This window comes from Actinomyces provencensis, from assembly GCF_900155435.1.
GTDB classification, from domain to species: Bacteria; Actinomycetota; Actinomycetes; order Actinomycetales; family Actinomycetaceae; genus Pauljensenia; species Pauljensenia provencensis.
In genome coordinates this window covers 811,955-869,625 of record NZ_LT700212.1, presented here as the reverse complement: position 1 = coordinate 869,625, position 57,671 = coordinate 811,955, and the positions used below count along the sequence as shown (strand labels likewise).

General features: G+C 71.8%; 50 protein-coding genes, 2 pseudogenes and 1 riboswitch (1 of these 53 cut by a window edge). Of the genes and pseudogenes, 4 read left to right on the top strand and 48 right to left on the bottom strand.

Translation table 11 applies throughout. The features are described from left to right. From BQ9890_RS03745 to BQ9890_RS03700, 10 genes are all read right to left on the bottom strand, one after another. Positions 1 to 324, bottom strand: the start of a protein-coding gene (locus BQ9890_RS03745) for a polyprenol monophosphomannose synthase (protein WP_075889457.1). It extends 456 nt beyond the left edge of the window; the window shows 324 of its 780 coding nt (coding positions 1–324); the start codon lies at positions 322 to 324; its stop codon lies beyond the left edge, outside the window. Beyond that, on the bottom strand, positions 321 to 2,015 hold the full coding sequence (lnt, locus tag BQ9890_RS03740) for an apolipoprotein N-acyltransferase (RefSeq protein ID WP_078062215.1): 1,695 nt from the start codon (positions 2,013 to 2,015) through the stop codon (positions 321 to 323). Before lnt ends, BQ9890_RS03745 begins: the two co-directional genes overlap by 4 nt. A gap of 2 nt (positions 2,016 to 2,017) precedes the next feature. Beyond that, positions 2,018 to 4,834: a DEAD/DEAH box helicase gene (locus BQ9890_RS03735; RefSeq protein ID WP_075889455.1), complete on the bottom strand. Its 2,817-nt coding sequence runs from the start codon at positions 4,832 to 4,834 to the stop codon at positions 2,018 to 2,020. Next, the gene (locus tag BQ9890_RS03730; RefSeq protein WP_075889453.1) at positions 4,831 to 5,811 is read right to left on the bottom strand and encodes a helix-turn-helix transcriptional regulator; all 981 of its coding nucleotides are present in this window, start codon (positions 5,809 to 5,811) and stop codon (positions 4,831 to 4,833) included. The genes BQ9890_RS03735 and BQ9890_RS03730 overlap by 4 nt, the downstream gene beginning before the upstream one ends. Continuing rightward, on the bottom strand, positions 5,804 to 6,955 hold the full coding sequence (locus BQ9890_RS03725) for a helix-turn-helix transcriptional regulator (protein ID WP_143226227.1): 1,152 nt from the start codon (positions 6,953 to 6,955) through the stop codon (positions 5,804 to 5,806). Before BQ9890_RS03725 ends, BQ9890_RS03730 begins: the two co-directional genes overlap by 8 nt. A 37-nt stretch (positions 6,956 to 6,992) precedes the next feature. Then, positions 6,993 to 7,838, bottom strand: coding sequence for an ATP phosphoribosyltransferase (hisG, locus tag BQ9890_RS03720; RefSeq protein WP_075889449.1), 846 nt, complete (start codon positions 7,836 to 7,838; stop codon positions 6,993 to 6,995). A gap of 8 nt (positions 7,839 to 7,846) precedes the next feature. After that, entirely contained in the window at positions 7,847 to 8,110 is a 264-nt protein-coding gene (locus BQ9890_RS03715) for a phosphoribosyl-ATP diphosphatase (protein WP_043535154.1), read from the bottom strand. 53 nt (positions 8,111 to 8,163) lie between these two features. Next, positions 8,164 to 9,204, bottom strand: coding sequence for an ABC transporter substrate-binding protein (locus tag BQ9890_RS03710; RefSeq protein ID WP_075889447.1), 1,041 nt, complete (start codon positions 9,202 to 9,204; stop codon positions 8,164 to 8,166). A 13-nt stretch (positions 9,205 to 9,217) separates the two neighbouring features. Continuing rightward, entirely contained in the window at positions 9,218 to 9,994 is a 777-nt protein-coding gene (locus tag BQ9890_RS03705; protein WP_075889445.1) for an ABC transporter permease, read from the bottom strand. Positions 9,995 to 10,055: 61 nt separating this feature from the next. Next, a riboswitch (FMN riboswitch) is annotated at positions 10,056 to 10,180 on the bottom strand. 40 nt (positions 10,181 to 10,220) lie between these two features. Next, entirely contained in the window at positions 10,221 to 10,754 is a 534-nt protein-coding gene (locus BQ9890_RS03700; RefSeq protein WP_078062214.1) for a MarR family winged helix-turn-helix transcriptional regulator, read from the bottom strand. Positions 10,755 to 10,820: 66 nt separating this feature from the next. On the opposite strand from BQ9890_RS03700, the pseudogene BQ9890_RS16820 reads away from it, so the two are divergent. Continuing rightward, a pseudogene (locus BQ9890_RS16820) lies at positions 10,821 to 11,231 on the top strand (MFS transporter); the annotation flags it as partial. Next, positions 11,203 to 12,336 carry an MFS transporter gene (locus BQ9890_RS03695; protein WP_456047826.1) on the top strand — a complete coding sequence of 378 codons (1,134 nt, stop codon included), beginning with the start codon at positions 11,203 to 11,205 and terminating at the stop codon, positions 12,334 to 12,336. The pseudogene BQ9890_RS16820 and the gene BQ9890_RS03695, both read left to right, overlap by 29 nt. A gap of 77 nt (positions 12,337 to 12,413) precedes the next feature. Here the strand turns inward: BQ9890_RS03695 and rpe are convergent, their stop codons facing one another. The 38 genes and pseudogenes from rpe to aspS form a co-directional block, all read right to left on the bottom strand. Next, entirely contained in the window at positions 12,414 to 13,076 is a 663-nt protein-coding gene (rpe, locus tag BQ9890_RS03690) for a ribulose-phosphate 3-epimerase (RefSeq protein ID WP_075889443.1), read from the bottom strand. Between the two features lie 39 nt (positions 13,077 to 13,115). Beyond that, on the bottom strand, positions 13,116 to 14,603 hold the full coding sequence (locus BQ9890_RS03685) for an RsmB/NOP family class I SAM-dependent RNA methyltransferase (RefSeq protein WP_075889441.1): 1,488 nt from the start codon (positions 14,601 to 14,603) through the stop codon (positions 13,116 to 13,118). Further along, the gene (locus BQ9890_RS03680) at positions 14,603 to 15,577 is read right to left on the bottom strand and encodes a methionyl-tRNA formyltransferase (protein WP_075889439.1); all 975 of its coding nucleotides are present in this window, start codon (positions 15,575 to 15,577) and stop codon (positions 14,603 to 14,605) included. The genes BQ9890_RS03685 and BQ9890_RS03680 overlap by 1 nt, the downstream gene beginning before the upstream one ends. Before the next feature lie 23 nt (positions 15,578 to 15,600). Next, positions 15,601 to 16,203 (bottom strand): HAD family hydrolase, encoded by a 603-nt coding sequence (locus BQ9890_RS03675; protein ID WP_075889437.1) that lies wholly within the window; start codon positions 16,201 to 16,203, stop codon positions 15,601 to 15,603. Positions 16,204 to 16,249: 46 nt separating this feature from the next. Beyond that, complete coding sequence (locus BQ9890_RS03670; RefSeq protein ID WP_075889435.1) at positions 16,250 to 18,256, bottom strand: primosomal protein N' family DNA-binding protein; 2,007 nt, start codon at positions 18,254 to 18,256, stop codon at positions 16,250 to 16,252. A 284-nt stretch (positions 18,257 to 18,540) separates the two neighbouring features. After that, the gene (locus BQ9890_RS03665) at positions 18,541 to 19,086 is read right to left on the bottom strand and encodes a vitamin K epoxide reductase family protein (protein WP_075892673.1); all 546 of its coding nucleotides are present in this window, start codon (positions 19,084 to 19,086) and stop codon (positions 18,541 to 18,543) included. Positions 19,087 to 19,284: 198 nt separating this feature from the next. Then, a complete protein-coding gene (gene metK / locus BQ9890_RS03660) occupies positions 19,285 to 20,487 on the bottom strand; it encodes a methionine adenosyltransferase (RefSeq protein ID WP_075889433.1) in 1,203 nt (400 codons plus the stop codon). Beyond that, the gene (gene coaBC / locus BQ9890_RS03655) at positions 20,484 to 21,716 is read right to left on the bottom strand and encodes a bifunctional phosphopantothenoylcysteine decarboxylase/phosphopantothenate--cysteine ligase CoaBC (protein WP_075889431.1); all 1,233 of its coding nucleotides are present in this window, start codon (positions 21,714 to 21,716) and stop codon (positions 20,484 to 20,486) included. Before coaBC ends, metK begins: the two co-directional genes overlap by 4 nt. Before the next feature lie 4 nt (positions 21,717 to 21,720). Further along, entirely contained in the window at positions 21,721 to 21,987 is a 267-nt protein-coding gene (rpoZ, locus tag BQ9890_RS03650) for a DNA-directed RNA polymerase subunit omega (protein ID WP_075889429.1), read from the bottom strand. Between the two features lie 65 nt (positions 21,988 to 22,052). Further along, complete coding sequence (gmk, locus tag BQ9890_RS03645) at positions 22,053 to 22,610, bottom strand: guanylate kinase (RefSeq protein ID WP_075892671.1); 558 nt, start codon at positions 22,608 to 22,610, stop codon at positions 22,053 to 22,055. A gap of 19 nt (positions 22,611 to 22,629) precedes the next feature. Beyond that, positions 22,630 to 22,941, bottom strand: coding sequence for an integration host factor, actinobacterial type (gene mihF, locus BQ9890_RS03640; protein WP_075892669.1), 312 nt, complete (start codon positions 22,939 to 22,941; stop codon positions 22,630 to 22,632). Between the two features lie 76 nt (positions 22,942 to 23,017). After that, a complete protein-coding gene (gene pyrF / locus BQ9890_RS03635) occupies positions 23,018 to 23,929 on the bottom strand; it encodes an orotidine-5'-phosphate decarboxylase (RefSeq protein WP_078062212.1) in 912 nt (303 codons plus the stop codon). Beyond that, the gene (gene carB, locus BQ9890_RS03630) at positions 23,926 to 27,231 is read right to left on the bottom strand and encodes a carbamoyl-phosphate synthase large subunit (RefSeq protein ID WP_075889427.1); all 3,306 of its coding nucleotides are present in this window, start codon (positions 27,229 to 27,231) and stop codon (positions 23,926 to 23,928) included. The genes pyrF and carB overlap by 4 nt, the downstream gene beginning before the upstream one ends. Further along, a complete protein-coding gene (gene carA / locus BQ9890_RS03625; protein ID WP_075889425.1) occupies positions 27,231 to 28,415 on the bottom strand; it encodes a glutamine-hydrolyzing carbamoyl-phosphate synthase small subunit in 1,185 nt (394 codons plus the stop codon). The genes carB and carA overlap by 1 nt, the downstream gene beginning before the upstream one ends. Next, complete coding sequence (locus BQ9890_RS03620) at positions 28,412 to 29,740, bottom strand: dihydroorotase (RefSeq protein WP_075892665.1); 1,329 nt, start codon at positions 29,738 to 29,740, stop codon at positions 28,412 to 28,414. Before BQ9890_RS03620 ends, carA begins: the two co-directional genes overlap by 4 nt. Before the next feature lies 1 nt (position 29,741). Continuing rightward, the gene (locus tag BQ9890_RS03615; RefSeq protein ID WP_075889424.1) at positions 29,742 to 30,755 is read right to left on the bottom strand and encodes an aspartate carbamoyltransferase catalytic subunit; all 1,014 of its coding nucleotides are present in this window, start codon (positions 30,753 to 30,755) and stop codon (positions 29,742 to 29,744) included. Position 30,756: 1 nt separating this feature from the next. Continuing rightward, complete coding sequence (pyrR, locus tag BQ9890_RS03610) at positions 30,757 to 31,332, bottom strand: bifunctional pyr operon transcriptional regulator/uracil phosphoribosyltransferase PyrR (protein WP_075889422.1); 576 nt, start codon at positions 31,330 to 31,332, stop codon at positions 30,757 to 30,759. Between the two features lie 518 nt (positions 31,333 to 31,850). Next, positions 31,851 to 32,063 (bottom strand): hypothetical protein, encoded by a 213-nt coding sequence (locus tag BQ9890_RS03605; protein WP_143226225.1) that lies wholly within the window; start codon positions 32,061 to 32,063, stop codon positions 31,851 to 31,853. Between the two features lie 382 nt (positions 32,064 to 32,445). Beyond that, a pseudogene (nusB, locus tag BQ9890_RS16690) lies at positions 32,446 to 32,898 on the bottom strand (transcription antitermination factor NusB); the annotation flags it as partial. Positions 32,899 to 32,900: 2 nt separating this feature from the next. Continuing rightward, positions 32,901 to 33,464, bottom strand: coding sequence for an elongation factor P (efp, locus tag BQ9890_RS03595; RefSeq protein WP_075889418.1), 564 nt, complete (start codon positions 33,462 to 33,464; stop codon positions 32,901 to 32,903). 41 nt (positions 33,465 to 33,505) lie between these two features. Continuing rightward, positions 33,506 to 34,069 (bottom strand): shikimate kinase, encoded by a 564-nt coding sequence (locus BQ9890_RS03590; RefSeq protein WP_075889412.1) that lies wholly within the window; start codon positions 34,067 to 34,069, stop codon positions 33,506 to 33,508. Beyond that, on the bottom strand, positions 34,059 to 34,907 hold the full coding sequence (locus BQ9890_RS03585) for a 3-dehydroquinate synthase family protein (RefSeq protein ID WP_075889416.1): 849 nt from the start codon (positions 34,905 to 34,907) through the stop codon (positions 34,059 to 34,061). The genes BQ9890_RS03590 and BQ9890_RS03585 overlap by 11 nt, the downstream gene beginning before the upstream one ends. Positions 34,908 to 34,932: 25 nt before the next feature. Further along, positions 34,933 to 35,496 carry a shikimate kinase gene (locus tag BQ9890_RS03580; protein ID WP_075889412.1) on the bottom strand — a complete coding sequence of 188 codons (564 nt, stop codon included), beginning with the start codon at positions 35,494 to 35,496 and terminating at the stop codon, positions 34,933 to 34,935. Continuing rightward, complete coding sequence (locus tag BQ9890_RS03575) at positions 35,486 to 36,172, bottom strand: 3-dehydroquinate synthase family protein (RefSeq protein ID WP_075889414.1); 687 nt, start codon at positions 36,170 to 36,172, stop codon at positions 35,486 to 35,488. Before BQ9890_RS03575 ends, BQ9890_RS03580 begins: the two co-directional genes overlap by 11 nt. Positions 36,173 to 36,203: 31 nt before the next feature. Then, positions 36,204 to 36,767, bottom strand: a complete 564-nt coding sequence (locus tag BQ9890_RS03570) for a shikimate kinase (protein ID WP_075889412.1) — start codon at positions 36,765 to 36,767, stop codon at positions 36,204 to 36,206. Next, the gene (aroB, locus tag BQ9890_RS03565) at positions 36,757 to 38,349 is read right to left on the bottom strand and encodes a 3-dehydroquinate synthase (protein ID WP_075889410.1); all 1,593 of its coding nucleotides are present in this window, start codon (positions 38,347 to 38,349) and stop codon (positions 36,757 to 36,759) included. Before aroB ends, BQ9890_RS03570 begins: the two co-directional genes overlap by 11 nt. Next, positions 38,346 to 39,557 carry a chorismate synthase gene (gene aroC, locus BQ9890_RS03560; protein WP_075889408.1) on the bottom strand — a complete coding sequence of 404 codons (1,212 nt, stop codon included), beginning with the start codon at positions 39,555 to 39,557 and terminating at the stop codon, positions 38,346 to 38,348. The genes aroB and aroC overlap by 4 nt, the downstream gene beginning before the upstream one ends. 63 nt (positions 39,558 to 39,620) lie before the next feature. Beyond that, a complete protein-coding gene (locus BQ9890_RS03555; protein ID WP_075889406.1) occupies positions 39,621 to 40,322 on the bottom strand; it encodes a prepilin peptidase in 702 nt (233 codons plus the stop codon). Positions 40,323 to 40,326: 4 nt separating this feature from the next. Beyond that, the gene (locus BQ9890_RS03550; RefSeq protein ID WP_075889404.1) at positions 40,327 to 41,172 is read right to left on the bottom strand and encodes a shikimate dehydrogenase; all 846 of its coding nucleotides are present in this window, start codon (positions 41,170 to 41,172) and stop codon (positions 40,327 to 40,329) included. Position 41,173: 1 nt separating this feature from the next. After that, positions 41,174 to 42,430, bottom strand: coding sequence for an endolytic transglycosylase MltG (gene mltG / locus BQ9890_RS03545; RefSeq protein WP_230297799.1), 1,257 nt, complete (start codon positions 42,428 to 42,430; stop codon positions 41,174 to 41,176). Beyond that, positions 42,427 to 42,906 (bottom strand): Holliday junction resolvase RuvX, encoded by a 480-nt coding sequence (gene ruvX, locus BQ9890_RS03540; protein ID WP_075889402.1) that lies wholly within the window; start codon positions 42,904 to 42,906, stop codon positions 42,427 to 42,429. The genes mltG and ruvX overlap by 4 nt, the downstream gene beginning before the upstream one ends. Before the next feature lie 2 nt (positions 42,907 to 42,908). After that, positions 42,909 to 45,590, bottom strand: coding sequence for an alanine--tRNA ligase (gene alaS, locus BQ9890_RS03535; RefSeq protein WP_075889400.1), 2,682 nt, complete (start codon positions 45,588 to 45,590; stop codon positions 42,909 to 42,911). Between the two features lie 102 nt (positions 45,591 to 45,692). After that, positions 45,693 to 46,316, bottom strand: coding sequence for a 30S ribosomal protein S4 (rpsD, locus tag BQ9890_RS03530; protein ID WP_075889398.1), 624 nt, complete (start codon positions 46,314 to 46,316; stop codon positions 45,693 to 45,695). Positions 46,317 to 46,447: 131 nt separating this feature from the next. Further along, on the bottom strand, positions 46,448 to 47,791 hold the full coding sequence (locus BQ9890_RS03525) for a replication-associated recombination protein A (protein ID WP_075889396.1): 1,344 nt from the start codon (positions 47,789 to 47,791) through the stop codon (positions 46,448 to 46,450). A gap of 140 nt (positions 47,792 to 47,931) precedes the next feature. Continuing rightward, a complete protein-coding gene (locus BQ9890_RS03520; protein WP_075889394.1) occupies positions 47,932 to 48,549 on the bottom strand; it encodes an L-threonylcarbamoyladenylate synthase in 618 nt (205 codons plus the stop codon). 56 nt (positions 48,550 to 48,605) lie between these two features. Further along, positions 48,606 to 49,370, bottom strand: coding sequence for a GNAT family N-acetyltransferase (locus tag BQ9890_RS03515; protein WP_075889392.1), 765 nt, complete (start codon positions 49,368 to 49,370; stop codon positions 48,606 to 48,608). Between the two features lie 82 nt (positions 49,371 to 49,452). After that, positions 49,453 to 51,843, bottom strand: a complete 2,391-nt coding sequence (locus BQ9890_RS03510) for a glycoside hydrolase family 31 protein (protein ID WP_075889390.1) — start codon at positions 51,841 to 51,843, stop codon at positions 49,453 to 49,455. A gap of 156 nt (positions 51,844 to 51,999) precedes the next feature. Then, positions 52,000 to 53,850, bottom strand: coding sequence for an aspartate--tRNA ligase (gene aspS, locus BQ9890_RS03505; protein ID WP_075889388.1), 1,851 nt, complete (start codon positions 53,848 to 53,850; stop codon positions 52,000 to 52,002). A 235-nt stretch (positions 53,851 to 54,085) separates the two neighbouring features. Between aspS and BQ9890_RS03500 the strand changes: the two genes are divergently transcribed. Further along, positions 54,086 to 55,483, top strand: a complete 1,398-nt coding sequence (locus BQ9890_RS03500) for an MFS transporter (RefSeq protein WP_195907616.1) — start codon at positions 54,086 to 54,088, stop codon at positions 55,481 to 55,483. Between the two features lie 531 nt (positions 55,484 to 56,014). Beyond that, a partial coding sequence (locus BQ9890_RS15785; protein ID WP_075892659.1) for a DEAD/DEAH box helicase occupies positions 56,015 to 57,671 on the top strand: 1,657 nt, incomplete at its 3' end.

Genomic DNA, 57,671 nt, shown 5'->3' with positions numbered 1-57,671 from the left:
CTTGGCGACCTGTTCGGGCCGGTGGGACCCATCAGCGTCCATCTGCACGAGCACGTCGTACCCGGCCCCGGTCCCCCACCTGAGACCCTCGACATAGGCGCTGGCCAGACCGGACTTGGCCGGGCGTTCCAGGAGGTGGAGACGAGGATCGCGCTCCGAGTGCTCCCGCACCCACTCCCCCGTGCCGTCGGGCGAGGAGTCGTCCACCACCAGGACGTCCACCTCCGGCAGGGCCCGGTGCAGTCTCCCCAGGATCGCGGGCAGTGACTGAATCTCGTCATAGGTCGGGACCACGACCAGGACGCGTGGCTGCCACCGTGTCATGAGTGTCTCCTCTCCACGCCCGCCCGACCCCGAGCGCTCCGCAGCGCCAGCAGCGCCCCCGTGGAACCGATCCCCATCAGCAGTGTCGCCACGATGGCGCACCAAGCGGGGAAGTCGGCCAGGCGTGCTGCCGGTGTCAGCGAGGTCCGCAGCGGGACGTCCGCGACCAGGTGGTCCGCCACCTGCTTCTGCGTCGCCGACACGACCGATCCGTCAGGGCGCACGATCATGGAGACACCGTTGGTCGAGGCCTGGACGCCGGAGCGGGAGAACTCCATCGCCCGGAACCGTAGCATCTGGGCCTGCTGGGTGGACTCCGCGGAGTAGCGGAAGTGGTAGTTGTTCGTGGGGATCACGATGATCTGGCCGCCCATGCGCACGCCCTCCGAGATCAGGGGCTCGTAGGCGACCTCGAAGCAGATCCCCACCGCCAGGGGTACCGTGCGCCCGTCCCGGAGGCGCACCTCCAGCAGTCCGGGGTTGTCCACGGCGACCATGTCGACGGACACCTGTGCGGTCTGGGAGGCCAGGGAGGAGATGAACTGCCTCCAGGGGATGTACTCCCCGAAGGGCACCGGGTGCTGTTTGCCGTAGAGCGTGGCATCGGGGGCGGTCCCACCCGGGTACCAGAGCCCGACCCAGTTCGTGCGCGTCGACTCGCCGTACTCCACGAACCCGATCAGGGTGGGTGCGCCGACCTCGTCCACGGCCTCCGAGACCAGTGCCGCCGTCTCCGGGTGTGTACGGGGGTCCAGGTCCGCGGAGTTCTCCCCCCACACGACCAGGTCCACGTGCCGACCGCTGGCCGCGAGTTCGTGGGTGACCCTGGCGTGGTTCCCGGTGACCTTGTTGGGCACGGAGAAGGTCCGGTCCCCGGGGATCTCGACATTGCCCTGCACCACACCGACGCTCATCGACCCCGCCTCCTGTGAGGTCGGCAGGGAGACGGCCAGGGGCAGAACGAGGAGAGCGAGGGCCGTCACCAGGGCCGCAGGTCTCCCCCACCAGTGGTCGCCCTCGTGGGCGGGGGCCAGGGAGACCGAGCGCCGCAGCAGCACCGCCGCGACCACGGCGAGGAAGGAGACGAGGACCTCCCCGCCCCAGGGAGCGAGGTGGCCCAGCGGTGCGTCGACCTGCGCGTAGGAGATGTTGGCCCAGGCGAAGCCACCGAAGGGGACGCGGGACCGGAGCTGCTCGATGCCGACCCAGGTGCCGCCGAGGACCAGCGCCTGGCCCCACACGGTGCGCGTCCAGCGCCACACCCTCGCCACTGACACCGTCCAGCCCCACAGGGCCAGTGCCAGCACCTGCGTCATCGACAGGGCCACCCACGGCAGCCACCCGCCGGTGGCCACACGCACCCACTCGATGTGCGCCAGCCAGAACGCCAGGGCGAACAACGAGGTGTACCAGGTGGCGCGCCACGCCCCCACCCGGTCGATGACGGAGACCAGCAGCGCCAGGGAGGGGACGAGCAGGAACCACCAGTCCACGTCCGGGAAGGACGCCCACATCCCCACCGCCGCCAGGGCGAGGCAGAGGTAGTCCCGCCAGCGCCGCAGGGGCGGCAGGGGTCCGAGGAGGGCGGGGCCCGGCGTCGGTGGCGTCCGGGGAGTGCGCTCGCGAGCAGCGTTCGGGCGGCCCGGCCAGGCTCTTGTGGGCGACGAGGGCGACGAGGGCGACTGCGCCATGTTCACACCACTGACCAGGCCACGACGCCACGCACCAGCAGGTCCCGGGCCTCCACCGCGCGGCGTGCGAGCCCCGGGTGGTCGAGGCGGCGCAGCTGGTCGAGCAGGTCCATCACCTGGCGGACCCAGCGCACGAAGTCCCCGCCCTGCAGGTCGGCGGTCGCCAGGGCCGTGGCCAGGGAGGACCCGCTGGCCCAGGCGTGCACGGCGGTCATCAATCCGGGTTCCGCTGCCGGGGTCGGTGTCGCACCGGCGCGCTCCTCGGCCGCGGCCACGCGGTCCTGTGCCCGGAGTGTCAGTGCCCACGCCCGTGCCAGGCGTCCGCCCGTGCCTCCCGGCAGGTCCATGTCCGGGTCGTGCTCGGAGCGCGCCTCGAAGACACAGGTGGAGGCCACTGCCGCCAGCTCGGCGGCGGTGAGCCCGTCCCAGGCGCCCGAGCGCACGGCCTCGACCACGGTGAGGTCACGCTCCCCGAAGACGCTGCGCAGCTGCTCACCCGCGGGTGTCACCTGCTCGCCCGTGAGGAAACCGAGGTCGTCGAGGACCGCGCACACCCGGTCGAACTCCTTGGCGACGGAGTTCGTGCGTCCCTCGATGGTGCGGCTCAGGGTGCGGTACTCGTTGCGGGCGCGCACCCAGGAACGCCCTGCCACCGCGTGCTCCTCGCGGTGGGGGCAGGAGTGCACCGGGTGGGAGCGGATACGTCTCTCGAGGTCCTCGATGCGCTGGTCCTGGGCTCCCGCCCGCTCCCGCGGGGAGTCGAGTGTTCCCGAGCGCACCAGCTGGCGCAGCTCCTCGGCGAGCCCGGCCCGGTCCTTCGCGCGTCGAGGACGCAGGTCGGGAGCCACCGGGAGCCGCCCGACCACGCCCAGACCCCCCGAGGCGTCCTCGGGGCCCAGGTGGTGGAACTTCGCATCGGTCCCGATGACCTGCACCGTGACGGTGCCCGAGGCCGCCGAGGGGGCGTCCAGGACGACCGCGTGGTTCTGGCGGCGACCCCGCCGGTAGTGGACCACGTCGCCGCGGCGCAGGGTGCGCAGGGTCGACTCCGCATCGCGCCTGCCGGCTGCCAGACGCTCCCTGGAGGCCTCCTTCTGGGCGGCCGAGAGCTCGTCCCGCAGTGCGAAGTACTCCCGGGCGTCTCCCCGGTCGCACTCCACCTCCCCACCGAGACGCTCCATGTCGCGCTGGAGCTCACGGGCACGACGCGCCATGCCCACCACCGCACCGTCGGCCTGGAACTGGGCGAACGAGGTCTCCAGGACGTCACGCGTGGCCGCACGGGTGGAGTGCGTGAGCAGGTTGACGACCATGTTGTACGTCGGGTGGAACGCACTGACCAGGGGGTAGGTGCGCTTGGAGGCCAGGGCTGCGACCTCCTCGGGGGCCACGCGGCCGCGATGCAGCACCACGGCGTGTCCCTCCTCGTCGATGCCGCGCCGACCCGCACGACCCGAGAGCTGGGTGTACTCCCCCGCCGAGAGCTGCACGTGGGCCACGCCGTTCCACTTCTGCAGGGACTCGATGACGACGGTGCGGGCGGGCATGTTGATGCCCAGGGCGAGGGTCTCGGTGGCGTAGACGACCCGCACGAGCCCACGGGTGAAGAGACGCTCGACGGTCTCCTTCATGATGGGGAGCAGCCCGGCGTGGTGGGCGGCGATCCCACGCTCGAGCGCCGCGGCCCAGCGGTCCACCCCCAGCACGGCGTGGTCCTCGGGCGGGATCGTGGCCACGGCCTCCTCCACGACGTCACGGATGCGCTGTGCCTCGCCACGCGAGGTGAGGACCACCCCGGAGGCGAGCACCGCGCGCACCGCGTCGTCACACCCGGCACGGGAGAAGATGAAGACGATGGCCGGGAGCAGGTGGGCGCGGTCCAGTGTGATGAGTGCCGAGGGCCGGGACTCGCGCCTGGCGGGTGTCCGCGCCGGGGGCCGACCGGGGCCGCCCTCGTGCGCCTGCCACCGCCGCCCCGCGTTGCCCCGGGCCCGGGGGGCGGCGCGACCTGAGGGGGACACCGCGCTGAGGAGTTCGGGGTTGAGACGGCTGCCGGACCCGCTCCCCTCGCGCCCCGGCGCGTAGAGGTCGTAGAGGACGGAGTCGACCATCATGTGTTGGTAGAGGGGGACGGGACGCCGCTCGGAGACGACGATGCGGCAGGAGCCGCGCACCTCGCGCATCCAGGCGCCGAACTCCTCGGCGTTGGAGACCGTCGCCGAGAGTGCCACCACGGAGACGTGGGCGGGCAGGTGGATGATGACCTCCTCCCAGACGGGGCCGCGGAAGCGGTCGGCCAGGTAGTGGACCTCGTCGAGGACCACGTGGGTGAGGTCGGAGAGGTCCGCGCCGGCATAGATCATGTTGCGCAGGACCTCGGTGGTCATGACGACCACGGGCGCCCCGGGGTTCACGGAGGTGTCGCCCGTGAGGAGGCCGACATTGGACTCCCCGAAGCGGACCTGGAGGTCGACGAACTTCTGGTTCGAGAGCGCCTTGATGGGAGTCGTGTAGAAAGCGCGGTGTCCACGGCGCACCGCCAGGTGGGTGGCGAACTCACCCACCACCGTCTTGCCGGCGCCGGTGGGTGCGGCCACGAGCACGGAGTCCCCGTCCTCGACACCCTCCATGCCCTCCAGCTGGAAGGGATCTGGTTCGAAGCCGAGCGTCTCGATGAAGTCGTGGCGCTCGGTGGTCTCGAAGTGCTGCTGGTCACGGAAGGCGTCGAAACGGCTCGCCGGGGGAAGCTCCTCCATGTTCCCGGTCGTGCGTGCGGGCTCGGCGGAGGGCCTGCGCACCCGCCTGCGTCTGGGGCTCATCGTGTCCCTCCCGTTCCGTTCGTTCCCGCAGCGTTGTCCCCAGTCCCCCCGGGGTCCGTCCAGACCCGCAGGGCCCCACACGCCAGCTCCCGCATCCCCGTCGCCCACGAGGGCGGCTCCACGGCGAGCAGGTGGGCCGAGACGTCGATGAGGAGCGCCTCCACCCATCCCCTGCTCCACACCGGCACCTCGATCGTGAAGGAGGCACTGTCATGGGCCACGAGTTCGCAGGCGACCTCGTCGAGGACCCAGCGCGCTCCGGGTGCCAGGGTGAGGCGTACCCGCTCGGTGGGGGCGGCGTCGCGGTCCTCGTCCCGGTGGTCCACGGGCCGATCGGTGACGGACAGGTCGTCCATGCGTTCCACACGGAACGTGCGCCTGCCCCCTGCACTGTGGCACCACCCGCGCAGCACCCATCCCGCACCCATGCGGCGCATCTCCCAGGGGTCGACGTCCCGCTCCGTCACGCGCCCGTCGGGTGACCTGTAGGAGAAGGTCACCGCGACTCCCCCACCGAGGGCTCGGCGCAGCTGTGCGAGCCTCTCGTCCGGGTCACCCGGCGAACTCACGGCGAGTCCTCCGGACAGGTCCCCGGTGTCCGTGGCCAGGGCAGCCACGGACATGGCGGTCCGCGGCAGGCGTGCGCGCAGGTCCTCGTCGAGGACGGGCGCGATGGCGCGCAGCCCGACGAGGACGGCGCTGACCTCGGCACGGGTGAGGCGCGGTGGCAGGTCGAGGCCCATGGTGGTGTGCACCCGCAGCCGGCCCTCGCGCTCCAGGAGGTCCCAGTCGACCTCGAAGGAGCTGCCGGGCAGGGAGTCCCCGACGTCCCCGAGGGTCTCCACGTCGCGGCGCAACTGGTGCGGTGTGCGCCCGAAGTGGGCGGCCGCCTCCTCCACGGTGACGCCCGGGTGTTCGCCGATCCAGCTGACCAGTGACAGCAGTCGTGCGGTCCCGACCTCGACGTGCTCAGGCACGGTGCACCTCCTCGGCGGGGTCCCCGTCGGTACGGTCGCCCGGGTCCGGGCCCCACGCGGCTGCGACCCGGAGGCGTTCGGTCACGGCCTCGCGCAGTGGTGCCGGTTCCAGGACGACGACGTCGGTGACCTCGGCCAGCACGGCGGAGATCCAGGAGTTGATCTCGTCAGGGGCACCGCGCAGCACGTCCCAGGAGTCTCCGTCGTCCAGGGGCTGCCCGATGTGCCGTGGTTCCCCGTCTCGCCGGATGTCCCCGGCGTGCCCGGCCGACCCGGCTGTGTCCTGGTGCCCGGCCCCGCCCCCATGAACGGCTGCGTCCTCGTGAACGGCTGCGTACTGGTGAGCGGCCCCGTCCTCGTACGTGGCCCCGCCCTCGTGCGCGTCCCTGGCCCGCAGGCGCACCCGGGGCGCGGCCCCGCGGCGCACCCGCAGCAACGGTGACACCGTGCGTTCCTCGAAGGGGTCGGGCAGCTCGCCGTCGGGGACGCGGGCGTCCCCGGGCTCCCCCAGGAGTTCGACGCCCGAGGGGATGCGGGAGAGGCGGAAGAGGCGGGTGGCCTCCCGGTCGAGGTCCCAGCCCCACAGGTAGAGGGCGCGCCCACGCAGGAGGAGCCGCCACGGCTCGACGGCCCGTTCCGCAGTGCCCGAGGCCGAGGTGTAGGTGAAGGCGAGGGGGCGTCGTTCCTCGATGGCCTCCATCACCTCCGCCACCACGTCCGCACCCTCGAGGTCGATCTCCACCGCGGGACCACCGGCGGCGCCCGCCGTGCCCGTGCCCTCGCTGCGGGCGGCGAGCTTGGAGAGGAGCACGTCGCGGCGCGCGGTGGGCACCGATGACCAGGCACGCACCGCCATGTGCACGAGTGAGAGCTCCGTGGGATCCAGGTGGACGTCGGTGGCGGGGAAGGAACGCGGGGAGATCCGGTAGCGGTCGGGACCCGAGCCCTGGTCCAGTTCCAGGATGACGCCCGCCGCGCGCAGTGCGTCCTTGTCGCGCTGGAAGCGGGACTCGAAGGCGGAGTCACCGAGTCCCGCGTAGCCGGGAGTGCTCCTCATCTGTTCCTTGGTGCGACCGTGCTCGGAGGAGAGCAGGTCGAGGAAGAGGTTGAGGACTCTCAGGTTCGTCGGGACCACAGGACTCACCCCCCCAGACTAGGGCCTGGGGACGCAGGAGCCGTGATCAGAGACGGGACGCCGTCAGCTGGGTGACGATGACGCCCCGGGCGCCGGCGTCGTGGAGGCGGTCCATCACCAGGTTGACGCCGTCGGCACGCACCATGGCGCGCACGGCGACCCACTCGGTGTCCACCAACGGGCTGATGGTCGGGGAGTCGAAACCCGGCGTGATCGCGATGGCCGCCTTGAGGTCGATCTCGCGCACGTTGTAGTCGACCAGGACGTAGGAGCGGGCCACCAGGACCCCCTGGAGCCTGCGGTCCAGTGTGGCCAGTCGGGGGTCCTCGCGGAACTCGTCACGGGTGATGAGGACCGCCTCGGACTCCAGCAGGGGTTCTCCGAAGACCTCCAGCCCGGCTGCCTTCAGCGTCGTCCCGGTCTCCACGACGTCGGCGATGAGGTCCGCCACACCGAGGCGCACGGAGGACTCCACCGCGCCGTCGAGGTGGACGACCTCGGCCTCGATGCCGTGTCCGTCCAGGTAGTTGCGCACCAGGTGGTCGTAGGAGGCCGCGACCCGCTTGCCCTCCACCTGGGAGAGATCGGTGATCTCACCGCTGGGGGCGGCGAAGCGGAAGGTGGAGCGCGCGAAACCCAGGGGCCGGAACTCCCGGGCCTCCGTGCCCGAGTCGAGGAGCAGGTCACGGCCGGTGATGCCGACCTGGATCTGTCCGCGTCCGACGTAGACGGCGATGTCGCGCGGGCGCAGGAAGAACAGCTCGACGTCGTTGGCGGCGTCGGTGAGCACGAGCTCACGTCCACGCCGCGTGGTGCGGTAGCCCGCCTCGGCGAGCATGCCGATGGCAGGGTCGGACAGGGAGCCCTTGTTGGGCACGGCGATGCGGAGCACGGGGGTCCTCACAGGTGGGCGTAGACGTCGTCGAGGGTCAGGCCCTTGGCGATCATCATCACCTGGGCGTGGTAGAGCAGCTGGGAGATCTCCATCGCGCAGTTGTCGAGGCTCTCGTACTCGGCGGCCATCCACACCTCGGCGGCCTCCTCGACGATCTTCTTGCCGATGGCATGGACCCCACGGTCGAGCTCGGCAACCGTGCCGGAGCCCTCGGTGTGGTCCTGGGCCTTCTGGGACAGTTCGGCGAAAAGCGCGTCAAAGGAAGTCACGGGGTAGAGGATAGCCGCCCGTCACCCGCGCCGGGCGGCCATCCACCCTCCGGTCACCGCGTGACGTAGTCGTTGGTCACGGCGGCGTCCACGTCCGGTGCGGAGTTCAGCATGCCGGGGATGCCCTTGAGGAACGACCCCATCTCCCGCCAGCGCGTGAGGTCCTGCTTCCCGCTCACCGTGCCGTCCTCCCCCACGAAGAGCTTCGAGGTCGCGGCCAGGACGGCCCGGGCTCCCTGGACCGCCGTGGAGCCCGTCAGGGTCTGGTCGTACACCTGGGTGGCCTCGATGGCGCGCTGCGGGTTGTCGACCACGCGTTGGATCCCCGACACCGTGGCATCGACGACGCCGCGCGCCTCCTCCGGGTGGGCGTCCAACCAGGCGTGGGTCGTGATGAGGGAGACGGAGACCAGGGGTGTGTCCTCGGGGTCGAGTTCGAGGGCGCGCACGGGGATGCCCGCCTGCTGGAACTGGACGAGGTCGTTGTTGGTGAACCCGACGACGGCGTCGACCTGCCCCGTGGTCAGGGCGGCCGTCTGCGTGTAGCCGATGGAGACGACGTCGACGTCCTCGGCGGTCATCGAGGCGTGGTCGAGGGCCGCGAGCAGTCCCAGCCACGACGAGCCGTACTCCCCCGGCACGCCGATCCTCCTCCCCTCCAGGTCCGCGACGGACCGGGCCGTGGAGTCCTCGGGAACGATGATGGCGACGGGGTACTGACGGTAGTAGGCGCCGATGGAGACCAGGTCCAGGCCCTGGTCGCGCGCCTGGAGGACCTCGTCGCCCGAGGCGACGACCACGTCCTCCTCGCCGGAGACGAGCGCGGTGAAGAGGGCTTCGTCGGAACCGTGGTGCCGGATCGTCGCGTCGAGTCCCGCAGCGCGGTAGATCCCGTCCTCCTGGGCGACGTAGACCGGGGAGAACTGGACGTTGGGGATGTAGGTGAGCCCGATGGTCACCTCGCTCCCACCGGAGTTCCCGCTCCCTCCCGAGGCTGCCCCGGACTGGTCGTAGGGATCGGGCTGGGTGCCGCATGCGGCGAGCGCACCGGTGGCAGCCAGCGCCACGAGGGCGGCGACGAGACGTTTCCTCATGATGTGTCCTCCTTCAGGACAGGGCGTCGACGGTGCGTCGATGCCTCTCGATGCGGTAGATGACGGCGTAGAGCGTCATGGCGAGGACGCACAGGACGCCGATCGTCACGAACATGCCTGCGGTGTCGAGGTTGAAGCGTTGCTGGGTGAGCACCGCGCCCAGCCCGTTCCCGCCCATCACCATCTCCCCCACGACGGCACCCGTGATGGAGAGGGTGAACCCGTTGCGCAGGCCGGCGAGGATGGCCGGCATGGCCAGGGGGATCTCCATGGAGCGTGCCATGACCCACCCCGAGGCACCGTCGAGCTCGGCGGCCTCCAACACGTCCTGGTCGAGGTGGCGCAACCCGAGCACCGAGGAGACCAGGATCGGGAAGAAGACCATGAGCGCGCACAGCGTGACGATGGGGGCCAGCCCGTACCCGATCCAGAGGACCAGCAGCGGAGCCAGGGCGATGGCGGGGATGGCCTGGGTGGCTCCGAGGAAGGGTTCGACGGCGGCCTGGAAGACCCGCGACCTGTAGATGGCGTAGCTCATGGGCAGGGCCACCGCGGCCCCCGCCACGCACCCGAGCAGTGCCTCCCCCGCCGTCACGCCGATGCGCTGCCACATCCATGCCTGGGAGAGCATCTCCACCGCGCGTCGGGCCACGGTGTCCGGTGAGGGCAGCACCCAGGCCTGGACGTCCGAGAGCACGCACAGGAGCCACCATCCCCCCACCAGCACCAGTGCCAGCACGATGGGTGCGATGATCGTCAACGCACCTGAGGGTCGGGATCTGCGCGCCACGACGGACCTTTCTCGGGACCGGGGCGACGAGCGACGCCGACAGGACCCATGGGGCGTCCTGTCGCAGCTCCTCCCATCCGGACTTTCACCGTCGGTACCGGAATCCCACCGGTTCAACCGTCCCATGAGGGACGGGTCGCGGACTCTCACCGCCGGTTCGGAATCTCACCGACCCCGGAGCATGGCCCCATTGTGCCACGAAGGCGCACCCGCGCACCCGATGCGCTCAGGGAGCGACCTCTCCGGGGGGCGGTGTCTGCGCGGTGTCCTCCCAGACCCTCCCCGACACCTCCTCGATACCGCGGTTGAACAGGGTGAGCAGGGTCGCGAAGCGTTCGACGTCCTCCCTGCTCCATCCCGACAGGATCCGGTGCAGTGCGTGGATGTTGATCCCGCGTTGGCGCTGGTAGAGGGCCTCGCCGCGTTCGGTGATGCGGAACTTGCGCGACCGCCCTCCCTGGGGGTCCCCGATGCGTGTCACGAGTCCGTCCCTGCGCAAGGCGGAGGTCTGACGGTTCAGGGTCGAGGCATCCAGCCCCGTGACACGCGCGAGTTCGCCGATGCTCATGGGATCGATCCGCACCCGCGCCAGCAGGGTGTAGCCGGAACGGTCCAGCACCGCGTGCCCATTGCGGTGCCCCGATATCAGGGAGAGGTGGCGCCCCAGGAGCATCGACTCGTGCTCGACGGCGGCGACGTCCTCGTCGCGGGGGTGCTCCGCACCCTCCCTGCCACTCCCCCGCTGCTCCGGCTGTGCCATTCCACCCGTCCCGTGTCACGGATCGCACATGTGCATGATGCACATGATATGTCACAAGCATAGTCTGTGCGCTGTGCACATCAACTGACCGTCCCGGTGACGGTCGTGAGGAGCCCCGTGGAACACACCCAGGACGTCGACCATCCGAACCGGATCGTCGCGGTGCTCGCCGCCGCCGGCATCGCCTCGTCACTCACCCAGACCCTCGTCATCCCACTCATCTCCTCGCTGCCGGAGATCTTCTCCACCTCTGCCACCAACACCTCGTGGATCATCACGGTGACGCTCCTGACCGGTGCCGTCTCGATGCCCGTCCTCGGTCGGTTGGCCGACATCTTCGGCAAGCGTCGCATCATCCTGTGCGCCCTGGTGCCCCTCCTGCTCGGATCCGTCCTGTGCGCGGTCTCCTCCGGCATCTCCGTCATGCTGGTCGGACGGGCACTCCAGGGTGTCGCCAACGGCATCACCCCGCTGGGGATCAGCCTGCTCCACGACGTGCTGCCGGGCGGGCAGGGTCGGACGTGCGGTCGCCCTGATGAGCTCGTCCATGGGGATCGGCGGAGCCCTCGGGCTCCCCCTGGCGGCAGCCGTCGCCCAGTTCGCCGACTGGCGCGTCCTCTTCTGGACCATGGCTGCCGTGAGCGCGCTGATCCTGGTCCTCGTGCGCGTCGTCGTCCCCACCGACCCGCCGCGCGGGCGCGCGGGGCGCTTCGACCCAGCGGGTGCGGTGCTGCTGGGTGGCGGACTGGTGTCGCTCCTCCTCTTCATCTCCAAGGGATCGACGTGGGGGTGGACGTCGCTGCCCGTGCTCGCTGCCGCAGCCGGCGCGCTGGTGCTCCTGGTGTCCTGGGTCCTGTGGGAGCTCCACTGCGGACATGCCCTCGTCGACCTGCGTCAGATGACGCGGCCCGTGGTCCTCATGACGAACACCGCCTCCGTGTTCATCGGCTTCGCGATGTACTCCCAGTCGCTGATCGTGCCCCAGGTCCTCCAGTTGCCGACCTCCACGGGATACGGTCTGGGCCAGTCCATGCTGGGCATGGGTCTGTGGATGGCGCCGACGGGACTGGCGATGATGGCCGTCTCGGGCCCGGGCGCGCGACTCTCCGCACGTTTCGGTGCGCGCACCACGCTGATGACCGGGGCCCTGGTCATGGCGGCGGGGTACGCCGCGGCCTCCCTGCTCATGGGGAGCCTGTGGGGCGTGGCGGTGTCGGCAGCCGTCATCAGTGCCGGGGTGGGACTCGCGTTCGGGGCGATGCCCGCCCTGATCATGGGGGCGGTGCCCGCGGACCAGAAGGCTGCCTCCAACGCCTTCAACGCACTCATGCGGTCCATCGGCGTCTCGGTGTCCTCCGCCGTCATCGCCGTCATCCTGTCCACCATGAGCGTCCAGACGCAGACCCACGCCACGGTCCCCACCGCGACGGGCTTCCGGGTGGGCTTCCTGGTCGGCGCCGCGGTCTCCCTACTGGCAGCCCTCCTCGCCCGGTGCATCCCGAGTCGGGGGCTGCTCCCCGGTCCCGCAGAGCAGGTGGCCCGCGTCATGGCCCAGGAGGAGGCAGGAGTCCAGCTCTCCTGACGGGCGGCCGGCGCCCCAGTGGGACGACACTGCCGTGCCGCCAGCGCACGCGGTCAATGCCTCAGTGGAACAGTGCCTCAGTGGCAGTGCCGTGCCGCCAGGGCCCGCAGCGCGTCGACCTCGGCAGCCGCGTCCTCGGCGCGGAAGACGGCCGAACCCGCCACGAAGTTGTCCGCGCCCGCCTCCGCAGCCCTCTCGATGGTGGAACGTGAGACCCCACCGTCGACCTGGACGGACACCTCCAGCCCCGCGGCATCGGCCGCCGCACGGGTGCGCCGGACCTTCGCCAGCATGGACTCGATGAACGACTGGCCACCGAACCCCGGCTCCACGGTCATGACGAGGATCATGTCGAACTCCGCCAGCAGGTCCACGTAGGGGGCGATGTCCGTCGCCGGTCGCAGACCGAGACCGACGCGTGACCCCAGGTGTCGGATCTCGCGGGCCAGACGCAGGGGGGCCGCAGCGGCCTCCGCGTGGAACGTCACCGAGGCGCAACCCACCTCCGCATAGGCCGGGGCCCAGCGGTCGGGGTCCTCGATCATCAGGTGTGCGTCCACGGGGAGGATCCCGGTGTTCACGCAGGCCTCGACCACGGGCAGCCCCCAGGTCAGGTTGGGCACGAAGTGGTTGTCCATGACGTCCACGTGGGCGACGTCGGCGTTGGCGATCGAGGTGAGCTCTCCGCGCAGGTCGGCGAGGTCGGAGTTGAGGATGGACGGGGAGATGACGGGGCGCATGTGCTCAGGGTATCGGTCCCCGCCGACCCGGAGGGCTCCTCAGAGGCTGCGACGCAGCAGTACGGTGAACATGGCGTCCGTCCCGTTGCGGTGCCCCCACAGCTGCAGGGTGCGCCCCGGGACCTCGGTCCCGTCCCGGAGCACGTGCCCGGCGCCCTCGGGGACCCGCAACGGCTCGGGGGTGAGCTCACCGGCCAGTGCCACGGCATCCAGGAGTTCGACGTCACCGCGGACCAGCAGACGTTCCACCTGCTCCCGGGTCTCGCGCAGGTGGGGTGAACAGGTCACGTACGCGACCACCCCGCCGGGGCGGACCAGGTCCAGTGCCCGGTCCAGGAGTGCGGCCTGGAGTGCGGTGAGCTCGTCCACGTCCTCAGGCCTGCGCCGCCAGCGTGACTCCGGCCGTCGCCGCAGCGACCCCATTCCCGTGCAGGGGGCGTCCACCAGGACCCGGTCGAAGGAACCCAGGGGCCACGGGGTGCGGGCCCCACCGAAGGTCCGCCCGTCCCCGGAGACGACCTCGACGTCGTCGAGGGCCCGGACCGCCCTCTCCACCAGGCGCGCCCGGTGGGGGTGGATCTCATTGGCGACGAGCGCCGCCCCACGGTCCCGGGCGAGCGCACCGAGCAGGGCAGCCTTGCCCCCCGGGCCCGCGCAGAGGTCCAACCAGCGCGTGTCGTTCCCCTCGACGGGGGCGTCGGCCGCGAGCTGGGCGCAGAGCTGGGATCCCTCGTCCTGGGCACCGGCCAGGCCGGAGCGGACCGAGGGCAGGGACGCCGGGTCACCGGACTCGAGGAGCACCGCGTACTCGGAGACGCCCCCGGGAGCCACACGGGTGCCGAGCACGTCCTCGGCCTCGTCGGCGAGTTCGCCCGGTGACAGCAGGCCGGGTCGTGCCACCAGGGTCACCAGCGGGGGGACATTGTCGGAGGCCAGCAGGTCCTCCAGCTCCCCGGGGTCGAAACCGTGTCCCTGGAGGGCCTCCCGGAATGCGGAGACCATCCACTCCGGGTGGGAGTGGCGCACCGCGAGACGCTCGTCCACCCCCGGGATCGCGTCGATGTCGGCATCGATGGCCTCGACGCCTTCCCGTGTGAGGGAGCGGAGCACCGCATTGACCATCCTCACGGGACCGTCGGTGACGACCTCCCGGGCGAGGTCCACCGTCGCTCCCACGGCCGCATGGTCGGGGACGCGCATGTCGAGGAGTTGGTGGGCACCGAGGCGCAGGAGGACCCGCACGGCATCGTCGGCCTCGGCGAGGGGACGTGTGAGGTGACGCTGGAGGACCCAGTCGAGTCGACCGAGGCTGCGCAGGGTGCCGTACACCAGTTCGGAGGTGAAGGCAGCGTCACGGGAGTCGAAGCGGGGCACGTCCGAGCGGACCTCCCGCAGGGCACGGGGCAGGAGGAGGTTCGCGTAGGCGCCCTCCGTCTCGACGCGGAGCAGGACGTCGAAGGCCACCAGGCGTGCGGGGTCGGCACCGCGGAGTGCGCGGTATCCGTCGGAGTAGCGGTGGGTGGCCATCAGTGCCCGTCCTTCCCGGTGGTCGCGCCTTCGGCCGGCGCGCCCAGGCGGGCGCCCCCGTCCAGCCGCGCGCCCCTGGCCCAGGCGGAGGCCTCCATCCAGGAACGCCCCGCCGGGGCGACCTGCCCGAGGGCGACGGTCCCCTCCGCGCAGCCCACCTCCACACCGTGACGGTGGACCACCGGGACGCCGATCCCGGGGCTGGGGGCCCGCGTGGGTTCCACGGGGCCGAGCTTGAGACGTCGCCCGTCGGGAAGGGTCGTCCAGGCACCCGGGTCAGGGGTGACGGAACGGACCAGGCGGTCGACGGTCTCGGCCGGGGCGGAGAAGTCGGTGAACCCGTCGGCGGTGGTCAGCCGGCGCGCGTAGGGCGCGGGCTCCCCACCCGCTGCCGTGGGCTGGGGCGTGGCGTGCGCCGTCCCGTCCTCCAGTGCATCGACCACGTCCACCACCTGGTGCGCGCCGAGCTCCGACATGCGCGCCAGCAGCTCCCCGGCGTCCTCGCGCCCGATGGTCACCGGGAGTCGGGAGAACACCGGGCCTGTGTCGAGCCCCTTCTCCAACTGGAAGACGCAGGAGGCCGTGGTCCGGTCGCCCTCGCGGACGGCCCACTGCACGGGTGCGGCACCGCGCCAGCGCGGCAGGTCGGAGAAGTGGAGGTTCACCCACCCCAGACGGGGCATCCCGAGAACGGAGGGAGGGATCAGCGCGCCGTAGGCGACGACGACACCGAGATCCGCCCCCACGGCCCCGATGGCAGAGCACGTGTCCTGCCCACGCAGGTCCGAGGCCTCGATGAGCCGGATCCCGTGGGCGGTGGCGACCTCGGCCACCTCGGAGGGGTGCAGGGAGCGACCACGGCCCGAGCGTGCCGGCGGGCGGGTGAGCACTGCTGCCACCTCGTGGCGGGAGTCGATGAGGGCGAGGAGGGTGGGGACCGCCGCTTGGGGCGTCCCGGCGAAGATGATGCGCACGCCGCCAGTCTAGGCGAGGGCGTTCACAGGACCCCTGCGCGCCCCAGGTCCTCGCGCAGCGCCTGCGCGCCCGTGAACAACAGGGCGTGGATGCCGAGGTCCCGCGCGGCCTCCACGTTCTCCTCGACGTCGTCGACGAAGACCGTCTCCCCGGGACGCAGGGAGAAGCGTTCCAGCATCAGGCGGTAGATGCGGGGGTCGGGTTTGCGCACGTGCTCGAACCCGGAGACGACGACGTCCTCCAGGCGCCCGACGAGGTCGATCCGCTCCGTCGCGTGGTGGAAGAGCTCGCCGGGCCAGTTCGAGAGACCGCCGACGCGCATGCCCGAGGCCAGCAGGTCATCCACCACCTCGGTCATTCCCGGCACCGGACCCCGCAGTGACCTCCCGAAACCGGAGACGTAGCGGTCGAGGAACGCGATGTCCTCCCCGTGGTGGGTGGAGAACCAGTCGTGTGCCTCTGAGAGGGGGACCCCGGCATCCAGTGTCCTGTTGAACGCCCAGAAGTCAGCGCGCACCACGAAGCGCTCCCACTCCTCGCGGGTGGCTGAGTCGCCCTGGGTGAGGGCGGGGTCCCAATCGACGAGCACGTTCCCCAGATCGAGGACGACCATCTGCACTGGCATGGAACTCCTCCCGCGGTCCTGGCGCCATTGTGCCACGGGCCACGTCTCAGAAGAGCTCGGGCGGGTTGACGCTGATCCGGACCAGGGGAAGCTTCCGCGACGAACGCTGCTGCTGGACCTCCCGGAGACGCTCGAAGAGGGCGGGTGAGCCCTCGCGGGGGACACGGACCAGGGTGCGCACCTGCGTCGCCGCCCCCGTGCCCTCGCCGGCGCCCACGCGCTTGTCCACGCCCGTGCCCGGACGGTCGGCCGGGACCGTGCCCATGACCTCGGCTCCGGAGCGCTCCACGACCTCCTCGACGTCCTCGGGCTCCCCGTCCAGGGCCACCACCGTCATGGCGGGGAAGAAGCCCAGGGCGGCGCGTTCGTCGAGGGAACGTGCCGCGAAGTCGGCCGGGTCCCAGCGCACGAGGGTCTGGGCGAGGGTCCGCTCCACGCCACCCAGGACGACGGCCGGGACGCCGGGACGGGCCAGTGCCAGGGCATTGAACCAGCGTCGGAGGGCCTCCTCGGGCGCCCACAACTCGGGACGAGACGCGATCGCGGAGGCGTCGAGCACCAGGACGGCGGCGTATCCGCCCTCTGCCCGCGGCTCGGCCCCCGGCGTGGCCACGACCAGGCGCGAGCCGGGACCCACGGCGCGGGTGGTCCCACGCGTGGAGGAGGAGATCGTCAAGGGCACCCCCGGGAACGCGCGCCCGAGTTCCTCCCCCGTCCGGTCCGAGCCGACGCGCACCCCGCGCAGGCGTGTGCCCGCACACTCCGGGCACCGCCAGGACTGGGTCCCACGTCCGCACCAGCCGCAGGTGATCGCTCCCTCCCGACCGAGTGAGAGCGGACCCCCGCAGTGGGTGCAGCGCGCGGCGCGCCGACAGCGTTCGCAGCAGACCACGGGGACGTACCCCGCCAGGGGGACCTGGACGAGGACGGGACCGGCGGCCAGTTGGCGCCGGATGAGCCTCTGGGCGCTGGGTGGCAGGTGGGCGCCGGAGGCAGCGCCCTCGCGCTCACGGTCGAAGTCGTCGGGGACCCAGACCCGTGGTGTCGCAGCCCGCAGGACCCCACGCTCCGGGACCAGTGAGGCCGCCCAGTGCGCCTGGACCAGTGCCTGCGCCTTCGTCGAGCGGGCGAATGCCCCGGCCACGAGTCCCGCCCCCTCCAGGTGGGCACGGGCCACCGCCACGTCCAGGGCACCCAGGTGGGGCGAGCGCTGCTCCACGAGGCGGTCGTCCCCGTCGTCCCAGACCACGACGAGGCCCAGGTCCCGCACCGGGCACCACACGCCACTGCGCGTGCCGACCACGACGTGCACGCGACCGAGGAGGGCCTCCAGGTGGACCCTGTAACGCTGGGCGGGGGTGTCCTCCGCAGTCGTGGACACCACCTGTTCCGTCCCCAGGTCTGCGGCGAGGAGGTCGCGCAGCTCCTCGACCTGGACGTTCGTGGGTGCGATGACCAGGACGGAGCGCCCGGACGCCCGCGCGGCGCGGACCAGGGCGACCAGCTCGGTGTCGCGGGTGGTGGGCAGAGCCGTCCAGACCGCCCGCGGGCTCTCACCCCGGGCGAGCCGCCCGAGCAGCGCCCCTCCACCGGGATGGTCCGACCAGGCTGCGGGATCCGGGGCCTCCACCGGCAGGGTCTCCGGGTCCGGCTCCGCCAGCACCGCGCGCTCGGTCGCGGCGTGGCGGGCGGGCACCGCCAGGCTCAGGACCTGGGAGGCGGTGGAGACATTGCGGTCCGCCAGGGACCGGGCGAGGTCGAGGACGGCGGGGGTGACCACCTCGACGTCGGAGACGACGCTGAGCAGCGGCTGGAGCGGACGCCCACCGGGGGCGACCTGCCCGCGTGAGACGATCCACCCGTTCGCCTTCCGGCCCGCCAGACGCACCCTCACCAGGCGCCCGGGTCGGGCCGAGGCGGAGAGGTCCTCGGGCACGGTGTAGTCGAGGGGACGGTCCAGTTGGGGCAGGTCCACGTCGACGAGGACGCGGGCGACGTCGACGGGGTCGGCCTGGTCCCCCATGTCGATCAGCGCGTCCTGTCGGGTCTCCATGGCCCCATTGCACCACGCTCCGGGGGCACGTGGAGTCCCTCCCCCGGCCCCGGCGGTGTCAGCCGGGCGCCGTGGGCCGGGAACCCGGCGGTGTCAGCCGGGCGCCGTGGGCCGGGAACCCGGCGGTGTCAGCCGGGCGCCACGTCCGGCGATCACCCGGCGGTGTCAGCCGGGCGCCACGTCCGGCGATCACCCGTCGGGCAGCTGGGCGCGCCGTCCGGCGATCACCCGTCGGGCAGCCGGGCGCCCCGTCCGCCGATCACCCGGCGACGGCTTGAGCACCGTCAGCCGATCAGCGCACTCCCGTAGCGGGCGACGACGGCTCCCAACAGCACCACCAGGAAGAGTCCCGTGATGTACCAGTCCGTCCCCGAGGCGACGAGGCGGCGCGCCCACGCGGGTGCCGGGATCACGCTGTCACGCACGTTCAGGCGCGTCAGGCCCGCCCAGACGAGGGTCGTGGTCACGGTGATGAGCAGGCACCACGGGCACAGCACGTGGATGACGAAGTACGACTGGGCGAACAGCCACAGGGCGAAGGCCAGCCCGATCGTGTACAGGGCCTGCACGCCCCACATGTACCAGCGGGGGAAGCGCACCCCGGCGAGGATGGCCACGGACACCGCGAGGACGACGGACTCGAAGAGGATGCCGAGGAAGGCATTGGGGAACCCCAGCACCCGTGCCTGCGGTGTCTGGGCCACCGTCGAGCAGGACAGGACCGAGCTCACGTCGCAGGCGAAGGTCCGTGTGGAGTCCCCGGCGAGGTGCCACGCCTCGATGGACAGCACGAAGGAGGCGATGAGGCCCACCACCCCTGAGACGGCCATCTCCAGGGCGGTGCGTGCCCGCCAGGTCCGGGACGCGGGCCGGTGGAGGTCGAGGTCGAGGTCCTCGGCCCCGTCCGCCTCCTCCGGAAGCGGCGCCACGCCCTCGTCCGTCGTGTCCGTGCTGCCTGCCATGTCCCCTCCTGTCCTGTCTCCCAACGGTCCTCCTGCCCTGCTCCCCCGGGTGCGGGGACGGCGCCCTCAGGCGCCCAGTGCCTCCCGCAGCTGTTCGGTGCGGGGTGTCTCCTCCCAGGTGAAGCCCCTGCGGCCGAAGTGCCCGTAGGCGGCGGTGCTGCGGTAGATGGGCCGCAACAGGTCCAGGTCCTGGATCATGCCCAGGGGGCGCAGGTCGAAGACCTCCCTGACCGCGTCGGCGATACGGGCGTCGTCCACGACCCCGGTCCCGAAGGTGTCGACGTAGAGACCCACCGGGTGTGCCCGACCGATCGCGTAGGCCACCTGCACCTCGCAGCGCGTGGCGAGGCCTGCCGCGACGACGTGCTTGGCGACCCAGCGCATGGCGTAGGCGGCAGAGCGGTCCACCTTCGAGGGGTCCTTGCCGGAGAAGGCACCGCCGCCGTGGCGTGCCATGCCCCCGTAGGTGTCGACGATGATCTTGCGTCCGGTCAGTCCTGCGTCCCCGGCCGGACCCCCGATGACGAAGCGTCCCGAGGGGTTGACGAGGACCTCGGTGTCCGAGGTCGCCAGGTCGAGTCCTGCCTCCTCCAGCACGGGCGCGATGACGTGGGTGCGCACCGCGGAGTCCAGCTGGGAGAGCGTCAGTTCGTCGTCGTGCTGGGAGGAGACGACCACGGTCTCCAGGGAGACGGGCCGGTCCCCCTCGTAGCCGAGGGTGACCTGCGTCTTGCCGTCGGGGCGCAGCCCCTCCACGATGCCCCGGTGGCGCACGTCGGCGAGCCTCTTGGCGAGGCGGTGCGCCAGCCAGATCGGGGCAGGCATGAGGTCGGGGGTCTCGTCGCAGGCGTAGCCGAACATGAGTCCCTGGTCGCCCGCGCCCTGCTGGTCACGCTCGTCCAGGCCCATCCCGTCGCTGCGCACCTCCAGGGACTTGTCCACGCCCTGGGCGATGTCCGGGCTCTGCTGTCCGATCGAGACGGACACACCGCAGGAGGCACCGTCGAAACCGATGCGCGAGGAGGTGTAGCCGATCCGGCGGATCTCGTCGCGCACGATCTGGGGGATCTCGACGTAGGCGTGCTCCGTGGTGACCTCACCGGCCACGTGGACGAGCCCGGTGGTGACCATGGTCTCCACGGCGACGCGTGCGTCGGGGTCCTGCTCGAGCATGGCGTCGAGGATGGAGTCGGAGATCCGGTCACAGATCTTGTCGGGATGGCCCTCCGTGACGGACTCGGAGGTGAAGAGGCGCAGGGTGGAAGTCACCGGGACATCGTACCCAGCAACACGCGCACCTGGTCGACGAGGTCCCGTGCGACGCTCTCCTTGGACCCCGTGATCGTCGCGACCTCCTCGCCGTGGGCGTCCAGGAGGTGGAGCGTGTTGTCGACGTCACCGAACCCGAGCCCCGCCCCGACCGCATTGACGGCGAGGAGGTCCGCGCCCTTGCGCTCTGCCTTCTCGCGGCCGCGGGCCAGGACGTCCTCCACGCTCCCCGTCTCGGCGGCGAAGCCGACGACGACGCGTGGACGATGGGGTGAGTGCGCGGACTCCGCGAGGATGTCCGTCGTACGCTCCAGGGTGATCACCGGCGCGTCGTCCGTGGAGGGATCCTTCTTGATCTTCTCCTCGCGGGTCTCCCGCGGTCGGAAGTCCGCCACCGCGGCCGCCATGACGAGGACATCGGTCCCGCCCAGTCGGGAGGTGACGGCCTCCTCCATGGAAGCCGCGGACGGGGCGTGGACGACCCGCACCCCCTCGGGGACCAGCCCCGGGTCGACATTGGCCAGCACCAGGGTGACCTCGGCCCCCAGGGCGAGTGCAGCCGCCGCGACGGCGCACCCCTGTCTGCCCGAGGAGCGGTTGCCGAGGAAACGGACCGGGTCGATGGCCTCGCGTGTCCCACCGGCCGTGACCAGGATCCGCACGCCGTGGAGGGGGTGGTCCTGTGCGTCGGCCGAGCGTCGCTCCCCCAGCGCCTCCAGGGCGGCACGCACGAGGACCTCGGGATCGGGAAGCCTGCCGACACCGGTGTCGCCGGAGCTGAGGGCCCCTTCGGCGGGGTCGAGGACGGTGATGCCGCGCTGACGCAGGACCCGGACGTTCTCACGCGTCGCCGGGTCCTGCCACATGGCGGTGTGCATGGCGGGGGCCACGACCACCGGGCAGGTCGCCGCGAGCACGGTCGTGGTGAGCAGGTCGTCGGCCATCCCCAGGCGCAGACGTGCCAGGAGGTCGGCAGTGGCAGGGGCGACGAGGACGAGTTCCGCGCGGCGCGCGATCTCGACGTGGTCGGCGCCTCCGGCCTCGAAGACACCGCTGTGCGCCGGGTGGCCGCTCAGGGCCTCCCAGGTGGCGGCGCCCACGAAGGACAGTGAAGCGGGTGTCGGCACGACGGTGACGTCGTGGCCACCACGCATGAGGTCACGCACGACCTGGGCCATCTTGTAGGCGGCGATCCCCGCCCCGACGCCGACGACGACCGTGGCCGTCACGGGTTCAGGCCTTCTGGTCGGCCTCGAGGGTCAGCAGGCCCTCGTCGATCTCCCGCAGCGCGATGGCCAGGGGCTTCTCGTCGGGCTCGGTCTCCACGACCGGGCCGACGAACTGGACCATGTTCTGCTCGAGCTGCAGGTTGTAGGCGTTGATCTGCCGGGCGCGCTTGGCCGCGAAGATCACCAGTGCGTACTTCGAGTCGACGTGCTTGAGCAGGTCGTCGATGGGCGGGTAGGTGATGCCCTCGGGCTGGGCGACGATTCCGGACATGTGGCCTCCGCTTCGGTGGAACTGGACGGCGCGCGCGATGGGCGCACACGCCGCGGCTCCCGAGTCTACTCCAGGCCCATGAGGCGGGCCAGCTCCGCGGCGGCCCGGTCGACGTCGTCGTTGACGATGACGTGGTCGAACTCACCCTCGGCCGCCAGTTCCGTGCGGGCGGTGCGCAGACGCCGCTCCCTCTCCTCCGGACCCTCGGTGCCGCGTCCGACGAGGCGGTGCTCGAGTTCCGTCCACGAGGGCGGGGCGAGGAAGACCAGGTTCGCGTCCGGCATGGAGCGACGCACCTGGCGGGCTCCGTCGAGGTCGATCTCGAGCAGCACCGGGACGCCCTGCGCGAGCCTCTGCTCGACCGGCTCCCTGGGGGTTCCGTAGCGGTGGGCACCGTGGACCAGCGCCCACTCGAGCATCTGGCCGTCGCGGACCATCTCGTCGAAGCGTCGCTCGGTCACGAAGTGGTAGTGGACACCGTCGACCTCACCGGGACGCGGGGCGCGCGTGGTCGCCGAGACGGACACCGCGACCCCGGGGTGCCGGGCGCGCAGGGCCGCCACGACCGTCCCCTTCCCGACTGCGGTGGGACCTGCGAGGACAGTGAGGCGTGCGGGATGCATGCCCCCCATCCTGCCACCCTCATCCGAAACGACGGACGAGCTCCTCACGCTGCACGGGGCCGAGGCCACGCACGCGACGCGAGGCCGCGATGCCGATCTCGTCCATGAGGGCGGCTGCGGTGTTGGCACCGACCCTGGGCAGGGACTCCAACAGTGTGACGACCTTCATCTTCGCGACGGCCTCATCGGTCTCGGCCAGCTTGAGCACCTCTGAGAGCGGGGTCTCACGTGACTTGAGTGCGGCCTTGACCTCGGCGCGACGCCGCCGTGCCTGGGTGGCCTTCTCGAGGGCCTGCGCCCTCTGTTCGGGGGTCAGATCCGGAAGGGCCATGATCATCTCTCCTTGGACGAGGTGGGTCCTGACATCACCAGCATGGCACCCCGGACCGTTCGGGACATGGCTTCCGTCACTTGTCCGCGCCGGTCAGGACCTCTTCGAGCTCGTCGACCGCACGTCGGTGGGCCGCCCTCAGGGCCGACGCCCCGGGTCCGGCGGCGAGGACCCCCCGCGAGGTCGAGGCCAGCACATGGTCGACCGCGCCGCCAAAAACAGCTCTGACCTGCGCAGATCCCGCTCCCTGCGCACCGACGCCGGGGGCCAGGAGAGGGCCCCGGAGGGCACCGAGGTCGATACCCAGGTCCCGTACGGCGGTGCCCACCGTCGCACCGACCACGACACCGAAGGATCCCATGTGACCAAGCTCACACCCAGCGTTGCGGGCCGCCACCTCCCCCACCACGCGGGCGGCGACGGGGATCCCGTCCGAACCCCGCGCATGCTGCACCGATGCACCCTCCGGGTTCGAGGTCAGCGCGAGGACGAACACACCCCTCCCCGTGGCGGCCGCCAGGTCCAGCGCCGGGCGCAGGGACCCCACACCCAGGTAGGGGGACAGGGTCACGGCATCGCCGGCCAGCGTGGAGCCGTCGGCGAGGTAGGCGCGCGCGTACCCCGCCATGGTCGACCCGATGTCACCGCGCTTCGCGTCGACGATGCACAGGGTCCCGGTGTCGCGACAGGCGGCCACGACCTCCTCCAGGACGGCCACGCCCCGGGAGCCGAACTGCTCGAAGAACGCGGACTGCGGCTTGAGGGCCGCGACCCGTCCACCCAGTGCCTCCACCACACCCAGGGAGAACGCGCGCAGGCCCTCGGGGTCCGCGCCGAGCCCCCAGGCCTCCAGCAGGGCGGGGTGGGGGTCGATGCCCACGCACACCGGGCCGTGCTCCCCCATGGCGGCCCGCAGCCGCTCCCCGAAGGGGGTGCGCACCCCGGCGGGGGCGCCCTCGTGCGGGTCGGCCGGCACCGCGGCGGTCACCGGGCGTCCTCCCCGGCCGCGCGCACGGCGTCCCACTCCTGCAGGGAGCGGACACGGTAGGGGCCCCTCAGGCGGACCTCGATGGCCTGCACCGCGGCATTGAACGCCTGGAGCGTCGTGAGGATGGTGCGGTCATTGGCGGTGGCGGCGGTGCGGATCTGGTAGCCGTCGTGCCGGTTGGAGCTGCGCTGGGGCGTGTTCACGACGATGTCCACGAGGCCGTCGTTGATGAGGTCGACGATCGTGGGTTCGCCGTCCGGCCCGCGTCCCTCGGAGGACTTGCGCACGACCTGGGAGGCGATGCCGTTGCGACGCAGCACGGAGGCCGTGCCCTGGGTCGCCATGATGTGGAAGCCCAGCTCCTGGAGGCGCACCACCGGGAAGACGATGGCCCGCTTGTCGGAGTCCGCGATGGAGACGAAGACGGTGCCCTCCGTGGGCAGCTCAGCGAAGGCACCCGACTGGGACTTCGCGAAGGCCGTGGGGAAGTCACGGTCGATGCCCATCACCTCACCGGTGGAGCGCATCTCGGGTCCCAGGATCGTGTCCACCACGGAGCCGTCGCGACGACGGAAGCGCTTGAAGGGCAGGACCGCCTCCTTCACGGCGATCGGCTGGTCCAGGGGGGCCGCGCCCGCGTCGAGCTCGGGCAGGATGCCGCGCCGGCGCAGGGACTCGATGGTCTCCCCCACCTGGATGAGGGCTGCTGCCCGCGCCAGGGCCACGCCGGTGGCCTTGGACGCGAAGGGCACCGTGCGCGAGGCCCGGGGATTGGCCTCGATGACGTAGAGGATGTCCGACATCAGGGCGAACTGGATGTTGAGGAGGCCGCGCACCCCCACCCCACGCGCGATCGCCTCCGTGGAGGCGGTGATGCGGGCGACCTCGCGCTCCGACAGCGTCATGGGGGGCAGCACGCAGGCGGAGTCACCGGAGTGGACGCCCGCCTCCTCGATGTGCTCCATGACGGCGCCCATGAACAGCTCACGGCCGTCGAAGAGGGCGTCGACGTCGATCTCCACCGCATCGTCGAGGAAGCGGTCGATGAGCAGGGGCCCCCGGGAGAAGAGGACGTCGATGTCGGGACGGTCGAGGTAGTCGGCCAGTCCCTCGGCGTCGTTGACGATCTCCATGCCGCGCCCACCCAGCACGAAGGAGGGGCGTACCAGCACCGGGTACCCGACCTCCTCCGCGACGGCCGCGACCTGGTCGGTGGTGTGGGCGACACCGTGGGCGGGGGCCGGCAGGTCGGCCTCGGCCAGCACGCGGCCGAACTCCTCGCGGTCCTCGGCCAGGTCGATCGAGGCGGGGCTGGTGCCCAGGATCGGGACACCGGCGGCCTCCAGACCCGCAGCCAGGGAGAGGGGTGTCTGCCCACCGAGCTGCACGAGCATCCCGGCCACGGGGCCCGCCGCGCACTCGGCGCGGTAGACCTCCAGCACGTCCTCCAGGGTGAGGGGTTCGAAGTAGAGGCGGTCGGAGATGTCGTAGTCGGTGGAGACGGTCTCCGGGTTGCAGTTCACCATCACGGTCTCGTAGTGGCCACGCAGTGCCAGGGCCGCGTGCACGCAGGAGTAGTCGAACTCGATCCCCTGACCGATGCGGTTGGGGCCGGCTCCCAGGATGATGACGGCCTCCCGCTCGCGCGGGGCCACCTCGCTCTCCTGGTCGTAGGAGGAGTAGTGGTAGGGGGTGCGCGCCTGGAACTCCGCGGCGCAGGTGTCCACCGTCTTGTAGACGGGGCGCACACCGAAGGCCCGGCGCACCTCGCGCACGGTCGTCTCCGAGAGGCCGCGGATGTCCGCCAGCTGCACGTCGGAGAAGCCGTGACGCTTGGCCTCCACCAACACGTCCCGTGTCAGCGCCGGTGCGGAGGCCACACGGTCGGCCACCTCCTGGAGCAGGAACATCTGGTCGAGGAACCAGGGGTCGATGGCCGTGGAGGCGTGGAGCTGTTCCAGGGTGGCGCCACCACGGATGGCCTGCTGGACCTGGACGAGTCGCCCCTCGGTGGGGGTGGCGGCGGCTGCCACCAGTTCCCGTGTCTCCTCGGGCGTGGGGACCGGCCCGTCCCAGTGGAACTGGACCCCGACCTTGTCGATGGAGCGCAGGGCCTTCTGGAGTGCCTCGGTGTAGTTGCGCCCGATCGCCATGGCCTCGCCGACGGCCTTCATCGACGTGGTCAGCGTGGGGTCCGCCTCCGGGAACTTCTCGAAGGTGAAGCGCGGGACCTTGACCACGACGTAGTCGAGGGTCGGTTCGAAGGAGGCGGGGGTGGATCCGGTGATGTCGTTGGGGATCTCGTCGAGCGTGTACCCGGTGGCCAGCCTCGCCGCGATCTTCGCGATCGGGAAGCCCGTGGCCTTCGAGGCCAGTGCGGAGGAGCGCGAGACACGGGGGTTCATCTCGATCACGATGATCCGCCCGGTGCCCGGGTGGACGGCGAACTGGATGTTGCACCCACCCGTGTCGACACCCACCGCGCGGATGACGGCGATGCCGATGTCGCGCAGACGCTGGAGTTCCCGGTCGGTGAGCGTCAGTGCGGGGGCGACGGTGACGGAGTCGCCGGTGTGGACGCCCACGGGGTCGACGTTCTCGATGGAGCACACGACCACGACGTTGTCGGCACGGTCGCGCATGAGCTCCAGCTCGTACTCCTTCCACCCCAGGATCGACTCCTCCAGGAGGACCTCGGTGGTGATGGAGGCGCTGAGGCCCGCCCCGGCGATGCGGTCGAGCTCCTCGGGCGTGTAGGCGATGCCGGAGCCCAGCCCGCCCATGGTGAAGGAGGGACGCACCACCAACGGGTAGCCGAGGTCCTCGGCCGCGGCGTGGCACTCCTCCAGGGTGTGGGCGATGTGGGAGCGGGCGCACTCGGCCCCGCAGGCCTCGACGATCTCCTTGAACTCCTCGCGGTCCTCGCCCGCGCGGATGGCGTCGATGGAGGCGCCGATGAGTTCCACGCCGAACCGCTCCAGCACGCCGCGCTCCGCCAGGGCGATGGCCGTGTTGAGGGCCGTCTGCCCGCCCAGCGTCGGCAGGAGGGCGTCGGGGCGTTCCTTCTCGATGATGGAGGCCACGACGTCGGGGGTGATCGGCTCCACGTAGGTGGCATCCGCCATCTCGGGGTCGGTCATGATGGTGGCCGGGTTGGAGTTGATGAGGATGACCCGCAGGCCCTCCTCGCGCAGCACCCGGCACGCCTGGGTGCCCGAGTAGTCGAACTCGCAGGCCTGACCGATGACGATCGGACCGGAACCGATGACGAGGACGGACCTCAGGTCGGTGCGCCTGGGCATCAGTGGGCCTCCTTGTGGGCGCGGACCATGTCCACGAACCGGTCGAAGAGGTGCTCGCCGTCATGGGGTCCGGCGGCGGCCTCGGGGTGGAACTGGACGGAGAAGGCGGGGATGTCGAGGGCGCGCAGGCCCTCCACCACGCCGTCGTTGAGGTCGATGTGGGAGACCTCGACGCGACCGTAGCGCCCCTCCTCGAAGGGGGCGGTCGAGGCCCGCCCGGTCGGGGCGTCCACGGCGAAGCCGTGGTTGTGGGCGGTGATCTCCACGCGACCCGTCTCGGTGTCGCGCACGGGTTGGTTGACGCCGCGGTGCCCGAAGTCGAGCTTGTAGGTGCCGTACCCCAGCGCCCGACCGAAGAGCTGGTGGCCGAAGCAGATCCCGAAGAAGGGAGTCCCGGAGTCCAGCACCCCGCGCAGCAGCTCGGTCTCGCGCTGGGCGCTCGCCGGGTCCCCGGGACCGTTGGAGAAGAACACCCCGTCGGGGTGCAGTTCCTGGAGCTGGGCCAGCGAGATGGTCACGGGCACGACCACCACCTCCACGCCGCGGGCGGAGAGCTGCTCGGGGGTGCGGGCCTTGATGCCGAGGTCCACTGCCACGATCCGGGCCAGTGGTGCCTGGCCCTCGAAGTCGCCTGCGGGGGCCACGGTGTACGCGTCGGGTGTGGTGACCTCCCCCGCCAGGGCCGCCCCGACCATCTGGGGTTGGTCGTTGACGATGGCGACCAGTGCCTCACGGGCCTGGTCGCTGAGGTGCTCGGCACCTGCGGGCAGTGCCTCGCCCGAGAAGATCCCGGCACGCATCGCCCCGTGGGAGCGGATGTGGCGGGTGATGGCGCGGGTGTCGACGTCGCTGATGCCGACCACGTCCTGCGCGATGAGTTCGTCCTCCAGCTCACGGCGGGAACGCCAGTTCGAGGCCCTCCGTGCGGGGTCGCGGACCACGAAGCCCGCGACCCAGATGCGGGCGGACTCCGGGTCCTCGTCGTTGACACCGGTGTTGCCGATGTGGGGCGCCGTCATGACGACGATCTGGCGGTGGTAGGAGGGATCGGTGAGGGTCTCCTGGTAGCCGGTCATCCCGGTGGAGAAGACGATCTCGCCCAGGGTGCGTCCTCGTGCCCCCCATGCCGAACCCCGGAAGACGGACCCGTCCTCCAGCACGAGCAGGGCCAGTTCCTCAGTCACGAGCGTTCCTCCTTCGGCACGGGCACGCCCTCGACGACGGTGCGTTCCCCGAGATGGATCGTGTGCCAGACCCTACCCGGCAGCTCCGTGCCGGCGTAGGGCGTGTTCGATGACCGGGACCACTGTGCCCGCGGGTCGACCACCCGTCGAACGGAGGGATCGAGGAGGGCGATGTTCGCAGGTGAACCCACTTCCAGGCCGCGCCCCTGGGAGGTCACGCGGCCGATGCGCGCGGGCGCGGTGGACATCGTGCGTGCCACGTCCGCCCATGTCATCCGCCCGGTCTCGACCATGGTGGAGATGACGATGGGCAGCGCGGTCTCCAGGCCCGTCATTCCGAAGGCGCCCGCCTGCCACTCGCAGTCCTTGGACTCCAGGGGGTGGGGGGCGTGGTCGGTGCCGACCACGTCGATGGTGCCGTCGGCCAGTCCCTCGCGCACGGCCTCGACGTCGTCGGCTGTCCGCAGGGGCGGGTTCACCTTGTAGACGGGGTCGTAGGAGCGGGCCTCCTCCTCGGTGAGGAGCAGGTGGTGGGGCGTCACCTCGGCGGTGACCTGGACGCCCATGCGCTTGCCCCAGCGGATCAGGTCCACGGAACCCGCGGTGGAGAGGTGGCAGACGTGCAGGCGGGACCCCACGTGCTTGGCGAGCAGGATGTCGCGGGCGATGACCGCCTCCTCGGCGACCGCGGGCCACCCGGCCAGGCCGAGCTCGCCGGAGAGCGGCGACTCGTTCATCTGGGCCCCGTCGGTGAGCTCCGGGTCCTGGGAGTGCTGGGCCACGACCCCGTCGAAGGCCTTGACGTACTCCAGTGCACGCCGCATGAGCACCGGGTCGGAGACGCAGCGTCCGTCGTCGGAGAAGACGCGGACCTGCGCACGGGAGTTGGCCATGGCCCCCATGGCCGCCAGGTGCTCCCCGCGCAGGCCCTGGGTGACCGCGCCGACGGGGCGCACCTCCACCCATCCGGCCTCGCGGCCGAGTTCCCAGACCTGGTCGATGACGGAGGCCGTGTCGGCCACGGGCGTCGTGTTGGCCATGGCGTGCACGCAGGTGTAGCCCCCCACGGCCGCCGCGCGGGTGCCCGTGTACACGGTCTCGGCGTCCTCCTGGCCCGGTTCCCTCAGATGGGTGTGCGGGTCGACCAGGCCGGGCAGGGCGACCAGACCGTCGGCGTCGATGACCTCCGCGTCGTGGGCGTCGGCCACGGCGTCCGCACCGAGGGCCACGATGACGCCCCCACGCACGAGGACGTCGCTGCGCCCCTCCCCCACCAGGTCGGCGGAGCGGATGAGGAGGTCACGAGAGGTGGTGGGTGCATTCAGGTCAGTCACGGGAGGATCCTTCCGGCGCGAGCAGCAGGTAGAGGGCAGCCATGCGCACGGAGACGCCGTTGGCCACCTGTTCGACGACGACGGAGCGGGGAGAGTCCGCGGCCTCCGCGCAGATCTCCAGGCCGCGGTTCATGGGACCGGGGTGCATGACCACCGTGTGGTCCCCCAGGCGCCGGAAGCGCTGGACGTCCAGGCCGTAGGCCGCGTGGTACTCGCCCGGTGAGGGGAAGAACCCCCCGCCGGCTGCACTCATGCGTTCGCGCTGGACGCGCAGCATCATGACCGCGTCCATGTCCTGCCCGAGGGCGTGGTCGAAGTCGTAGTCGACCTCGCACGGCCAGGTCTCCACCCCCACCGGCAGCAGGGTGGGCGGCGCCACCAGGGTGACACGGGCACCCAGCAGGGTGAGCAGGTCCACGTTGGAACGCGCCACCCGGGAGTGCAGGACGTCCCCGACGATGACCACGTGGGCACCTGCCAGGTCCGTGCCGGGGGCGACGGGCTCACCTCCCGGCAGACCGGCACCGGCCCCGCCCCCGTCGGTGCCGCGGCGCAGGTGGCGTCGCAGGGTCATGGCGTCCAGGAGTGCCTGGGTGGGGTGCTGGTGGGTGCCGTCGCCGGCGTTGAGCACGGGCAGGTGGATCCACCCGGCGTGCGCCAGGCGGTGCGCGGCCCCCGAGGAGGAGTGCCGCACGACGACCGCGTCGGCGCCCATGGCCTGCAGAGTGAGCGCGGTGTCCTTGAGCGACTCCCCCTTGGACACGCTGGAGCCCTTGGCGGAGAAGCTGATGACGTCGGCCGAGAGCCGTTTGGCGGCGGCCTCGAAGGAGAGACGGGTGCGGGTGGAGTCCTCGAAGAAGAGGTTGACCACGGTGCGCCCGTGCAGGGTGGGGAGCTTCTTGACGCGCCGGGACTGGGTGGCGGCCATGGCCTCGGCGGTGTCGAGGATCTGGAGCGCCTCGCGGTAGTCGAGGTCGCGGATGGAGATCAGGTGGTCGAGTGACATCTCAGGCTTTCCTCCCCAGCACCACGGCGTCGCGCCCGTCGGTCTCGGTCAGGAGGATCGTCACCGTCTCCTGGCGTGCGGTCGGCAGGTTCTTGCCCACGTAGTCGGGGCGGATGGGGAGTTCGCGGTGCCCGCGGTCCACGAGGACCGCCAACTGCACGGCCGAAGCGCGTCCGATCCCGGAGAGCGCGTCGAGGGCAGCCTTGATGGTGCGTCCCGTGTAGAGCACGTCGTCCACCAGCACCACCGTTCGACCGTCGATCCCGCGTGGGGGGACCTCGGTGGGGTGGGGGGTGCGCAGCGGGTGGTGGGCGAGGTCGTCACGGAACATCGTCGTGTCGACGATGGCGAGGTCCGCGCGGGGTCCCCCGACCTCCTCGATGCGGTCCACCAGGCGTCGGGCGAGTGTCGCGCCGCGGGTGGGGATACCGGCGATGACCAGGTCCTCCCCGCCCTTGTTGCGCTCGAGGATCTCGAAGGCGATGCGGGTGAGGGACCGGGCGATGTCGTCGGGTCCGAGGACTTCCTTGCCCCCGGCTCCCCTCTGCTCGTCCGGATCCGGCCATGACTGGTCCATGTGGACCTCCTTCCCCGCCTCACCGGACGGGCCTTAAAGGACAGCTGCCGGGGCCGAGCGTACACGAGGGGGGCGCTGCGTTCTCCGGGACCACCATCGACGAGGGCGACCCCGGACCGCCCGGATCGGTGTGTTCGCGCCCCGCTCCGACGGGACAGGAGGTGCCGGACCTCACATGGGTGGTCCCTGCGACAGGTGGGGGCCCGGGGAAGGACGCCGGCGGTCAGCGCAGTTGGCCGGGGGAATGTCGGCAGACAGCGTGGCTGGCCGGGGGAATGTCGGCAGACAGCGTGGCTGGCCAGGGGAAGGCCGGCAGTCAGCGTGGCTGCCCGGTGGCGCCGCACGGCGTGACGGCCCGGCGTGACCGGACTGCCTGCCCGGGTCGCGCCCGTCCTCATCCCACATGTTCCGGGGAATGCACTGCGGGGCACGCACCGGGAGGTGCGTGCCCCGCAGGGGCGACCCGACGGAGCCGGGAACCGATCGGTACCTGTGACGCCGGTGCAGGTCAGTGGTCCTCAGTACTCGTCGAGCAGCTCGTCGAGCTCTTCCAGGTCGGCCTGGGTGAGGTCGTCGAGGGTGGGATGGCCGTCGCGCAGGGACCTCAGGGTGGCCCTCTCCTCGTCCGCGGGGGTCGCGGGCGCGTCCGCCTCGCCCGGCTCCGGCTCCCCGTCGGGGACCGCCGCGTCGTCGTGGTCCGTCGCGCCAGCGGTGTCGGGGGTGTCGTCCACAGGTGTGGGCGAGACCTCACCGGACCCGGTCGCGCCCTCGGGGGACCCGGGGGCGGCATCGGCCGGGGACGGGGCAGCGACCAGGGCGGTCGGTGCGGCCACGCCCTCGTCGGCGCCGGGCTCCTCGCCGGTCTCCCCTGCGGTTCGCCCGACCGTCGCGACGGGTGCGGGCTCCTCGCGTGNGTCCCCGGCCGATGCCGCCCTCGGGGGACCCGGGGGCGGCATCGGCCGGGGACGGGGCAGCGACCAGGGCGGTCGGTGCGGCCACGCCCTCGTCGGCGCCGGGCTCCTCGCCGGTCTCCCCTGCGGTTCGCCCGACCGTCGCGACGGGTGCGGGCTCCTCGCGTGGGTCCTCCGGGACCTCGTCCACGGTCACGCGCTCACGCTGCCACGCAGGGGCCTGGAGCTCGCGGCGCACGGCGTCGAGCACGGCGTTGACGAACCCGGGGGAGGCGTCCGTGGAGATCGACTTGACGATCGAGATCGCCTCGTCGATGGCCACCAGCGGTGGCACGTCCTCGGAGTTCTCGAGCATCTCCCACACCGCGACGCGCAGGACGGCCAGGTCGACGGCGGGGATGCGGTCGAGACCCGGGACCTTCGCGTGTGCCGTGATGAGGCCGTCGATGCGGCGCAGGTCGTGCGCGACTCCCTCGATGATGCGCACGGAGTACTCCGGCAGCGGCGTGAGCGCGGCCGTGATGACCTTGCGCTCGCGCAGCAGGTCGGAGAGGACCCGCGGGTCGCGGCCCATGCCGCGCTGGTCGGCCTCGAAGACGACGTCGGCCGCGCGCTTGCGGGCCTTGGTCCGTGAGGTGAAGTGATGCTTGGACACGGTCAGTCGGTCACACGCCCGGAGTAGGAACCGTCGCGGGTGTCGACCTTGACGCGGGTGCCCTCCTCGAGGAACAGGGGCACCTGGATCTCGTAACCGGTCTCCAACGTGGCGGGCTTGGTGCCCGCCGAGGAGCGGTCGCCCTGGAGGCCGGGCTCGGTGTGGGTGATGGTGAGGACCACGGTGGCCGGCAGCTCGATGAAGAGCACCTGGCCGTCGTGCTGGGAGACGATGACGTCCTGGTTCTCGACCATGAAGTTGCGGGCGTCGCCGACGACCTCGCCGGGGACGTTGATCTGCTCGTAGGTGGACTTGTCCATGAAGACGTAGTCCTCGCCGTCCTGGTACAGGTACGTCATGTCCCGACGGTCCACGGTGGCCGTCTCGATCTTGATGCCCGCGTTGAAGGTGCGGTCGACGAGCTTGCCGGACAGCACGTTCTTGATCTTCGTGCGCACGAATGCGGGCCCCTTGCCGGGCTTGACGTGCTGGAACTCGACGACCTGCCACAGCTGGCCGTCGATGATCATCACGATGCCGTTCTTGAGGTCATTGGTGGTGGCCACAGGTATGCCTTCTCCTCGTCGGTGGTGGACTGCCCGCCAGTCTACATCCCGGCGAGGATCTCCCCCGCGACCGTGGCGGGGGCCACTCCCACGGTGTCGATGCTGGTGTCGGCGAACCGCACGTAGGTGGCCCGCAGGGAGCGGATCATCCGGGTGAGCATCGCGCGCGGTGCGCCGAGTGCCACGGAACGCGGCGCGTTGAGGCCCTCGCGGCGCGCCAGCTCGGCGGTGTCGACGACCAGCTCCACGATCCTCGCCCCGCCCTCACGGGCGACGTCGAGTGCGACCGCGACCTCCGGGTCGGTGGGCAGCGAGGCCCCCAGGGTCACCACGCCCCCGGCCGCGACGCCCCCGGGGGCGAGGGCGTCCAGGGCGGCGCGCCGCTGCAGGTCGGGCAGGCGCGGGTCCCGGGAGACGACGAGGGCGCCCACCGACAACCCCGTCCCGGCGGCGATGAGGTCATCCGTCTCGACGAGGGCGACCCCGAGCCGGTCCGCGAGGATGCGACCGATGGTGGACTTGCCGGAACCCGCCACACCGAGCAGGACGAGGGCGGGGGCCCCGGATCCCCCCGGGGCGGTCCGGGGTGCGGAGTCAGCGCACATCGATGCCGATCCTCTCCGCGGGGGCCCGCAGCTGCTCGGGTCCGACCCGGCGCACGACGGGGTTCTGGAGTCCCTCCAGCAGCACGAAGCGCAGGTGGCCGCCGCGCACCTTCTTGTCCGAGAGCATGGCGTCGACCAGGTCCTTCAGCGGAGCACCCGCGTAGTGGGTGGGCAGCCCGAGGGCGGAGAAGGCGAGCCTGTGCGCGGCGACCTCGTCCTCCCCCAGCAACCCCAGGTCGTGGGCGAGCTCGGCGGCGAAGACGCACCCCACCGACACGGCGTCCCCGTGGCGCCAGCTGTAGCCCTCGCACTTCTCGATGGCGTGGGCCAGGGTGTGGCCGTAGTTGAGCACCTCGCGCAGGCCGGACTCCTTGAGGTCCTGGCCCACGACGTCGGCCTTGACATCGACGGAGCGCACGACCAGCTCGTGGAGGGTGGGCGAGGCCGGGTCCAGGGCGCCCCCCGGGTCGCGCGAGAGCAGTTCGAGGATCTCCGCGTCCGCGACGAGGCCGCACTTGACGACCTCGCCGAGACCGGCCCGCAGGTCCTCGACCGGCAGGGTGCCCAGCAGGTCGAGGTCCTCGACCACGCGCACCGGCGGGTGGAAGGCCCCGACGAGGTTCTTGCCGGCGGGGGTGTTGATGCCGGTCTTCCCACCGACGGCGGCGTCGACCATGCCGAGCAGCGTGGTGGGGGCCTGCACGACGTCCACCCCGCGCAACCACGTCGCGGCGATGAAGCCCGCCACGTCCGTGGTGGCCCCCCCGCCCAGCCCGATGACGGTGTCGGTACGGCCCAGGCGGGCAGCACCCGCCGCGTCCCATCCCGCGGCGGCCACGTCGAGGGTCTTGCCNCCCGCCAGTCTACATCCCGGCGAGGATCTCCCCCGCGACCGTGGCGGGGGCCACTCCCACGGTGTCGATGCTGGTGTCGGCGAACCGCACGTAGGTGGCCCGCAGGGAGCGGATCATCCGGGTGAGCATCGCGCGCGGTGCGCCGAGTGCCACGGAACGCGGCGCGTTGAGGCCCTCGCGGCGCGCCAGCTCGGCGGTGTCGACGACCAGCTCCACGATCCTCGCCCCGCCCTCACGGGCGACGTCGAGTGCGACCGCGACCTCCGGGTCGGTGGGCAGCGAGGCCCCCAGGGTCACCACGCCCCCGGCCGCGACGCCCCCGGGGGCGAGGGCGTCCAGGGCGGCGCGCCGCTGCAGGTCGGGCAGGCGCGGGTCCCGGGAGACGACGAGGGCGCCCACCGACAACCCCGTCCCGGCGGCGATGAGGTCATCCGTCTCGACGAGGGCGACCCCGAGCCGGTCCGCGAGGATGCGACCGATGGTGGACTTGCCGGAACCCGCCACACCGAGCAGGACGAGGGCGGGGGCCCCGGATCCCCCCGGGGCGGTCCGGGGTGCGGAGTCAGCGCACATCGATGCCGATCCTCTCCGCGGGGGCCCGCAGCTGCTCGGGTCCGACCCGGCGCACGACGGGGTTCTGGAGTCCCTCCAGCAGCACGAAGCGCAGGTGGCCGCCGCGCACCTTCTTGTCCGAGAGCATGGCGTCGACCAGGTCCTTCAGCGGAGCACCCGCGTAGTGGGTGGGCAGCCCGAGGGCGGAGAAGGCGAGCCTGTGCGCGGCGACCTCGTCCTCCCCCAGCAACCCCAGGTCGTGGGCGAGCTCGGCGGCGAAGACGCACCCCACCGACACGGCGTCCCCGTGGCGCCAGCTGTAGCCCTCGCACTTCTCGATGGCGTGGGCCAGGGTGTGGCCGTAGTTGAGCACCTCGCGCAGGCCGGACTCCTTGAGGTCCTGGCCCACGACGTCGGCCTTGACATCGACGGAGCGCACGACCAGCTCGTGGAGGGTGGGCGAGGCCGGGTCCAGGGCGCCCCCCGGGTCGCGCGAGAGCAGTTCGAGGATCTCCGCGTCCGCGACGAGGCCGCACTTGACGACCTCGCCGAGACCGGCCCGCAGGTCCTCGACCGGCAGGGTGCCCAGCAGGTCGAGGTCCTCGACCACGCGCACCGGCGGGTGGAAGGCCCCGACGAGGTTCTTGCCGGCGGGGGTGTTGATGCCGGTCTTCCCACCGACGGCGGCGTCGACCATGCCGAGCAGCGTGGTGGGNCTGCCCGCCAGTCTACATCCCGGCGAGGATCTCCCCCGCGACCGTGGCGGGGGCCACTCCCACGGTGTCGATGCTGGTGTCGGCGAACCGCACGTAGGTGGCCCGCAGGGAGCGGATCATCCGGGTGAGCATCGCGCGCGGTGCGCCGAGTGCCACGGAACGCGGCGCGTTGAGGCCCTCGCGGCGCGCCAGCTCGGCGGTGTCGACGACCAGCTCCACGATCCTCGCCCCGCCCTCACGGGCGACGTCGAGTGCGACCGCGACCTCCGGGTCGGTGGGCAGCGAGGCCCCCAGGGTCACCACGCCCCCGGCCGCGACGCCCCCGGGGGCGAGGGCGTCCAGGGCGGCGCGCCGCTGCAGGTCGGGCAGGCGCGGGTCCCGGGAGACGACGAGGGCGCCCACCGACAACCCCGTCCCGGCGGCGATGAGGTCATCCGTCTCGACGAGGGCGACCCCGAGCCGGTCCGCGAGGATGCGACCGATGGTGGACTTGCCGGAACCCGCCACACCGAGCAGGACGAGGGCGGGGGCCCCGGATCCCCCCGGGGCGGTCCGGGGTGCGGAGTCAGCGCACATCGATGCCGATCCTCTCCGCGGGGGCCCGCAGCTGCTCGGGTCCGACCCGGCGCACGACGGGGTTCTGGAGTCCCTCCAGCAGCACGAAGCGCAGGTGGCCGCCGCGCACCTTCTTGTCCGAGAGCATGGCGTCGACCAGGTCCTTCAGCGGAGCACCCGCGTAGTGGGTGGGCAGCCCGAGGGCGGAGAAGGCGAGCCTGTGCGCGGCGACCTCGTCCTCCCCCAGCAACCCCAGGTCGTGGGCGAGCTCGGCGGCGAAGACGCACCCCACCGACACGGCGTCCCCGTGGCGCCAGCTGTAGCCCTCGCACTTCTCGATGGCGTGGGCCAGGGTGTGGCCGTAGTTGAGCACCTCGCGCAGGCCGGACTCCTTGAGGTCCTGGCCCACGACGTCGGCCTTGACATCGACGGAGCGCACGACCAGCTCGTGGAGGGTGGGCGAGGCCGGGTCCAGGGCGCCCCCCGGGTCGCGCGAGAGCAGTTCGAGGATCTCCGCGTCCGCGACGAGGCCGCACTTGACGACCTCGCCGAGACCGGCCCGCAGGTCCTCGACCGGCAGGGTGCCCAGCAGGTCGAGGTCCTCGACCACGCGCACCGGCGGGTGGAAGGCCCCGACGAGGTTCTTGCCGGCGGGGGTGTTGATGCCGGTCTTCCCACCGACGGCGGCGTCGACCATGCCGAGCAGCGTGGTGGGGGCCTGCACGACGTCCACCCCGCGCAACCACGTCGCGGCGATGAAGCCCGCCACGTCCGTGGTGGCCCCCCCGCCCAGCCCGATGACGGTGTCGGTACGGCCCAGGCGGGCAGCACCCGCCGCGTCCCATCCCGCGGCGGCCACGTCGAGGGTCTTGCCCTCCTCCGCGTCCGGGTGGACCAGCGTGTGGACCTCCACACCCCGGCCCTCCAGGACCTGCGTGAGCCGGGCCGCGGGGGCGGAGACGGAGGCCGGGTGGACCAGGAGCACCTTCGTGGCATCCGCGCGCACGCCGTCGGCCACCTGTGCCATGAGACCGTGGCCGATGAGCACCGGGTAGGGAGAGGTGCCGTGCACCTGGACGACATCGGGCGCGCCCCCCATGAGGAGGAGGATGTCCTCCACGACACGTGAGACCGGGCGGGAGTCGGAGTGCACGTCGGCGGTGGCGACGCCACGGTAGAGGTGCTCGCGCTCCTCGCGCAGTCGGCGCAGCGCCACGTCGGGGTCGGGCAGGAGCAGCGGTCGGTGGGTCTTCTTCGCGGTGCGACGCAGGAGTTCCTCGTGGGCCACGTCGAGGTGGACGACGCTGCACCCCCGCAGCAGCTCCCGCACGCGCGGGGTCGTCACGGCTCCCCCGCCGAGTGAGATCACGGCCCGACGGGTCAGGGCGCGCTCCACCGCGCGGGCCTCCATCTCGCGGAAGGCACCCTCCCCCTGCTCGGAGAAGATCTGGGAGATCGGGACGCCCGCCTCCTCGACCACGAGGTCGTCGGAGTCGACGTGGGGCACACAGAGCCTGGCGGCCAGTGCGCGACCCACGCGGGACTTCCCGGACCCCGGCATTCCCACGAGCACCAGGGGCAGGGACAGGTGCTGTCCGCTCATGCCCGCTCCCCCACCCGGTCCAGGTAGGCACGCAGGTTGCGCCGTGCCTCCCCCACGGAGTTGCCCCCCGCGTGGTCACCGAGGGCATCGGCGAGGACGAGGGCGACCTCCGCCTGCGCGATCACGGCACCGGGCACCACCTGGCTGGTGTCGGACCGCTGGTGCAGGGCACGCGTCTCCTCACCTGTCGCCAGGTCCACCGTGCGCAGGGCGCGCGGGACGGTCGAGATCGGTTTGAACGCGGCCCGCACCACGACCGGTTGGCCGTTGGAGGTCCCGCCCTCGATCCCCCCGGCCCTGTTGGAGGCCCGCGTGAGGTGGCCGTCCGCGCCCGGGAGGATCTCGTCATGGGCGGCGGAGCCGAAGGAGGCGGACTGGGCGAACCCGTCCCCGATCTCGACGCCCTTCACGGACTGGATGGACATCAGCGCACCCGCCAGACGGGTGTCCAGGCGCCGGTCGGCCTGGACGTGCGTCCCCAGACCCACGGGGACACCCCAGGCCACGACCTCGACGACACCTCCGACGGTGTCACCGGCGGCCTTGGCCGAGTCGATGACCCCGACGAAGCGGCGCTCGGCGTCGGCGTCGAGCGTGCGCACCGGGGAGGCGTCCAGTGCCGCGGTGTCCTCGGGGGTGGGGAGTGGGCCGTGACCGGCCGACTCCGCGCCCACGGCGACGACATGGCTGACCAGGCGGATGCCGGAGACCTGTGCGAGGTAGGCCTCCGCGAGGGCACCCAGTGCCACCCGGGCCGCGGTCTCACGGGCCGAGGCCCTCTCCAGCACGGGACGTGCCTCGGGCAGGTCGTAGGAGAGCATTCCGGGGAGGTCCGCGTGGCCGGGCCGCGGGCGGGTCAGTGGCCGGTTGCGGGCGACCTCGCGCTCGTCCCCGGTGCCGGCGTCCACCAGCAGGGCCTCCGGGTCCACGGGGTCGGCGGACATGACGACCTCCCACTTGGGCCACTCGGAGTTGGCGATCTCGACCGCCACGGGCGCTCCGGTGGTCAGGCCGTGACGCACCCCCGCCAGGAGGCGCACCTCGTCACGTTCGAACTTCTGGCGCGCTCCGCGCCCGTGCCCGAGCCTGCGCCTGGCGAGTGCCCCCCGCACCGTGTCCGTGGTGACCTCGACGCCCGCGGGCAGTCCGTCCAGGGTCGCGAGCAGTGCGGGCCCGTGCGACTCGCCCGCCGTCAGCCATCTCAGCATTGCCCCAGTGTCCCACAGCGGGCCCCGCGACGGCCCGACGTCTCAGTCGGGAACCACTCCGGATCAGCGTCCCGGGGTCACGCCCAGCCACCCGGGGACCACGCCCCAGACGACCACGGCGGCCAACGCGGCACCGATCATCCAGGGGCCCATGGCCATCCTCGAGCGCAGACCGGCGCGCCCACGGGCGAGCGCGACGAGTGCCCCCGCCCCGGCGCCCAGGAAGGCCAGCACCAGTCCCCCTGCCGCGGCCTCCCAGGACAGTGTTCCCAGCATCGCCCCCAGGACGGGGGCCAGTTTCACGTCCCCGAGCCCGACCCCGCCGCGCACCAGCGACCCGAGCCACAGGGGCACCACCCAGACCGCGGCCCCCAGTGCCACTCCCGCCAGCGGCGCGGTGGGGCCGCCCTCGTCGACCAGGCAGCGGGAGAGGACCCCGAGCGCGACCCCGGCGGCCATGACCCGGGTGCAGGCATCGGGGAGGCGGTGGGTGCGCGCGTCGAGGAGCATCGCCGGACTCCCCGCCATGGCGACCGCGACGGGGCCGGCGACCCCGGGAAGGGCACGCCCCGCCAGCAGTGCCGCGGCACCGATGAGCAGGACCAGCCAGGTCAGGGCCAGGCGTCCCATCGGGGCGTCACCCACGGCGCGCAGCCGTTCGTCCTGGAGACGCCACCCCGGGCCCGCCGTCCACAGGCCCACGACCAGCCAGGTGAGGGCCCCGAGCAGCACCGGGACGACAGTGGCGTCGACGCCGCCCACCATCGCCTCAGGCGGTCCGGGCCACGGCTGCGTGCAGGGCGCGACGCATCCAGGCGATGTCGGGGTCGCGCCCGGTCATCAGGCGCACCTGCTGGACGGCCTGGTGCAGGAGCATCTCGAGGCCGTGGGCGACAGGTGCCCCGTGGCTCCGCCACGTCCGGACCAGGGGCGTGTCGAGGGGTGAGTAGACGACGTCGAGGAGCACCTGGTCGGGTCGGGGCGTGAGGGTGCGGGCCAGGTCGTCGGCGGCCCCGGCCGGCACGGTGGACACCACCACGTCGGCGCGCCCGATCACCTCCCGCACGGCGTCCACCCGGGCCCACGGCACCATCTCCACCTCGATGCCCAGACGGGTCGCGGCCGTCGCCACGGTGCCTGGACCGGCGAAGTGACGCGCGACCACCGTGATGTGCTCGGCGTGGAGGGTGCCCAGCGCCGCCAGGGCCGAGGAGGCCGTGGCGCGCGCGCCCAGGACGACTGCGGAACGGATGGCTCCCAGCCCGGCGGCCCCGCGCGCCTCGGTCACTGCGCGCTGGATGCCGTGGACGTCGGTGTTGAACCCGGTGAGGACAGGACCCGCGGGCACGACCGTGTTGGTGGAACCCACGGCCTCGGCCAGGGGGTCGATGGCGTCGAGGAGGGGCATGACCGCCTGCTTGCAGGGCATGGTCACCGACAGACCCGCGCAGTCCGCGTCCAGGGAGGCCACCAGGGCCGGGAGCGTCCCCGCCGTCTGTTCCAGGCGCAGGTACTCCCACTCCTCGCCCAGGCCCAGTGAGTCCCAGGCCGCCCGGTGGAGCACCGGTGAGAGCGAGTGACTGATCGGCGACCCGATCACCGCCGCCCAGGGCACCTCAGCACTTCCCCGGGTTGGCCGCGCAGTACTCGTCGAGCTTCTTCCGGTTCTGTTCCTGCTCCGCGTGCGTGGTGGCGAAGAGGGTCTCTCCCGTGTCGAGGTTCACGGTGACGAAGTAGAGCCAGTCCCCCTCCGCCGGTCGCAGGGTCGCCTCGAGGGCCGCCACGCTGGGCTGCGCAATGGGGCCCGGGGGCAGGCCCTTGTGGATGTAGGTGTTGTAGGGGGTGTCCTTCGCCAGCTCGTCCGCCGTGGGGATGCCACCCGTCCTGCCCAGACCGTAGAGCACCGTGGAGTCCATCTGCAGGAAGCCCTTGGTCTCCCCGTCCGGATCGTCGAGCCGGTTCTCGATGACACGTGCCACCTGGGGCAGGTACTGGTCGATGTTGACCTCGCGCTCCAGGATGGAGGCCTTGATGAGGAGCTCCTGGCGCTGGTCGGAGGGGACGTCCAGGTCGTCGAGCTCCTTGACCGTGGCCGCCACCATCTCCGCGGCCAGGGACTCCGGTGTGTCCGAGGAGGAGACCTCGTACGCGCCGGGTGCGAGCCAGCCCTCAGCGTTGCCCCCGGCTTCTGCGGGCAGACCGATGGCCTCGGAGTCCGTGAAGGCCTCCGTGACCTGGTCCTCGGGCAGACCCGTGACGTCGACGATCTTCTGGACCACCTGCGCAACCGTCTGTCCCGCATCCACCGTGACCGTGTTGTCGCTGCGGTTGGCGTCGTCGAGGAGTGCGGCCACCGCGTCCGAGGCCGACATCTCCTTCCTCAGGGTGTACGTGCCCGGACGGATGGAGCCGGAGGCCTTGTTCGCCTCGAAGGCACGGGCGAAGGCCGCCGTGGACTTCACGACGCCCTCGTCCACCAGTGTCGCCCCGATGTCGCTCCCCAGGTCCCCGCGTTCGACGGTGACCTCCACGGTCCCGGTCCCGGGGCCCGGGAAGTCGTCGGACTCCACCTGGGAGCCGGGCTGGCGCAGGGCGCTGATCGCGTACCACGCGGCGGTGCCCAGGAGCCCGATGACGACGACGAGGACGAGGAAGGTGCGCACGCGACGCCGACGACGTCTCTTGCGGGCCCGGGCGCGCTCGTGCTCGAGGCGGCGGGAGCGCAGTCCCGAGGTGGTCTCGCCCGTGGCGAAGGAGGTCGCGGGGCGGGTCGTGGTGGGCGTACGCCCCCCTCCGGGGTGCTGGTCCCGCTGTTCGCGTTGGTACTCCCGCCGGGTCGGGTAGGGAGGCCGCGGCGTCTCAGGTGTGGTCACAGTGCGTTCTTCCGGGTCGTCGGCGCCACGGGGGCGCCCGGGGCGTGCTGTCCCAGTCGTTCCTCCTCCAGCGCCTGCTCGAGGATGACCTGCGCCGCCACCTGGTCCACGACCGCCCGGTGCTCCCTCTCGGGGACCCCGGACTCACGCAACCGGTGGTGCGCCTGGTTGGAGCTTAGTCTCTCATCGACGAGGCACACACGGACCTCCGGCAGTGCGTTCGCGATCCGTCGCGCGTAGCGCCTGGCGCCCTTGGCGGAGACCCCCTCGGACCCCCGGAGGTGCCGCGGGAGGCCGACGACCACCTCGATGGCGGTGAACTGGTGCGCGATGGCGACCAGCCTGTCCAGTTCGGTCCCGTCATCGGCGCGGTGCAGGGTCTCCACCGGCAGGGCGAGGATCCCGTCGGGGTCGCTGCGGGCGACGCCGATGCGGACAGTGCCCACGTCGACGCCCAGGCGGACCCCCCGACGCATGCTCACAGGCGGTCGACCTCCGTCGTCACCGCCTGCAGCGCGGAGTCGAGGGCGGAGGCATCCGTCCCCCCACCCTGGGCGACGTCGTCGCGGCCACCGCCGCCGCCACCCAGCGCGCTCGCAGCGACACGGACCAGCTGACCGGCACGCAGTCCCGACGTCCGGGCGGAGGCGTTCGTGGCCACCACGACCCCGGGCTTGCCGTCATTGACACCGACGAGGGCCACGACGGCCGGGTGCTCGTCGCCCAGACGCCTGCGCACGTCCAGGGCGAGCTCACGCAGGGCGTCGGTGGAGGCGATCTCCCCGACGTCGAAGGTCGCGAGCATCGTCGACCCGTGCAGGGCCGCCGAGTCGGCGACCTCCTGTGCCCGGGACAGCGCGATCCTCGTGCGCAGCTCGGCGACACTGCGCTCGAAGGCGCGGATCTTCGTCATCATGGTGCCCACACGGTCCGGGAGGTCCTGGGGGCGTCCACCCACCAGGGCAGCCAGCTGGGAGACGAGGGCGTGCTCCTTCGCCTGGAACTCGTAGGCTCCGTCCCCGACCAACGCGTCGATGCGACGCACGCCCGACCCGATGGACGCCTCACCCAGGACGGCGACGCGGCCGAGGGTACCTGTGGTGGGCATGTGCGTGCCGGCGCAGAACTCCTTCGACCAGTCTCCCCCGATGGAGACCACGCGCACCTCCTTGCCGTACTTCTCACCGAAGAGCGCCATCGCACCGGTGGTGCGGGCCTCTTCGATGGGCATGACCTCAGAGGTGACGGGGAGGTCCTCGGCGAGCTTCTCGTTGACGAGCTCCTCGATGCCCTCCACCTGGTCCGCGTCCAGGGCGGAGCCGTGACGGAAGTCGAAGCGCAGTCGCGAGGGCGCGTTCTCGGAACCGGCCTGGGTGGCCGTGTCCGAGACGATCTCGTGGAGGGCCTTGTGCACCATGTGCGTGGCGGTGTGTGCACGGGCGATCGCCGTGCGGCGCACCGGGTCGATCTCCGCCCACGCCTTCGCACCCTGGGTGAGGGTGCCCTCGGTGAGGGTGCCGCGGTGCACGGAGAGCCCCTTGACGGGTGCCTGCACGTCGTGCACCTCGACCACCGCGCCCTCCGAGGTCCGGATGGTGCCGTGGTCGGCGAGCTGTCCGCCCATCTCCGCGTAGAAGGGAGTCCGGTCCAGGATGACCTCGACCTCGGCGGGAGCCGTCGCCGCGGGCACCGACTGGCCGTCGACCAGGAGGGCCTCGACCTCGGCCTCCGCGGCGGTCTCCGTGTAGCCCAGGAAGTGGGAGCCCCCACCCATGCGGCGCTCGAGGTCATGGAAGACGCGCACGTCAGCGTGCCCCGTCTTCTTCGCGCGGGCGTCGGCGCGGGCACGCTCCTTCTGCTCCTCCATGAGGGTGCGGAACCCCTGCTCGTCGACGTGGACGCCCTGTTCGGCCGCCATCTCCAGGGTGAGGTCGATGGGGAAACCGTAGGTGTCGTGCAGGGCGAAGGCCTGGGCACCCGAGATCAGGCTCGGACCGCCCGCCTCCTTGGCGTGGGCGACCGCCGTGTCCAGGATCGTGGTGCCCGCCGAGAGCGTGCGGCGGAACGCCTCCTCCTCGCCGTAGGCGACGTCGGAGATCGTGTCCCAGTCGGTGACGAGTTCCGGGTACGAGGGCGACATGGCGTCACGCGAGACCGGGAACAGGGTCGGAAGGGTGGGTGCGTCCACGCCCAGGAGGCGCATGGACCGGATGGCGCGACGCATGAGGCGGCGCAGGACGTACCCGCGCCCGTCATTGCCGGGGCGCACGCCGTCGGAGATCAGCATCATGGAGGAGCGCACGTGGTCGGCGACGATGCGCATGCGCACATCGTCCTCCTCGTCGGCGCGGTAGTGGCGCCCCGACATCTCCTGCACGGCCTCGATGACGGGGAAGACCTCGTCGATCTCGTACATGTTGGCCTTGTCCTGGAGGACGAAGGCCAGGCGCTCCAGGCCCGCTCCGGTGTCGATGGCCTTCTGGTCGAGTTCTCCCAGCAGGGGGTAGTCCTTGCCCTCGCCCTCGCCACGCATGTACTGGTCGAAGACCAGGTTCCACAGCTCCAGGTAGCGGTCACCGCCGGGGTCCACGGTGCCGCCCTCGGCCTCGGGGCCGTAGGCGGGGCCGCGGTCGTAGTGCCACTCGCAGCAGGAGCCTGCGGGCCCAGGCTGGCCGGTGTCCCAGAAGTTCTCCTCGCGGGGCAGGCGCACGATGTGGTGGGGGTCCATCCCGATCTTGCGTGTGAGGACGTCCATGGCCTCGTCGTCGTGCTCCCAGAGGGTGACCCACAGGCGGTCACCGTCGAGGCCGTAGCGGCCGTCCTCCTCGGAGCCCGTCAGGAGGTCCCACGCGAAGTCGATGGCCCCCTCCTTGAAGTAGTCCCCGAAGGAGAAGTTGCCGTTCATCTGGAAGAACGTGCCGTGGCGCGTGGTGCGACCGACGTTGTCGATGTCATTGGTGCGGATGCACTTCTGGACCGAGGCCACGCGCGGCCACGGCGCCGGCTCGACTCCCGTGATGTAGGGGATGAAGGGGACCATCCCGGCGATCGTGAAGAGGATCGAGGGGTCCGGGGAGATCAGGGGGACCGAGGGGCGGATCACGTGGTCCTTCGACCGGAAGTAGTCGAGCCAGCGGGTGCGGATCTCAGAGGTGCGCATGTGTCCTCGTGGTGGTGGGAGAAGGAACGGGTGGGACAGTGCCCCGGGTACCGGACGACCCCGGGAGCAGTGGTGCTCCCGGGGCCCGGCGTCCAGTGTGGGTCAGCGCGAGTAGTACTCGACGACCATCTGCACGTCGCAGGTCACCGGGACCTCTGCACGCTTGGGGCGGCGCACCAGGGTGGCCTTGAGGTGCTCAAGGTTCACGTCGAGGTAGTCCGGGACGGCGGGCAGCACGTCGCGGTGGATGCCGGCAGCTGCGACCTCGAAGGGAACGCGCGTCTGCGACTTCGGCTTGGCCTGGAGGGTCTGGCCGGGGCGCACGCGGAAGGAGGGACGGTCGACGATCTGGCCGTCGACGAGGATGTGACGGTGCACGACGAACTGGCGTGCCTGCTGGATGGTGCGGGCGAAGCCGGCACGCAGGACCAGGGCGTCGAGACGCATCTCGAGGAGCTCGACCAGGTTCTCACCGGTCAGGCCGGACTCACGACGGGCGACCTCGAAGACGCGCTGCATCTGGGCCTCACGGATGCCGTACTGGGCGCGCAGACGCTGCTTCTCCTTCAGACGCACGGCGTAGTCGGAGTCCTGACGACGACGGGACCGGCCGTGCTCGCCGGGGCCGTAGGGGCGCTTCTCGAAGTAGCGCACGGCCTTCGGGGTCAGGGCGATGCCCAGGGCGCGGGACTCCCGCACCTGCTTGCGTGAACGATTCTGTGCCATTGGTGGCCTTTCCTGTCTCTCGTGTCATGCCCCCGGTGGGTCACCGGTGGCATGGGGTCCACTCCCGGACATGTGTCCTTCGGCCAAGACCCCAGGTGGTCGCCCGCCTCCCGGCGGACAGCCCTGACATGCTACCGCATGGCCAGCAGTTCCCTGATGCGCGCCAGGCGCTTCGTGATCATCGCCTCAGTCCCGTTGGTGGTGGGCTCGTAGTACCGGGTCCCCACCAGGTCGTCGGGCAGGTACTGCTGGGCGGCGACGGAGTGGGGGGCGTCGTGGGCGTAGACGTACCCCTTCCCGTGTCCGAGCCCCTCCGCACCGGCGTAGTGGGCGTCCCTGAGGTGGGCGGGGACCGGGCCGCCCTTCCCGGCACGCAGGTCGGCGAGCGCCTGGAAGATCGCGGTGGTGGCGGCGTTGGACTTCGGCGCTGTCGCCACCGCGATGACGGCCTCGGAGAGGATCAGCTGGGCCTCGGGCATGCCGACCAGTGCCACGGCCTGGGCGGCCGCCACGGTGAGCGGCAGGATCTCCGGGGCCGCCAGGCCGACGTCCTCGGAGGCGCAGATCATGATGCGCCGGGCGATGAAACGGGGGTCCTCCCCCGCCTCGATCATGCGGGCGAGGTAGTGGATCGCGGCGTCCACGTCGGATCCCCGCATGGACTTGATGAAGGCGGAGGTCACGTCGTAGTGCTGGTCCTGGTCCCAGCGCACCAGCGCCTGGTTGGCGGCGGCCTCCACGTCCTCCACGGAGATGTCGCCGCGACCGGCGTCACGGGCGGCTCCCGCCGCAGCCTCCAGCAGGGTCAGCGACCGGCGGGCGTCGGACCCGGCCACGTGGACGAGGGCGGAGGTCGCGTCCTCCTCGAGGGTGAGCCGGCCCCCCAGACCACGCGTGTCCGTGAGGGCCCGGTCCACGAGGACGCGGATCGCGGCCTCGTCCAGCGGGTGCAGGGTGAGCAGCAGGGATCGGGAGAGCAGGGGTGAGATCACGGAGAAGGAGGGGTTCTCCGTGGTGGCCGCGACCAGCGTCACCCACCGGTTCTCCACCGCGGGGAGCAGGGCGTCCTGCTGGGACTTCGAGAAGCGGTGGACCTCGTCGACGAAGAGGACCGTGTCCTCCCCCGTGGCGGCGGTGCGCCGTTTGGCGGATGCCACGACCTCACGGATGTCCTTGACCCCGGCCGAGACCGCGGAGAGCTCCTCGAAGTGGCGCCCGGAGGCGCGTGCGACCAGGTAGGCGAGGGTCGTCTTCCCGGTGCCGGGTGGGCCCCAGAGGATGACGGAGGAGACGACGGGGGCGCCCTCGCGGGCGGGTTCGAGGAGACGGCGCAGGGGGGCACCCTCCCCGAGGAGGTGGTCCTGCCCGACCACCTCGTCCAGGCTGGTGGGCCGCATCCGCACGGCCAGCGGTGCCCTGGCGGAGTAGGAGGGGACGCCCGTGTCGTCGACTCCCTGCGCGTCGAAGAGGTCCATGTCCCCAGCCTAGGCGGCACCACGGGCGCCTGCCGCACCCGACCGGGTCCACTCCGGCGCGCCCGGGACGCGGCCCACCGGTGGCCGTGGGCCCGCAGCGCGCACCCCACCACTGCGGGATCCCGCCGTCGGGCACGGACTCACTCGAAGAGGGAGGTGTCCCCCGCCCCCTGCCGGGCGATGACCGGACGACCGGAGGTGTAGTCGATGACAGTGGTCGGTTCCGCGTCCCCGACGGGACCGACGATCACGAGGTCGACCTGCTTGCCGATGCGGTCGTCCACCTCGTGGCCGTCGGTGAGCGGCTCGGACTCGCCGGGCATGATCAGCGTGGAGCACAGGAGGGGCTGTCCGAGTGCCCCCACCACGGCCTGGGTGATGACGTGGTCGGGGATGCGCACCCCCACGGTGTGCTTCTTCCGGTTGAGCGTCATGCGGGGGACCTCCTTGGTCCCCGGCAGGATGAAGGTGTAGGGGCCCGGGGTGAGGGCCTTGATGGTGCGGAACTCGGAGTTGTCGACGATGACGAGCTCCCCCAGTTGGGCGAAGGAGTGGCACAGCAGCGAGAAGTTGTGCTTGTCGTCCAGACGGCGCACCGACCGGATGACGTCCATGCCCTCCTTGTTCCCGAGCATGCAGGCGATCGCGTAGCCGGAGTCCGTGGGCAGGGCGATGGTGCCACCCTCCTCCAGGAGTTCGACCGTCTTGTTCACGAAGCGGACCTGTGGGTTCACGGGGTGCATCTCGACGTACGACATGGCACCAGTGTGCCCCACGTCACGGCCTCGTGCAGGCGGTCCCGGGATGCGGTCGCTCAGGCCGTCTCGGCCCCGGGGTAGCCCGTGGTCGGGGAGGACTGCCCGACGGGTCGGAAGTTCGTCACGTGCACCACCGGCTCCAGACCCAGGGAGCGCATGAGGCCCCTGGTCTCGGGGGAGTCACCCCAGGTGCTCCACTGCACCCACCCGGAACGCCGCCACTCCTCGAAGAGCATCTGGGCGAACACCGTCAGGCCGATGCCCTCACCGCGGAAGTCGTGGTGGACCGTGAAGGAGCGCAGGTGGGAGTTCCAGTCGACGGTCCCGTCCGCCCCGTGTCCGCGCCAGGTGTCGGCGGCGCCAGCTGCCACCAGCGTGCCGTCCCGGTGCAGTCCCCACCAACGACCGTTGGTGGAGGTGCGGCGGTCGGCCAGCGGGTAGGACCCCAACAGGAGTGCCTGGACCTCCCCCGGGTCCTCCAGGAGCTCCAGGGTGGTGGAGGTCGGGTCGCGGTCCTCGGTCACCGAGTACCAGTCCCACTGCCGACGTTCCTCGAAACCCGCAGCGCTCAGTGCTTCGCGCACCTGCGGGCCGACCTCACCCATGACGAGCACGCGGTCCGAACCGGCCACGGCCTCACCCATGAGGTCGGCGACCTCCTCACCCGCCACGAGGACGGACTCGAAGCCGTCAGCGGGGATGCGCACCGCGATCCCGTCGTCGGTGGGGCGCACGCGGACGTCCGCCCCGGACAGGCGCCGACGGCGCAGCAGTGGCCACTCGGCGAGCACCCACGGATCATCCCAGTACGACCCCCACATGGCGTCCTCCCTCCCGTTGGGGTGAGTCTACGGGGGCGGACGCCCCGCGTCGCGCCGTGCCCGCCCCTGCCGCAGCCCGGTCTCACCACTCCCCCGCCGAGAGGATCTCCGCCAGGGCGGAGCGCAACTCGTCGGGGACCTCGCGGGCGAACAACGCGGACAGCGCACGCGCCGGTGACCCCGAGGCCGCGTCGTCCATCAGGGCGACCTTGAGGTCCAACCCCGTGGAGGCACGCTCCAGGAGGTCGCGCACGCGACGCTCGACATCCGCCCGAGCAGGCCCCGCAGTTCCGGTGCTCCCGGTGACGAGGACGGCTCCCGCCTCCGGCGTGACCTCGACGGTTCCGGTGACCAGTGCACCGGTGGAGGGATCGAGGGAAGCGGTGTCGCCCGTCCGGGCGTCGAGGACCCGCACACGCACCCGACGCAGCCCGGGAACGAGTCCGGCGTCCCCCCGCAGCGGGTGGACGGTCAGGGTGCCCGTGGCGTCCTCCCAGGTCAGACGCGTCGTCGCCCGCGCGCCGCCCTCGACACCGTCGTCCTCGACCAGGGCGTACTCCCCGTCGGCACCCGCCACGACGACGACCTCCAGTGAGGCCGGGGCCTCCACGGAGGCGACGGCTGGGTCGTCCTCGTCCAGGCCCGCCAGGGGCAGCACCGTGCCCGGCCGGGCCAGGACGGGAAGGGTCTCCAGCGGGCGGTGCATGAGGACCCGACGGCCGCCCTCGTAGGTGAGTCCGGTGAGGAGGTCCGTCCAGCTGCCCTCCGGCAGCCAGACCGGGACGGCTGCCATGTCCGTGGTCCGGGAGGCCGGAGTGGTGACCGGGGCGACGAGCAGGCTGCGCCCGAACATGAACTCGTTGGGCACCTCCCATGCCCCGCGGGACTCCGGGTCCTCCCAGTACATGGGCTGGACCAGTGGTTGGAGGGCCTCGTGCCCCCACAGCTGCTCCGTGTGGAGGTAGGGCACCAGCCGGTGGCGCAGTCGCAGGTAGGTCTCCTGCACGGCGCACTCGCGCATCCCGAACTGCCAGGGCTCCTTGGAGCCGAAGGGGTTGTTCGTCGAGTGGAGGCGCAGGACCGGGCTGAAGACCCCCAGCTGGACCCACCGGGTCTGCAGCTCGCCGTCACGCACCCCCGACATGTGGCCACCGATGTCGTGGCTCCACCAGCCGTACCCGATGTTCGAGGCGGTGGCGGTGAACTCCGGCTGGAAGGCCAGGGAGTCCCAGGACACGACGGTGTCGCCCGAGAAGCCCACCGGGTAGCGGTGCGATCCGGGGCCCGCGTAGCGCGACAGGGTGAGGCCGCGTCCACCGTGTCGGCGTGCCGAGTCGAGGACGTGGAGGTGGTTGAGGATCCACAGGGGATCCAGGCCGGGCACGCGCGTGTGGGAGCCCTGCTGCCAGTCGATCCACCAGAAGTCGACCCCGTCCTCCTCCAGGGGTGCGATGACCTCCTCCAGGTAGGCGGCCATCCCCTCGGGGTCGGAGGGGTCGAAGACCACGGGGTCCCCGGAGGCGGGGTCGATACCCAGACGCTCGGCCATGCGGGTGTAGGCCTCCTCGAAGGCCCGCACCCCCTCGGCCGGGTGCAGGTTCAGGGTCAGTGCCAGGCCGCGCTCGTGGAGGAAGGTGGCGAAGCCGGCGGGATCCGGGAAGAGTTCGGAGTTCCACGTGAACCCTGTCCACCCCGACCCGAACTCCAACGGCAGGTCCACCAGGTGCCAGTCCATGTCGAGGACCGCCACGGACAGGGGCACGTGGTGATCGGCGAAGGTGTCCAACAGCGTGCGGTACTCCGCCTCGCTGTAGCGGTGGTAGCGACTCCACCAATTGCCCAGCGCGAAACGCGGGATGACTGGCTGGGGGCCGGTGAGGCGGTAGAAGTCGGCGATCGCACCACGGAAGTCGCGCCCGTGGGCGAAGAGGTAGAGGTCCAGGGCCCCCTCCTCCCGCGGCTCGACCCACCCCGAGCGGGTAAGGGCGGGGCTGGGATCGGCCAGTGCGGTGACACCACGTCCGTCCATCACCCCCGGCTCCAGCGCACAGCGCCCGTCGACCCCGTCCAGGGTGCGGGCGGTGCCCCCGAGGTTGCGGAAGTGGATGTCCTCCAGTGAGTCGTCCAGGCCCCACCGCCACGTCCCGCCCCATTCCGCACCCTGCACCACCGAGGCGGAGAGGCCGTGGGTGGAGAAGACCTCACCGTCGTAGCTCAGCGTCAGGTGCGGGGTGCGCACCAGGACGTCCTCGCCTCCGGGGCGCGGGGTGCGCGTGAGCCGGGCCTCCACGGGCGTGAAGCCCCGGTCGGCGACCATCTGCGTCGGCCGGTCCTCGAAGCTGCCCGAGGGGGACCACTCCAGGCGGATGAGGCGTTCGGTGAGGACCTGGATGCGCCAGTGGTCACCGCTGAGTGTCATGGAGGCATCAGGCGCCCCGCAGGGGGCAGGGTGCAGGTACTCGGGAAGTGGCATGGTCGACTCCTGGTGACGCTCGGGGCTGGGTGCGAGGGTGGGCTGGCGGGGTGTGGGAACGCGCTCGGCGCGCGGCCCGACGAGGGCGGCCCGGGTGCGTGGGTCTCCCCGTGCACCCGGGCCTCCAGGGGGAATGTCGCCCCCGGCGTGGTTCCCTCAGTGGGTTCCTGGACGGGCTGTGTCGGCCACCGTGGAGCGATCGGCCTCCTCGGCCTCGCCCTCCGACTCCTCACCGCGCCTGCGCGGGACGGCGTCCACGCCTGCCTCCTTGCGTTGGGCGGGTGTGATGGGTGCGGGAGCCTCCGTGAGCGGGTCGTAGCCGCCACCCGACTTGGGGAAGGCGATGACGTCGCGGATCGACTCCGCCTTCGTCAGCAGCGCCACGATGCGGTCCCAGCCGAAGGCGATCCCCCCGTGGGGCGGGGCGCCGAACTTGAAGGCGTCGAGCAGGAAGCCGAACTTCTCCTGGGCTTCCTCCTCCCCGATCCCCATGACCTGGAAGACCCGCTCCTGCACGTCGCGGCGGTGGATACGGATGGAGCCGCCGCCGATCTCGTTCCCGTTGCACACGATGTCGTAGGCATAGGCCAGGGCCGATCCCGGGTCCGTGTCGAAGGTGTCCAGGCATTCGGGCTTGGGCGAGGTGAAGGCGTGGTGGACCGCCGTCCACTTCGAGTGGCCCAGGGCCACGTCTCCTTCGGCCACTGCCTCACCCGAGGGCTTGAACAGCGGAGCGTCGACAACCCAGGTGAAGGCCCAGGCGTCGGGATCGATGAGGTCGCAGCGACGACCGATCTCCAGACGCGCAGCGCCCAGCAACTCGCGTGTGCGGTCCGGGGCGCCTGCACCGAAGAAGATGCAGTCGCCGGGCTGGGCGCCGGTGGCGGAGGCCAGGCCGTCACGCTCGGCCTCGGTGATGTTCTTGGCGACGGGGCCGCCGAGGGTGCCGTCCTCACCGACCGTGACGTAGGCGAGGCCCTTGGCGCCGCGCGCCCGGGCCCACTCCTGCCACTTGTCGAAGGTGCGGCGGGGCTGTGAGCCGCCTCCGGGCATGACCACGGCCCCGACATAGGGAGCCTTGAAGACCCGGAACGTCGTGTCCTGGAAGTAGGCGGTGAGGTCGACGAGCTCCTGGCCGAAGCGCAGGTCGGGCTTGTCGGAACCGAAGCGTTCCATCGCATCCTTGAAGGTCATGCGTGGGATCGGGGTCGCGATCTCGTAACCGATGAGGGCCCACACCCGCTTGAGCACGTCCTCCGCGACCGCGATGACGTCGTCCTGCTCGACGAAGCTCATCTCGATGTCGAGCTGGGTGAACTCCGGCTGGCGGTCGGCGCGGAAGTCCTCGTCGCGGTAGCACCGCGCGATCTGGAAGTACTTCTCCATCCCGGCCACCATGAGCAGCTGCTTGAAGAGCTGGGGGGACTGGGGCAGTGCGTACCAGCATCCGGGTGACAGACGGGCCGGCACCAGGAAGTCACGCGCCCCCTCCGGGGTGGAGCGTGTCAGTGTCGGGGTCTCGATCTCGACGAAGTCGTGGTCGTAGAGGGCGTCGCGGGCCACGCGCGAGACGTGGGAACGCAGGCGCAGGGCGTGCTGCTCGGGTTCGCGACGCAGGTCGAGGTAGCGGTACTTCAGCCGCGTCTCCTCGCCCACGTTGCCGGCGTCCTCGGCATTGGAGGAGACCTGGAAGGGCAGGGGCGCGGAGGGGTTGAGGATCTCGATGTCGTCACCCATGACCTCGATGGCGCCGGTGACCAGGTTCGGGTTCTCGTTGCCCTCCGGACGGGCACTGACCTCACCGGTGACCCTGAGGACGTACTCGGAGCGGAGCTCGTGGGCGACGGACTCGTCACGGACGACCACCTGGACGATCCCAGAGGCGTCGCGCAGGTCCACGAAGGCGACGCCACCATGGTCACGCCGTCGGTCGACCCAGCCTGCGAGCGTCACGGTCCGGCCCACCATGTCGGTGCCCAGGCTCGCGATGTTGTGGGTGCGCAGCACTGATATTCCTTTCGTCGGTGCCGTCCGCGAGACGGGCGGAGGCGGGCACGAGTCTACGCGCGGGCCGCGGTCACCTCCAATGCCGTCCGCACCTCCCTCAGCACCCGGGCAGGGCCGTGGCGGCAGGCGGCGGGAACAGGCGTCCGGGCCGACACCGGGGTCGGGAACGGTGCCCCTCCACCGGCGCGCCCGCACTGGTTGCCCGTCCTCGAACGGAGGTGGGACGATGCCCCCCATGACCTCTCCCATACCGGACCCCGAGGATGCGCGTCCGGTCCCTCCCGGTGACGCTGGGACGGGCGTGCCCTGGTCGCGCCAGGAGGTCTCCCTGCTCATCAGCTCCGTCGCACTCATCACGCTGAGTGCGTTCGAGGCCCTGGCCACCACCACGATCATGCCTGCCGTGGTCCACGACCTCGGGGCCGAGTCCTGGTTCTCCGTGGCCTCGGGAGCAGCCCTGGCCGCGCAACTGCTCGCCACGGTGCTCGCCGGTGCACTCTCCGACTCCCGAGGGGCCCGGCCGGTGCTGCTGGGCGGGATGGGGCTCTTCGTCCTCGGCCTGGTGATGTGCGCACTCGCCCCCCACGTCGCGGTCTTCGTGGCGGGGCGCGTCGTCCAGGGGATCGGGGGCGGCATGGTCATCGTGCCGCTCTACGTGCTGGTGGGGTCCGTGGCCACCGAGAGGCACCGGGCCTCGTTCTTCGCCGCGTTCTCCCTCGCCTGGGTCCTGCCCTCCCTGGTCGGGCCGGCCATTGCGGGCCTCGTCACCTCACAGTGGGGGTGGCGCCCGGTTTTCGGTGTGGTGCCGGCCCTCGCGCTCCTGGCGGGCGTGCCCCTGCTGGCCCAGATGCGGCGCATGGACCTGCCCACCGGCGGCGCCGACGTCGACCTCCCCCACCTGGCGCGCCTGGCGCTCGGGGCCGGGGCGGGGGTCGTGGCCCTGCAGCTCGCCGGCGCAGTGGGTGGGTGGAGGACGGCGGGCCTCGCGTTGCTCGGTGCCCTCCTGACGGCGTGGGCCCTGCCCCGCCTGTTGCCACGGGGCACCCTGCGCCTGGAACTGGGCATCCCCGCCGTCATCGCCACACGGTTCCTCGCCATGGGATCGCTGATGGGTGCCACTGCCTTCGTACCGCTGGTCCTCCAACGCGTCCACGGATGGAGCGTCGAGCAGGCCTCCGTGGCGGTCACGCTCGGCTCGGTCTCCTGGGCGATGGGGGCCTCCCTCCAGACCCGGGTGGTGGATCCCCGGGCCCGGCGTCGGCTCCCGCTGGTGGGAACCGTGCTGCTGACACTGGGTTTCCTCCCCGTGGCAGCCCTCGTGTGGGAGTGGATGCCCGTGTGGGTGGCCCTGGTCGGGTGGTTCTTCTCGGGGCTGGGGATCGGGATGGTGCAGTCGACGCTCTCCGACCTCGCCCTGGGCATGGTGGCACGCCCGGAGCACGGAAAGGTGTCCTCCTGGTTGCAGGTCGCGGACAACGCGGGTGCGGCCCTGGAGCTGGCGGTGGTCTCCATCGCGTTGGCCCTGTGGCGCCACACGGGTGGGGTGGACTACCTCCCGGCCTCGTTGATCGCGCTCGCCATGGCTGCGCTCTCCGTGGTCGCGGCACTGCGCATCATGCGCTCGCCTGCCTGATCCCCGGCGCGGGCCCGCCTCCCGCTCCGGGACCCGGTGAGGGATGTCACCGGGTCCCTCCTCCACCTGCGGGACGGCCCCGGCTAGGCTGGTCGGGCGATGAGGCGCAGCCCCACAGTGATGGTGACCGGCACGGACCGGTGAGTGTTGTTGGTGAGTCGAGGCCGCGCCGAAGGCCGACCACCGGCCCGGCCCTGGTCTGGGACCACGGCTTCGACAACACCACGACCCCTTGAGGACACTGTGCCCGACACCCCTGAACTGACCCTGTCCGACGTGCTCACGGAGCCCGTCGCCCCCACCGGCACCGACACCGCCCCGGCTCCTGCCACCGAGGCACCTGTTGCCGGCACGCACCCGGCCGCGGAGACCGCGCCCGCGACGGAGACCCCTGACGAGGAGCCCGCAGAATCCGTCGAGGAGTCCGCTGCCCCTGCTGAGCCCGCCCCCGGCACCTCCTCCGACTCCGGGTCCGCCGTTGCGGACACCGACCGGGACGAGGAAGGGACGCCCTCGTCGACCTTCGCCTCCCTGGGCCTGCCCGAGGAACTCCTCGAGGCCGTCACCGGCATGGGCTTCGTCGAGCCGACCCCCATCCAGGCCGCCGCGATCCCCCCGCTGCTGGACCACCGCGACGTCGTCGGCGTCGCCCAGACCGGCACCGGGAAGACCGCGGCGTTCGGTCTGCCGCTGCTGGCGATGATCGACCCCGCCGAGCGCGACGTCCAGGCCCTGGTCCTGGCTCCCACCCGTGAGCTCGCCATGCAGTCCGCGCAGGCCATCGAGGACTTCGCCTCCCGTTCCCGCAATGTCGAGGTGGTCGCCGTCTACGGTGGCTCCGCCTACGGTCCGCAGCTGCACGCCCTGCGCGCGGGCGCACAGGTGGTCGTCGGCACGCCCGGACGCATCATCGACCTCATCGAGAAGGGCGCGCTCAAGCTCTCCCACGTGCGCATGCTCGTCCTGGACGAGGCCGACGAGATGCTGCGCATGGGCTTCGCCGAGGACGTGGAGACCATCGCCTCCTCCGTCCCCGAAAACCGGCTCACCGCGCTCTTCTCCGCGACGATGCCCGCCGCCATCGAGCGCGTCGCCAAGACGCACCTGCACGACCCCGTCAAGATCGCCGTCTCGCAGGAGTCGTCGACGGTCGACACGATCCACCAGACCTACGCAGTGGTGCCCTTCAAGCACAAGCTCGGATCCCTGGGCCGTGTGCTCGCCACCCGCGACGCGGATGCAGCCCTCGTGTTCGTGCGTACCCGCGCCGATGTCGAGGAGGTCGCCCTGGACCTCTCCGCACGGGGGTTCAAGGCCTCCGGCATCTCCGGGGACGTCGCCCAGGCCGAGCGTGAGCGCCTCGTCGAGCGCCTGCGCAACGGCACCCTGGACGTGCTGGTCGCCACCGACGTGGCGGCCCGCGGCCTGGACGTCGAGCGCATCGGGCTGGTCGTGAACTTCGACGTGCCGCGCGAGGCCGAGGCCTACGTGCACCGCATCGGGCGCACCGGGCGCGCGGGCCGCACGGGCCTGTCGCTGACTTTCTTCACCCCGCGCGAACGCTCACGTCTGCGCCAGATCGAGCGCCTGACGGGCACCCGCATGGAGGAGGTGCCGATCCCCACCCCCGCCGAGGTGTCGGAGTTCCGCGCGCGTCGCGTGCTCGAGGGTCTCGGTGGGCGGATCGAACGCGGACGCCTCGACCTCTACCACCGTCTCCTGGAGGAGTTCCACGACACCTCCGACCTGGACCTGGCCGATGTGGCGGCCGCCCTCATGGCGCGCGCCGTCGGTGACGAGGGCCCCGCCCCGCGCGTGGCCCGGGACCGCCGCGGCGAGGGCCGTGTGCGCCGCGAGGAGCAGGTCGACGAGAACGGCGAGTTCGTCGCGGCCTCCTTCGAGGAGGGCCGTGACCGCGACGGCCGCTCCCCCAAGGGCGGTCGTGACGGCGCGCGTCGCCGCGGTGGCGCCCGCCCCGTGGGTTCGGGCTCCGCGCGACGCTACCGTGTCGAGGTCGGCAAGAAGGACGGCGTGCGTCCCGGTGCCATCGTCGGCGCGATCACCGGCGAGGGCGGCATCAACGGCTCGGACCTGGGCCGCATCGACATCTACCCCTCCTTCTCGTTGGTGGAGATCTCCGGAGACCTCACTCCCGCCACGGTGGGACGCATCTCCAAGGCGCGTGTGG

Excerpts from the sequence above, each read along its gene's own strand:
- lnt (WP_078062215.1), bottom strand. The coding sequence starts at position 2,015 with ATGGCGCAGTCGCCCTCGTCGCCCTCGTCGCCCACAAGAGCCTGGCCG.
- BQ9890_RS03735 (WP_075889455.1), bottom strand. The coding sequence starts at position 4,834 with ATGAGCCCCAGACGCAGGCGGGTGCGCAGGCCCTCCGCCGAGCCCGCA.
- BQ9890_RS03710 (WP_075889447.1), bottom strand. The coding sequence starts at position 9,204 with ATGAGGAAACGTCTCGTCGCCGCCCTCGTGGCGCTGGCTGCCACCGGT.
- BQ9890_RS03700 (WP_078062214.1), bottom strand. The coding sequence starts at position 10,754 with ATGGCACAGCCGGAGCAGCGGGGGAGTGGCAGGGAGGGTGCGGAGCAC.
- rpe (WP_075889443.1), bottom strand. The coding sequence starts at position 13,076 with ATGCGCCCCGTCATCTCCCCGTCCATCCTCAACTCCGACCTCGCCGAC.
- BQ9890_RS03685 (WP_075889441.1), bottom strand. The coding sequence starts at position 14,603 with ATGGCCACCCACCGCTACTCCGACGGATACCGCGCACTCCGCGGTGCC.
- BQ9890_RS03675 (WP_075889437.1), bottom strand. The coding sequence starts at position 16,203 with ATGCCAGTGCAGATGGTCGTCCTCGATCTGGGGAACGTGCTCGTCGAT.
- BQ9890_RS03670 (WP_075889435.1), bottom strand. The coding sequence starts at position 18,256 with ATGGAGACCCGACAGGACGCGCTGATCGACATGGGGGACCAGGCCGAC.
- BQ9890_RS03665 (WP_075892673.1), bottom strand. The coding sequence starts at position 19,086 with ATGGCCGTCTCAGGGGTGGTGGGCCTCATCGCCTCCTTCGTGCTGTCC.
- rpoZ (WP_075889429.1), bottom strand. The coding sequence starts at position 21,987 with ATGTCCGGAATCGTCGCCCAGCCCGAGGGCATCACCTACCCGCCCATC.
- gmk (WP_075892671.1), bottom strand. The coding sequence starts at position 22,610 with ATGCATCCCGCACGCCTCACTGTCCTCGCAGGTCCCACCGCAGTCGGG.
- mihF (WP_075892669.1), bottom strand. The coding sequence starts at position 22,941 with ATGGCCCTTCCGGATCTGACCCCCGAACAGAGGGCGCAGGCCCTCGAG.
- carB (WP_075889427.1), bottom strand. The coding sequence starts at position 27,231 with ATGCCCAGGCGCACCGACCTGAGGTCCGTCCTCGTCATCGGTTCCGGT.
- BQ9890_RS03615 (WP_075889424.1), bottom strand. The coding sequence starts at position 30,755 with ATGTCACTCGACCACCTGATCTCCATCCGCGACCTCGACTACCGCGAG.
- pyrR (WP_075889422.1), bottom strand. The coding sequence starts at position 31,332 with ATGGACCAGTCATGGCCGGATCCGGACGAGCAGAGGGGAGCCGGGGGC.
- BQ9890_RS03590 (WP_075889412.1), bottom strand. The coding sequence starts at position 34,069 with ATGTGCGCTGACTCCGCACCCCGGACCGCCCCGGGGGGATCCGGGGCC.
- BQ9890_RS03580 (WP_075889412.1), bottom strand. The coding sequence starts at position 35,496 with ATGTGCGCTGACTCCGCACCCCGGACCGCCCCGGGGGGATCCGGGGCC.
- BQ9890_RS03575 (WP_075889414.1), bottom strand. The coding sequence starts at position 36,172 with ATGGTCGACGCCGCCGTCGGTGGGAAGACCGGCATCAACACCCCCGCC.
- BQ9890_RS03570 (WP_075889412.1), bottom strand. The coding sequence starts at position 36,767 with ATGTGCGCTGACTCCGCACCCCGGACCGCCCCGGGGGGATCCGGGGCC.
- aroB (WP_075889410.1), bottom strand. The coding sequence starts at position 38,349 with ATGAGCGGACAGCACCTGTCCCTGCCCCTGGTGCTCGTGGGAATGCCG.
- aroC (WP_075889408.1), bottom strand. The coding sequence starts at position 39,557 with ATGCTGAGATGGCTGACGGCGGGCGAGTCGCACGGGCCCGCACTGCTC.
- BQ9890_RS03555 (WP_075889406.1), bottom strand. The coding sequence starts at position 40,322 with ATGGTGGGCGGCGTCGACGCCACTGTCGTCCCGGTGCTGCTCGGGGCC.
- ruvX (WP_075889402.1), bottom strand. The coding sequence starts at position 42,906 with ATGCGTCGGGGGGTCCGCCTGGGCGTCGACGTGGGCACTGTCCGCATC.
- alaS (WP_075889400.1), bottom strand. The coding sequence starts at position 45,590 with ATGCGCACCTCTGAGATCCGCACCCGCTGGCTCGACTACTTCCGGTCG.
- rpsD (WP_075889398.1), bottom strand. The coding sequence starts at position 46,316 with ATGGCACAGAATCGTTCACGCAAGCAGGTGCGGGAGTCCCGCGCCCTG.
- BQ9890_RS03525 (WP_075889396.1), bottom strand. The coding sequence starts at position 47,791 with ATGGACCTCTTCGACGCGCAGGGAGTCGACGACACGGGCGTCCCCTCC.
- BQ9890_RS03520 (WP_075889394.1), bottom strand. The coding sequence starts at position 48,549 with ATGTCGTACGTCGAGATGCACCCCGTGAACCCACAGGTCCGCTTCGTG.
- BQ9890_RS03515 (WP_075889392.1), bottom strand. The coding sequence starts at position 49,370 with ATGTGGGGGTCGTACTGGGATGATCCGTGGGTGCTCGCCGAGTGGCCA.
- BQ9890_RS03510 (WP_075889390.1), bottom strand. The coding sequence starts at position 51,843 with ATGCCACTTCCCGAGTACCTGCACCCTGCCCCCTGCGGGGCGCCTGAT.
- BQ9890_RS03500 (WP_195907616.1), top strand. The coding sequence starts at position 54,086 with ATGACCTCTCCCATACCGGACCCCGAGGATGCGCGTCCGGTCCCTCCC.